This window comes from Alkalihalobacillus sp. R86527 (assembly GCF_042466185.1).
GTDB lineage: Bacteria > Bacillota > Bacilli > Bacillales > Guptibacillaceae > Guptibacillus.
Map to the genome: position 1 here is coordinate 1,324,293 of NZ_JAXHBW010000001.1, position 57,671 is coordinate 1,381,963.

Below are 57,671 nucleotides of genomic sequence, written 5' to 3' on the forward strand. Positions count from 1 at the left end.
AGTGAAACGCGATTCACATGACAGGATTATTTCATTCTCCCTTTCAGGACATGCAGATGCTGGGCCACATGGTTATGATATTGTGTGTGCGGGTGTTTCTGCTGTTACGTTTGGGGCAGTTAATGCAATAGAATCCCTTTGCGATGTAGATCTCATAATTGACATGGAAGATGAAGGGGGCTTCCTCAGCTGTACTGTTCCTGCTCGTTTAGAGCAGCGTACGGATGAGAATGTTCAACTTCTTCTTCGAGGAATGGAAGTCTCCATATCCTCAATTGCCGAAGAATACGGTAATCATATTCAAATCACTCACACATAGGAGGTGGGACATTATGTTGAAAATGAACCTTCAGTTTTTCGCATCTAAAAAAGGTGTAGGTAGTACGAAGAACGGTCGTGACTCAATCTCCAAGCGTCTTGGAGCTAAGAGCGCAGATGGTCAAATCGTATCCGGTGGCTCTATCCTTTTCCGTCAGCGTGGAACTAAGATTTATCCTGGTACAAACGTTGGCCGCGGTGGAGACGACACTCTATACGCGAAAATCGACGGCGTTGTTAAGTATGAGCGCCTTGGACGTGACCGTAAACAAGTAAGTGTATATCCAGTTGCGAAAGAAGCGTAAGCAGCTACGAAAAACTCTAACCGTTCGGTTAGAGTTTTTTGATACGATTGACTATTAATGAAACAGTCGAGTGACGATGCACGATGAAAAACAACTAGGAATCGTTTTCCTTTAAGGCAATATACGACGATGAAATTATTGTTATAATGAAGGAAATGGTTAGAGTATTGGGAGTGCAAATATGTCTAAAAATTGGAATACCTTTGAAGTTCTGCGCCATTCTCGTCATGATTGGTTGAATCGTCTGCAGTTAATCAAAGGGAACCTGGCCCTCGATCACATAGACCGAGCTAAGGAAATTATCGAAGAGATTATTATCCAGTCAAGACAAGAAGCAAAATTGTCGAATTTAAATGCTCCAAAACTTACAGAATATATATTAACGTTTAATTGGTGTAACCATTTATTTCAGTTGGATTTTGAAGTTATTGGAGATGAATACGATATTTCTAACTATGAAGCAGAGCTGATTGAGTTAGTTGCTCGGTGTACAGAAGCGATTGAAGCACAGGTATCCTATCCTGCAGATCATCACTTACTGTTGACGCTTCAACTGTATCATGAAGAAATTCATCTAGTTTTCGATTTTCAAGGTGAGTATTCTAATTCACACAAGCTCAAAACTGAGTTCGAGAATGTTGAGATAAACAGTGCTCATCTGACTCGATTTGAACACTCAGAAGATGAGGTTGTAAGCACGTTTTTGATTAAATGAGGTGAGAGAATGTTTGTAGATCAGGTCAAAATATTTGTAAAAGCAGGCGATGGCGGAAACGGCATGGTAGCTTTTCGTAGAGAGAAATATGTACCCGACGGTGGACCTGCCGGAGGAGATGGAGGAAAGGGCGCAAGCGTCATTTTCGAGGTAGAGGAAGGTCTCCGTACTCTAATGGATTTCCGTTATAACCGTCACTTTAAAGCTAAGACTGGCGAACATGGTCGTTCTAAGAACCAGCATGGCCGTGGTGCTGAAGATATGGTTGTTAAAGTTCCACCTGGAACGATTGTTTCCTATGCAGACACAGGTGAAGCGATTGCTGACTTAACTGAGCATGGGCAACGTGCAACGATTGCAAGAGGTGGCCGTGGAGGAAGAGGGAACACAAGGTTCGCTTCTCCATCAAACCCTGCTCCAGAGCTATCTGAAAATGGAGAGCCTGGCGAGGAAAGAGAAGTAACTCTTGAGTTGAAGGTATTAGCAGATGTTGGCCTCGTTGGTTTCCCAAGCGTAGGTAAATCGACATTGTTATCTGTTGTATCTGCAGCAAAGCCGAAAATCGCAGCTTACCATTTTACTACGATCGCTCCAAACCTTGGGGTTGTCGATACGAAAGATGGTCGTAGTTTTGTGATGGCAGACCTTCCGGGACTTATCGAAGGTGCCCATGAAGGTGTTGGATTAGGTCATCAGTTCCTAAGACACATCGAACGTACCCGCGTTATTGTGCATGTAGTCGATATGTCAGGTATGGAAGGTAGAGATCCATTTGAGGATTATGAAAAGATCAATGAGGAATTAAAACAGTATAAGATGCGTCTTATGGAACGTCCTCAAATCATCGTAGCTAACAAAATGGACCTTCCGGATTCTGAGGAAAACCTTAAAATCTTTAAGGAAAAGCTTCAAGAAGACTATCCGATCTATCCGATCTCAGCAGTTACAAGACAGGGTATTCAAGAAGTTCTGTTTGAAATTGCAGATAAGTTGGAAACGACTCCAGAATTCCCACTCGATGAAGAGAAGGAAGAAGAAAGCAGAGTCGTCTACCGTCACGAGAAAGAAGCACCTGAGTTTTATGTTACGCGTGAAGACGATGGTACATTTGTCGTGAACGGCCCACGTATCGAACGACTCTTCAAGATGACAGACTTTGATCGTGAAGACAACGTTCGCAGATTCGCCCAGCAAATGCGCAGCCTAGGCATTGATGAGGCTTTACGCGAACGGGGAGCTGAAGATGGAGACGCTGTTAGGATCCTTGAGTTTGAATTTGAGTTTGTAGATTGATCTAAGCAGAAGACTGTCCATACGGGCGGTCTTTTTTGCAAATCTACTCATGATTGAGGAGAGAGGTGAGAAAATTAATGAGTAAAGATGAAAAAAATTTTTTCTTAGTACGTGAAGATGTTCTATCAGATTCTATGCTAAAAACACTTAAAGCAAAGCTATTGCTTGAAAGTGGTGCAGCAGATTCGGTTCGAGAAGCTATTGATCAAGTGGGAGTGAGTCGAAGTGCTTTTTATAAGTATCGAGATACTATTCTTCCATTTCATACAATGATCATCGAACAGATCTTCACGCTCTCAATTCATTTAGAAGACCGCTCTGGAGCTCTATCGAATGTGCTAAGCACCGTTGCGTCACTAGGTTGTAATATCCTTACCATCAACCAGACGATTCCTCTTCAAGGATATGCGACCGTTATTTTGACAATGGAAATTGGAGAATCAAATTTGCAATTGAATAGTTTAATCGATAGAATCAAGCAGATAGAAGCCGTAAGTAATGCAGAAATTATTGGATCAGGAGCATAGGGGGAAGACATGAAAACTCATTCGAAAATTGGATTTTTGGGTCCTGAGGGGACTTTTACTGAAATAGCTGCAAAAACGTTGTTTCAAGAAGATGAAAGAATACCGTTTCCGACGATTAGAACGTGTCTTGCAGCAGTTGAAGATGGAGAAATCGATTACGGGGTCGTCCCTTTGGAAAATACGATCGAAGGTTCTGTAAATATGACTCTCGACCTACTATCTCAACAAGTATCACTTCCGATTGTTGGCGAGCTTGTTTTACCGATTCGTCAACATTTACTCGTACTACCAGAGCTAGAAGATTTGGGTGAGATCAAAACTGTTCAATCCCACCCTCATGCCATTGCACAGTGTCATCAGTATCTTCAAAGTGAGCTGCCTGGCGTCGAATTAAAAAATGCTGCTTCAACAAGTGCAGCGGCGGAGTTCGTAAAGAAGTCAGGGGATATGAGTGAAGGAGCAATTGGAAATGAGCTCGCTGCAGAAAAGTATGGGTTAAAGATTGCACGCTCTAATATTCATGACACAGAGGAAAATGACACTCGCTTTTTGGTTGTACATAAAACACCTGAACCATTGCCACGAACGAATCTTTTCAGAGAAGATCGTGTAACCTATAAAATCATTCTTCCGTCTGATTACCCTGGTGCGCTTCATCAGGTGCTTTCTGCATTTGCATGGAGGAACTTGAATTTAACCAAAATAGAATCACGTCCTATGAAAACAGGTCTCGGTAATTATTTCTTTATTATTGATGTAGAGAAGCCTAACAATGAAATTTTGTTGAAGGGCGTTAAAGAAGAAATACAAGCTCTAGGTATTGGAATCTCTGTACTTGGAGAATATCCATGTTTCGTTGTGAATGGAAAATAAGAAGGCAAGAGGGCATCCCCTCTTGCCTTCTATTTATTCTAAAAGAAATCCCTTATTGCGCAATGCGTTACAGACTGCATCAACCTGAGTTTCTGAGTTAGCTTCAATTGTATGAAGGTGAACACCAGACGTAAGTTCAGACAATAAAGATGCCTTTGTTGCAGATAGCCTTGCCAAGAATTGATCCGCCTCTAGTCGATTGCTCACAAACAGCGAAGCGTGAATGTCCCCATATAATGGATGCTCAACAGTAACATCAGTCACTGTCCCTCCATGATCTACAATCGTATATAGTTCTTCCTTCGTTTCTTCATGAGTATGTTTACAAGCCACGATACGCTTAATAAGTTGTTTTTTTTGAGTGTTTTCAAACAACACGTATCCTTGTGATGTAGCAATGATCGGCTCGTTTCGAGCTTTTAGAAGGGAAATATCTTGAACGATTACTTGACGACTTACATTTGTTTTCTGAGATAAATCGCTCCCTGTAAGTGGGCGGTCCGCCTCTTGTAACCATTTCTTAATAAGTGAACGTCTACTTTCTCCTAATATTTTCTCTCCATCTTTTGGCAATGCGAATCACCCTTTCCATCTAATCCTTCTCTATTATAGCTTCCTTCCTCAAGAACTTGTATAAGAAAATAAGATGAATTTATGATCGTAAACTAAATGTAAGGACGAAAGTAGCTCCATATTCCCTCCGACATACATAGGAAAAGCCCTCTCGGCATATTTATGTCATGACCAATGCCTAAAAAAAAGGTAGCAATCTGCCCATTAGCGCATACACTGTACTGAATTTCAATGTACTGAATTTGTACAGGAGGGAGTTTTCAGTTTGAAAATACATGTCGTTCAAAAAGGCGATACGTTATGGAAAATCGCTAAGAAATACGGCGTAAATTTTGAAGAGCTTAAAGCAGTGAATACGCAGTTAAACAATCCTGATATGATTATGCCTGGTATGAAGATCAAAATACCTTCAGGAACAGTTCCTGTTAAAAAGAAAGAAATGCAGATGAAAAAGAAAGAAATGTTCAAGAAAAAGGAAACGCCGAAACAGCAGGTGAAACCTATGGAGAAGCCATCTTTTAACATGCCGATTAAGAATGAAGTGAATATGGGCCTTAATATGAATATCATGCCTGAGAAAGAAAAGCCTAAACAAGTAAAGCCAGAAATGAAAAAACCGGAAGCAAAGAAACCAGAAGCGAAAAAACCGGCAGCTAAGCCTGAAAAGAAATCGAACACAAAGGGCGATAAAGCAAAAGCAGAGAAGTTATTTTATCCAATGAGTGATGATGAAGTTTTGAGCGAATTCGAATCATCTTCTGGAATGGGGATGCCTGCGCCTCCAAATGCTAATCATGGCAATGTAGCAGGTGCACAAATGGGTAACGGAAACTTTGGTTATCCAGGTTCCGTAGCTGGAGCACAACAAGGAAATCAGGGATACCCAGGCTCTGTAGCTGGTGCGTATATGAATAACGGAAACCAGGGTTATCCAGGTTCCGTAGCTGGAGCACAACAAGGAAATCAGGGATACCCAGGCTCTGTAGCTGGTGCGTATATGAATAACGGAAACCAGGGTTATCCAGGTTCCGTAGCTGGAGCGCAACAAGGAAATCAGGGATATCCAGGCTCTGTAGCTGGTGCGTATATGAATCATGGAAACCAGGGTTATCCAGGTTCCGTAGCTGGAGCGCAACAAGGAAATCAGGGATACCCAGGCTCTGTAGCTGGTGCGTATATGAATCATGGAAACCAGGGTTATCCAGGTTCCGTAGCTGGAGCGCAACAAGGAAATCAGGGTTATCCGGATTCTGTAGCCGGAGCGTATATGAATCATGGAAATCAAGGTTATCCAGGCTCTGTAGCTGGTGCTTATATGAATCACGGGAACCATGGTTATCCAGGTTCTGTAGCTGGGGCTCAAAAAGGGAACTACTCAGATGAAATGGAAAGCAGTGGTTCAGATGTTGCTGGAGCATATGATGGGTACGGAAATAACGGTTTCCCTAATTCCGTAGCGGGGGCGTATCAAGGTAACAATGGGTTTCCAGGCTCTGTTGGAGGAGCGCATGCTGGTAATAACGGTTATCCAGTAGCTGGCGCGGAAATGGGTAACGGGAACCAGGGTTATCCAGGTTCTGTAGCTGGAGCTTATTCACCAAACCAGCAACTTGCTGGTGCTTATGGCAACAACGGTTATCCAGGCTCAGTTGCTGGAGCGCAAATGGGCAGTAATAAAGAGAATTACTCAGGAGAAATGGAAAGTAGCAATGTCGCTGGAGCATCTACTGGGTATGGCAACAATGGTTATCCAGGTTCAGTAGGAGGCGCATACGGAAACAATGGCTATCCAGGTTCCGTAGCTGGAGCACATCAAGGACCGAATGCGAATATGCCAGGGTTCCCATCATCAGTTGCGGGAGCTCAAATGGGGCAAGGAAACCAGGGGTATCCAAACTCTGTAGCTGGTGCGAGCATGAATGGATATGGAAATCAGCAATACCCAGGAGCTGTCGCTGGAGCACATTCTCCATTTGCGAATAAAGCGAATGAAGAGTATCCAGAAGCTGTTATGGGAGCACAAGGAGGATATCCGAATCAAAACATTGCAGGTATGATGTCTCCTTATCCAAATCAGCCGATGGTGTCACCTTATCAGCAGAAAGATTGCGGCTGCGGATCCAACCAGGTTTCACCGTATCAGCAGCAAATGCCATACGCAAACCCTTATTATGGAAATGCGCAGAATATGGTTCAAGGAGCTAGTAAGGCCCCTATGATGGACTATATGGATATGGAAAGTAGCTATGCAGAATCACGATAAACAAAGCCAGGCACGTATCCTGAAAGGGATACGTCCTTTTTTCATTCATTGACGTGCGTAAAACCACGTGTCTGGTATGGTGGAACGCGAATGGGAGAAACTGTTTTTGTGAAAGGTGCGCTTAAACATCATGATGTAATGAAGCAAATCCTCCTTTCACAAAAGTGTTCATCGTCTTTTGTGAAAGTTGTACCATTTGAAGATGGTGATTGGATCAAAAAGAGTGAAGGCCTATATTGGTTTTGTTTAGTTGCAGTAAATGGGAGGAGTCTTGATTACTCACGACTTGAAGAAAGAAGGCTAGCCGTTGAAAAACTTAGTCATTTTCATGCAGAAGCATATGGCTTGAAAATGGAACGTATTCGTATTGTTTCTCTTAGAAATAAATGGATGAACCGATTGATGACGTTTGAACGAAGTTTGGTCGATCATCCATGTCGCGATCATCAAATGATAAAGGAATACACCATTATTGGCCGACAAGTGCTACAAGAAATGGATGAGAAGCTAGCTCTTTTGGAATCAAAGGCTGTTGAAGAGCGATGTATCGTTCATGGTGATCCTGCACATCATAACTTTGTATTTAATCGAGCTCAATTATTATTGATCGATGGCGATCTAATCTCTTACGCGCCAAAAGAATATGACTTTTTACAACTCATGAATAGAATGCTTCCATATTCAAAGTGGTCGCTAAAAGAATGGTCAACATATAATAACCCCGTCATCCAAACGATTTTAAACACTCCTTACTTAGTAAAGATGCTTGCTTACCCAGCTGATTTTTATCGTGAATGGCTTGTTGATCCAAGTGGAAGAGAGGAACTCTTACGGAAAGAGCATCTTCAACAAGAACAGAGGTATCCATTTATGTTAAGACTCTTGGGGTAAGTCCCTTTCTTGCCAAGACATAACAGATTAATTTCGAACGCCTCCTGACATGCTATAAATGAAAGGAGGTATTTTAAATGAAGAAAAAAGCACTAACACTTTCAACGTTGATGCTCGCTGGAGGTTTAATTGGGTGTACAGCAGATAACGAGGCAATGGACACACGTTATAATGATTCGACTCGACCAATCGGTTATTACACGAGTGAAGATAATAATAAAGACTACCGTGAAGGTGCATTCACTGACATGATCGACAGAGATTATGCGAATGGTGTAAAAGCACCAGATGAAAAACAAATCGATAAGCGTAACGGAATGAATGGTCCGGGATATATGCGTTCAGATGAAAATTACTCCGGGTACGACAACAAACTCTCACAGCGACTTGCCAAGCGAATCAAGAAGCTAAAGAGTGTGGAAGATGCACGAGTAATTGTATATGGTGATCAGATTATGATCGGTGTAGAAACGAAAAGTGATAATCGAGATGCTGTAAAAGACCAAGTGCGCAGTGAAGTAGCTAAGGTTGCCAAACAAAAGAACGTGTCAATATCGACTGACAAAGATGTCTTCAAAAGAATGGGCCGCATTGATAATCGCTTAGAAAGCGGTGATGGCTTTGAAGAAGTTCAAGCTGATGTGAATGGCATTCTAAACGATATTTCAAGTGCAGTACAACGACCGTTTGAGAATAATCAATAATGTTTGAAGAACAGGGTTTCCCTGTTCTTTTTTGCATGATCAGCTTTATTTTATCCTCTTTCTTTCTTGTGTTATAGTATATGAACGAAATTAGTTGGAAGGGGATATTGACGATGGCAGGACATTCAAAGTGGAAAAATATTCAGCGAAGAAAAAATGCTCAGGATGCAAAGCGTGGCAAAGTTTTCATGAAGCTTGCTAAAGAGATTTTTGTTGCAGCCAAACAAGGCGGTGGCGACCCTGAAACCAATCCTGCGTTGAGGTTAGCTGTTGATAAAGCGAAATCCTCAAACATGCCAAATGACAATATCGATCGAGCGATTAAGAAAGCAACTGGCGATTTAGATGGCGTTCATTATGAAGAGATTGTTTATGAGGGCTATGGCCCAGGTGGTGCAGCGGTTATGGTCGAATTACTAACAGATAATAAGAATCGAACAGCGGCAGAAATCCGCCATGCATTCAGTAAAAATAAAGGGAACATGGGTGAAAATGGTTGTGTATCGTTTCTGTTTGATCGAAGAGGTTTGTTTGTGATCGATCGTTCTGAAAATGATGCTGATGCCGATGAGTTGATGTTAGAAGTTATTGATGCGGGTGCAGAAGAAATGGAAACCCATGAAGATTCGTTTGAAATTTATACAGACGCACAAGAATTTCAAGCAGTGAAAGATGAGCTCGAGAAGAAGAATATTGTTTATTCCTCAGCTGAAATAACAATGATTCCTCAAACTTATGCGCCTCTTAGTGAAGAAGATGGATTAGATATGTTAAAACTGATCGATATGCTTGAAGATAATGATGATGTTCAAGAAGTTTATCACAATGCTGAAATAAGCGATGAGGTTTATGAACAGCATTAAGAGCTACAGTGTTTACTGTAGCTCCCAGTTTGTAGAAAAACCTGATTAATGTGTTCCCTATGCCGTAGGAGTTTGAATACCACTTGCTTTCCTGTGGACGAACGTCCGAGCCTCACAGCGGACAAAAAGCCGTCCACTCCGAGTCTCAAACGCCAGTTTACCACGGGAGTCAAGTGGTATTCACTCCTACTAGGTTGCAATTAATCCAAGCAAACTTTCCGACTGATTATTTTTAAGTTGTCATCTGCTTTCTTTCTCTAGAGGTAATAATTTGCTTTTGTCTTGTTTTCAAAACCACATATCAATGTTGATTGGAGCGGAAGGATGCTCGACTCCTCCGGGACCACCCGCCCCGCGGAAAGCGAGCATCCTGTAGCTCCATTTATTTTCTACATATTATTTTCATGGTTGGACACGCTAAAAAAAACAGACTTCTTCAATCTAGAAGAAAGGTGCTAAAAATCGTGAAAAACCTATACGGCTTTCTTGGAGTTCTCATTCTGGTTATGCTTGTGATGTCGTCATCACACGTGCTCGCAATTGAAACCGCACAGAGTGAACAAAATTTTGATGAAACGCATTACCATATGGATGGGCCTATGGTTATTGAAGTTATATTAAGAACGAATTATGCTGATGGTGTTACAACAGAACAGTCGATTCAGAAAACAGTTTGGTCGATGGAAGACTTCTGGAGTGAATACTCAGATTGGCAGTTACTTACTCAAGATCAAGGTAAGATGGTATTTGAGAGAAGAATCGAAGATATTTCCCCAGCTATGAAAGAGAATGGGCATTTTGGACTTACAGATGATGGGGTTCTTACCATTTTCGAAGGAAAACCGGATGACCAAAAAGTGATACAAACATTTTTTCAAATCGATGTTGGTAAAGTGGAAAGCTCTAGACTTAAAGAGCTTGCAGAGGGCATTCCTGTAGAGTCATGGTATAATTTTGAGGATATGCTTCATACGTTGTATAAGGCAAAAGCTGCAAAACCTGTCCGATAGGGCGGGTTTTTTATTTGAAATTGGGGAGGTTAGGCTCTCGATCGCTTCACCTTTTCAATTGAACACAAAGAACGTGTTCCCTTGAAAAGGTTCCAGCGCTTGTCTGATGTCTAGTTGCTGCTCGCAGAAACTCCGATATTTCACTCTTTCAACAGAACACAAAAAGCGTGTTCTATTTCAAGAGCTCCAATATCTCCGTTTCTAAGCGCTCTTCTTCACTTTTCATGCCTAAACGCCCTCTTTCGCTTTTCTTATGTCTAGCTACAACTCGCAGAAGCTCCAATATTTCACTCTTTCACAGGAACACAAAGAACGTGTTCCTATTCAAGAGTTTCAATATTTCCGTTTCTAAACGCTCGTTTCCGCTTTTCTTGTGTCTGGCTACAGAGGCCAAATACTCCGTCAGTTTCGGAATGTAGATTGAGACATAAAGCGTCTCATTCTACATTCCTCCAACTTCCTACGTATTTAAACGGGCCTCTTTCGCTTTTCTTATTATATGATAAAATATAAGAATAGAAATGCATGTTCGTATGCAATGGGGAGAGAGAGTTTTTGATAGAATATATTAAAGGTACTGTTGAGTATATTGATACAGAATATATTGTTATAGAATCAAATTCGATTGGGTATAAAGTTTTTTGTGGGAATCCTTTTACTTTCCAGAAGTATCGCAATCAGGATGTTCAGATTTATACGCATCATTATGTGAGGGAAGATTTGATTGCTTTATATGGATTTCCGACGCGTGAGGAGCGTCTTTTGTTTGAGAAGTTGCTGAATGTTTCTGGGATTGGGCCTAAGGGTGCATTAGCAATTCTTGCGACGGGTGAACCTGATAAAGTTGTTAGTGCTATTGAGCTAGAGGATGAGACGTTCTTAACGAAGTTCCCGGGTGTTGGTAAGAAAACAGCAAGGCAGATTATTCTTGATCTTAAAGGAAAGTTGAAAGGTTTCGGTGCTCCAGAAGAAGGATTATTTGCTGTTGAAGAGACACAAGAAGATGGTGCTCATGAACTTGATGAAGCGATTGAGGCATTGAAAGCACTTGGTTATGCTGAACGGGAGATTAAGAAAATTAAGCCTGGACTTCAAAAAGAAGTGCTTTCTACAGATCAATATATCAAAAAAGCGCTTCAGCTTATGCTGAATCGTTAAGGAGGGGTTAGATTGGAAGAACGCATTCTATCTGGTGAGCAGGTCGGTGATGACTCATCCGTAGAATATAGCCTCCGTCCACAGCGATTGAGCCAGTACATAGGACAGGAGAAGGTGAAGCGTAATCTTGAGGTGTTTATTCAGGCGGCAAAAATGCGTCAGGAGCCTTTAGATCACGTTCTGTTATACGGTCCCCCTGGTCTAGGGAAGACGACTCTTTCTGCGATAATAGCGACTGAAATGGAAGTGAATCTTAGAACAACCTCTGGCCCAGCAATCGAGCGTCCGGGTGATCTTGCTGCCATTTTAACAGCGCTTGAGCCTGGGGATGTTCTATTTATTGACGAAATACACCGTTTACCGAGAAGTGTTGAAGAAGTACTTTATCCTGCGATGGAGGACTATTGCTTAGATATTGTGATAGGAAAAGGAGAGACTGCCCGTTCGGTACGTCTTGATCTTCCTCCTTTTACTTTAGTTGGAGCTACGACGAGAGCTGGACTTTTAACAGCACCCCTTCGTGACCGATTCGGGGTCCTTAGTCGATTGGAATACTATCAAGAAGATGAATTGCAAACAATTATCATGCGTACTGCAGATATCTTTGAAGTTGAAATGGACGTGGAAGCTGCTGTTGAACTCGCTAGACGTTCACGTGGAACGCCTCGGATAGCGAATCGATTATTAAAGAGGGTGCGAGATTTTGCTCAAGTCAAAGGAGACGGGATAATCTCCTTGTCACTTTCTACTCAAGCATTAGAGATGATGCAGGTAGATCCTCTAGGACTCGATCATATCGATCACAAGCTTCTTCTTGCTATAATTGAAAAGTTCCGCGGTGGTCCAGTTGGTGTCGATACGATCGCTGCTACGATTGGTGAAGAAAGCCATACGATTGAAGATGTATATGAACCATATCTCTTGCAAATTGGTTTCTTACAGCGAACACCTAGAGGTCGAATGGTAACTCACCGCGTGTATGACCATTTTGGAATGAAGGAGCTAGAGTAACAATGGGAGTCTCAAAGCTTTTCATTACATTAGGGATTCTCTTCCTTGTTATTGGAGTGCTCTGGTCATTCATAGGAAAAATGCCTGGTGACATCGTAATAAAAAAGGGAAACACAACCTTTTTCTTTCCGATTGTCACCTCTATTGTTGTAAGTATCTTACTGTCGCTTCTTTTTTTTATCATAGGTAAATTTCGATAATTGAAGAAGCTATGGTAAGATCGGTTGGTGGAAAAGATATTCTTGAAGAACAGTGGTGAAAAAATGGACGTTAAAGATTTTGATTTTGAACTTCCGGAACATCTTATAGCGCAAACGCCATTAAAGGAACGTACTAAGTCACGTTTGATGGTGCTTGATCCTGCAAATGAAAAGATGTCACATCGTGAGTTTCTAAATCTAGAAGAATATATTAAACCGGGCGATTGCCTTGTACTGAATGATACAAGGGTAATGCCTGCAAGGTTATATGGAATGAAGGACGAAACTGGAGCTAAGATCGAAGTTCTTCTTCTGAAACAAATAGAAGGCGACCGGTGGGAAACGCTTGTAAAGCCAGCGAAACGTGTGAAGCCTGGAACGAAGCTAACGTTTGGCGATGGCAGATTAACCGCAGAATGTGTGGAAACACTTGAGCATGGTGGACGAGTATTTGAATTCGGGTACGAGGGCGTTTTTTATGAAGTACTCGATCAGCTTGGTGAAATGCCATTACCCCCATATATTACGGAAACACTGGACGATCAAGATCGATACCAGACTGTCTTTGCGAAACACCGTGGTTCTGCTGCAGCACCTACTGCAGGTCTACACTTTACAGAAGAGATGTTAACAAGACTTGAAGAGAAAGGCGTTCATATTGCTTTTCTAACGCTTCATGTTGGTTTAGGTACCTTCCGTCCTGTTTCAGTGGATAATATTTATGAGCATGAAATGCACGGTGAATTTTATCAGCTCACAAAAGGAACTGCAGATTTATTAAATCGTGTGAAAGAACAAGGTGGAAGAGTAATCTCAGTTGGTACAACTTCGACACGAACGCTAGAAACAGTGGCTTCTAATAGTAATGGGGAGTTTGTAGAAGCTTCTGGTTGGACAGACATCTTTATTTATCCAGGTTATGAATTCAAAGCGATCGATGGCTTAATCACAAACTTTCATCTGCCACAATCCACTTTGATCATGCTTGTCAGCGCACTCGCAGGAAGACAGTTTGTACTGTCAGCCTATAAAGAAGCGGTTGAAGAACAGTATCGTTTCTTTAGTTTCGGTGACGCCATGTTGATTTTGGAAGGGAGTTTGAAAGAATGACGGAACCAATTCGTTATGAATTAATAAAAACATGTAAGCAAAGTGGTGCGCGATTAGGCAAACTGCATACTCCTCACGGAACGTTTGAAACTCCTATGTTTATGCCGGTAGGAACGCTAGCGACGGTGAAAACGATGAGTCCTGAGGAGTTAATAGAAATGGGAGCAGGTGTGATCCTTAGTAATACCTATCACCTTTGGTTACGTCCAGGCCATGATATTGTAAAAGAAGCCGGTGGTCTTCATAAATTTATGAACTGGGATGGACCAATTCTTACTGATTCTGGGGGCTTCCAAGTTTTTAGCTTAAGTGACTTAAGGCAGATTGAAGAAAAGGGAGTTCATTTCCGAAATCACCTTAGTGGAGAAAAACTTTTTCTTTCTCCTGAAGGTGCGATGGAGATCCAGAACGCACTTGGATCTGATATTATGATGGCTTTTGATGAGTGCCCTCCTTATCCTGCTGAGTTCGAATATATGAAAAGCTCTGTAGAACGGACGAGCCGATGGGCAGAAAGATGTCTTGCAGGTCATCAAAGGAAAGATGTTCAGGGATTATTTGGCATAGTTCAAGGTGGAGAATATGAAGATTTACGTAAGCAAAGTGCAGAAGATTTAGTTTCTCTCGACTTTCCTGGATACGCAATTGGTGGATTATCAGTAGGGGAACCGAAAGATGTAATGAATCGAGTACTTGAATTTACGACACCTCATTTGCCAAGTAAGAAGCCGCGTTATCTCATGGGTGTGGGCTCTCCGGATTCCTTAATCGATGGAGCGATCCGAGGTATCGATATGTTCGATTGTGTGCTTCCTACTCGTATTGCCAGAAATGGTACATTGATGACGAGCAACGGACGCCTTGTTGTTCGTAATGCGAAGTATGCGCGTGATTTCCGCCCTATCGATGAGAATTGTGATTGTAAGGTGTGTAGGAACTATTCACGAGCCTATATACGCCACCTTGTAAAAGCGAATGAAACGTTTGGGTTCCGATTAACGACTTACCATAATCTATATTTTCTGTTAAACTTGATGAAGCAAGTAAGGCAGGCGATTATGGATGATCGTCTCCTTGACTTTAAGGATGAGTTTTTTGAACAGTACGGATTTAATTTACCTGGTGCGAAAAACTTTTAATCCATAGATAGGATCATTGCTAGAAAGGGGTGAAATGGTTTGGGTTCAACATTAACAAATTTAATTCCGCTTATTTTAATGTTTGTGATTTTCTATTTCCTTTTGATTCGTCCTCAACAGAAGCGTCAGAAGAAGACTAGAGAGATGCAGGCGAGCCTTGAAAAAGGACAAAAGGTTATTACGATCGGTGGTATGCATGGAATCATCGATGCGATGGATGAAGGTACGATTACAGTTCGTACAACTGATGGAACAAAGATGGTTTTTGATCGTGCAGCAGTACGTGAGGCTATCACTGAATAATATCATCAAAAAAGCGCCCCAATGAGGGCGCTTCTTTTCATTTTGTAGAGAAGCCCTGATAATTGTAATCCATATATCGTTGAAGTTTGAATAACAGTTGCTTTTCTGTAGATGAAAGTCCGTTTATCACGGGAGTTAAGCGATATTCACACCTACTAGATTCAGGTGAATCATAGCGAACTTTCCAACCGCTTATTATTAGGTAATCATCTGGTTTATTTATCTAGCCTTATTTAATTCGCTTTGCTTTTGTCTTGTTTTCATATCATACATAATAATGTTGATTGGAGCGGAAGGATGCTCGACACCTACGGGAGGAGGCTCACCGCCCGCCCCGTGGAAAGTGAGCATCCTGGAGCGGAAATCACCTCCATATCCGTGCAGATGGTCCTTAAGACTTTCTCGACAATCTGAGCGCCCCTATGAGGGCGCTATTTTTTTAGCTTTGGGTTCGACTCCCGCCTCTTACGTTCACTCCAATGATGCCCCCGAGGGTGCAGACACCGAGATATCCTGCATGAAAAATCATTTGTTCTGTGCCCATGGTAGATCGATATCCTAAATACTGAATAAGAAATAATAGAACCATATACATCATTGCGGTACCTAAACCAAGCATCCAACCCCGTTCTCCACCTTTTCCTCCCGAAATAAATCCACCGATGAAAAACGCAATTACTGTAGTTGTAATGACAATTGGAGCAATTCCATTTTCAGAGACAGAAGAAAAACGAAGAATAAGAGAAAGTAATACGCTCGTAGCGAGGACAATCGTTACGATTGTGACCATACCTGATCCCATAGCAGAGAACGCATGTTTTGACCTCATCATAATCCCCCTTTTATATGAATGGTTTGTACATTCTATTCACACTCTCTTCATTTAGAAGTCAATCATGATTTAGGACAGCCCGTCATACGATTATAGAAAGTAGCTAGGAAAGGGGCAGCAGGGATTGGAAATGAGTATAGCGCTTATTATTTTTGTTCTTGCTTATATAGGGATTATTACCGAGAAAATAAATAGAGCCCTTGTTGCCTGCGGAGGCGGATTGTTGATGCTCCTAGCAGGTATTTCAACGGCTGATGAAGCGTTTGTGAAGCATATAGATTGGAATACGATTGCCCTTTTGTTTTCTATGATGATTCTTGTTTCCATCACTAGTCAAAACGGGATTTTCGAATACATTGCCATTCAAATGGCGCAGAAGGTAAAAGGTCATCCGCTTCCGCTTCTTGCAGTTGTAGGATGCTTAACTGCTGTTGGTTCTGCACTTCTTGATAACGTAACAACAGTTCTTCTACTTGTTCCTATTATTCTTACGTTAACGAGAATTTTGAAAGTAACCAGTATGCCATTCCTCATTACGGTAATTCTCTCTTCAAACATAGGTGGAACGGCAACATTGATAGGTGATCCGCCAAATATTATGATTGGGCAAGCAGTAAAACATCTTGATTTTAATGACTTCCTTTTTAATCTCGCTCCAATTGTAGGGGTCATTTATGCTGTAATCATAACTGGTCTGCTACTTTTTTATAAAAAGCGTCTTGTTGTAGATGATACGCATCGAAATACGTTGATGAGGATGAATGCAGAGGATTATTTGAAGAAAGGACCATTGCTCGTTAAATCGTGTATTGTTTTGATTATGACGATTATCGGATTCTTACTTCACCCGATCCTTCATACAGATATTACGAATATCGCGATGGCTGGAGCCGTCCTTTTACTTCTAATTACACAAAATGAACATAAAGTCGAAGAGGTTTTCTCTTCTATCGAATGGGTTACACTGTTTTTTTTTATAGGGTTATTCATACTGATTGGTGGTTTAGAAGAAGTAGGCATTATCGATGAGATTGCTAGGGCGATTTTGCTATATACTGAAGGTGATATGCCGAAAACGTCGATCATTATATTATGGGGATCAGGAATATTGTCTGCATTTCTCGATAATATTCCTTTCGTAGCAGCGATGATTCCTGTGATAACTGAGTTTTCAGGATATGGAATGACGAATCTTGATCCACTTTGGTGGTCGCTTGCACTAGGATCTTGTCTTGGTGGAAACGGAACATTGATCGGAGCATCCGCCAATGTCGTAGTCGCGGGGCTTGCAATGAAAGAAAATCACGAAATCAGGTTTGTGCACTTCTTATTAATAGGTCTCCCTGTTGTAGTTGTTTCATTACTCATATCCACCGTATATATTTACTTTAGATACTTGCTTCCCTTCTATTAGAAGGGAAGTTTTTTTGTTTCCATTACCTTCCTTTATGCTGTGAGCGTCCACTGGTCACACTAAGAATAAGGATGAAGAAGGGAGGCGATTGTGAATGGAGTATTCAACGATGATTCTTAGAACACTGGTTTTGTATTTCGTAATCATACTCGTTTTTAGGATAATGGGTAAACGAGAAATCGGTCAGTTGAGTGTTCTTGATTTTGTTATCTCCATTATGATCGCCGAATTAGCTGTCATGTCGATTGAAGACCCTAGTACCCCTATGATTAGTACATTTATTCCGATTAGTGTCTTAGTTATTATCCAATTGATTATGGCACTTATTTCTTTAAAAAGTGAAAAGATTAGAGAAATTGTGGACGGAAAGCCGACAGTTCTGATTGAGAAAGGAAAAATTGACGAATATGAAATGAAAAAACAGCGATACAATTTTGATGATCTCCTTGTTCAGCTAAGAGAAAATAATATTAGTTCAGTGTCGGATGTTGAATTTGCAATTCTAGAACCCACTGGGAAGTTATCTGTAATCAAAAAAGACCAGAACGAAGAAGGTTATCCCGACTCACACCTCCCGTTACCTCTTATATTGGATGGAAAGATTCAAGGTGAGCATCTTGAGAGAATTGACAAAACAGAGTTTTGGCTCCGTCAAGAATTAAGAAAGGTTGGTCAGAGAAGCATTAAAGATATTTCATTTTGTTCACTTCATAAGAATGGAAACTTTTTTATCGATTTGAAAAATGAGAAAAAGTAACCGGAGTGGTTACTTTTTTATTTAGTGATTTGATATGATTTAAACAGTAGGATCTAGTGAACAAATTTACCGATAAGTGGAAGACGTCTTAGATCACTTCTATTGACTAAACCTAGGAGTAGTAACAAAACGACATAAACAATAGAAGTGCTAGTAATAGCCAGAATCGATCCAGGTATGTCTGAAGGCGCATCGATCATTAACTTATAAAATATGTGACCAGCGTAGCTAGCTAGAATGATACTGACCACGCCCTTCAGGATATCGCTCACTACGATTGAAAATCCAATCGCTTTCACTAACGTAGCAAAATGAAGAAGTGTAACAAGTAGTATTCCTATTACAATCGCAAGCGCGGCACCCATAATTCCAAGTTCAGGACGTGATGCAAGGAAGAAGATAGCTGCTAGCTTGACGACAGCTCCGATGAAGCTGTTAATCATAGCTGCTTTTGCAAGATCAAGTGCTTGCAGAGCTGCAGCAAGAGGTCCTTGAAAATAGAAAAAGAAAAAGAATGGGGCCATCACTTGAACATATATCGCCACATGAGGTGCGTTATACATGATCTCAAGGAGTGGTTTTGCAAATACATACATAACAACAACCGATATTCCACCAGCGACCATAGAGAGTCGAATTGCCTGACTTAAGCGGTGTTGAATTTGCTTGAACTGCTTTTGTGCATATGCTTCGCTGATAGCAGGTACAAGTGACACTTGTAGGGAGAAGGTTATGAAAGTAGGAAGAAAGAGTAGCGGAATCGCGAGCCCTGCTAAATTCCCGTACTGTTTCGTTGCAATCGTAGCTGCAATCCCTGCGATTGCAAGACTTCGAACAACCATTATTGGTTCAAAGAAATAGGATAGCGATCCAATCAGCTGACTGCCTGTCGTTGGAAGAGAGATACTCATTAGATCTTTAAAGGTACTTCTCCCGCCTCTTAAATATGAAAAAAAATCGCTCCTTATCTTTATTCTTTTTTTCATTTTAAACATAGAGAACATATAAATTAGTGAAGCTAGTTCTCCAAGCACGACTGAAATCATTGCACCTGCTGCAGCAAATTCAACGCCATATGGCAAGAAGGCCCCGGTTAGGATTGCAACTAAGCAGATTCGAACGATTTGTTCAATTACTTGTGAATAAGCTGAAGGTCGCATGTTTTGTAGTCCCTGAAAATAGCCTCGAAGAACGGATGACATCGCAACGATGGATACTACGGGTGCAATTGCGATCAATGGATAGAAGGTACGATGATCGGTGAAGAATACTTTCGATAGAACAGGTGCGGCAAGTACCATGATGGTTGTGAAGACAATGCTTAATACGGTGGTTATCGATAAGGATACAATGAGAATTCGTTTAATCTTTTGTCTGTCACCTTCAGCATCTGCTTCTGCTACCATTTTTGAGATTGCGACAGGGAGTCCGAGCCTTGTTAGTGTAATTGTGAGGATCAAGGTAGGAACCGCCATCATGTATAACCCTACTCCCTCATCACCCATCACTCTGTACATAACGATTCGATTAATAAATCCTAGGATTTTGGTGATTAACCCAGCAAATATAAGTAAAAGTGTACCTCTTAAAAAGGTTTGCTTCGACATAAATGAACCTACTTTCCATACATAGTAGCCTTGCAAAATTATAGAAAAGTCTAGATATTTTTTATCACTATGTATATGCTTAGTAGGGGACAAAGCATGACAGGCATATGGGAGTGTTTTAATGAAAGATGAAATTAAACAGTTTGTAGTAGAGAACCTCGACTTCCTTCCACAGGAAGCGATTGTGGTAGTGGTTTCTGCCCTTCCAATACTAGAACTCAGAGGTGGTTTACCACTGGCTTTTACGTTCGATATTCCATTCTGGGAAGCATTTTTCCTCAGTTTATTCGGAAACGTATTGCCAATCATTCCACTACTCTTATTATTCAAACCGCTAAGTAATTGGATGATGAGGTTCGGATGGTATAATCGCTTTTATGAATGGTTATATCAACGTACGCTAAATAAAAGTAAAAATGTTGAAAAGTATGGAGCGATCGGACTTATCCTATTTACTGCCGTACCGTTGCCAACAACAGGTGCTTATAGTGCTTGTGTAGCCGCATCGCTTTTTGCGATACGGTTTAAATATGCTTTTCTATCGATCTTAACGGGAGTCGTTATTGCTGGCCTTGGAGTAGGTGCGGCAATTTATTCAATTTTTTAGAAAGAGAGGAGACAGAAGGATGGAAGACTGGAAAAACGAAGTATATCCTGCACTTGAAAGCAAGAGAGACGAGTTTCACCTGTTGGGCTATGATAGGGCTACTGTTGATGAGATCTGGAGTTGTCTCCTTGCTCGTATAGAACGAAATAATGATAATGAAGAAATCAAACTTCACCAACTTGTAAATGACATCATGAGATTGTCTGCGAATGAATATATGAATTGGTTGACTATTCATGCGTACAGGGGTACAGGTTGGGTTAGTGAAGAGGAAAGTTTGCATAATTGAACAATAATTGACAGAAAAATCTATATTTCGGTATAATATGTAGTATTATGGCATTTTAACCTACATACGTTATTGCTGTTGGCTTAGAGAGGAGTTTTTATTCCATGGTAAAAAAAGGCCGGATTGTTTCGTTCTTTTTGATTGTTCTCCTTCTAGGGGGATTGATTGGAACGACGGTCCTAGGTGTGACAAAAGACATCAAACTTGGTCTTGATCTTCAAGGTGGCTTTGAAGTTCTATATAAAGTAGAACCCGCCCAAGATGGACAAGAGCTTTCTAAAGACTTGTTGAATAGTACAGTGAGTGCACTTTATAAACGGATCAATGTTCTCGGTGTATCAGAGCCTCGAATCACGATTGAAGGGGAAGATAGGATCCGTGTACAGTTAGCCGGTGTAAAGGACCAAAATCAGGCTCGTGAGCTTCTGTCTACGCAGGCTGAACTCACATTTCGAACGGTTGATGACGAAGAGAAGATGAGCGGTGCAGATTTAAAAGAAGGCGCTGCTAAAGTAGTTTTCGAGAAAAATCAGCCAGTGGTTCAGGTAGCTTTGAAGGATCCTCAACAATTCGCTGATATTACCGGTGAAATTATGAATAAACCTTTTCCAGATAACCGATTAGTGATCTGGTTAGATTATCAAGAAGGTGACTCGTACAAAGAAGAAGCGCAAAAACCTGCTGATGAACAGAAGTTCATTTCTGATCCATCAGTAAGAGAAGTGCTGTCTCAAAATACAGTTATTATTTCTGGACCACCTTTTACAATTGAAGAAGCAGAGAATCTAAAAGAGCTATTGAATGCAGGATCCCTTCCTGTAAAGCTAGATGAAATCTATTCAACATCGGTAGGAGCACAGTTTGGAGAAAAGTCACTAGATAAAACAATAACAGCTGGATTTATTGGAGTAGGCTTAATCTTCCTATTTATGCTTTTCTATTACCGATTCCCAGGTATGATCGCTGTTATCACGCTAAGTACTTATATCTATCTAATCCTTGTCGTGTTTAACTGGATGGGAGCTGTATTAACACTACCAGGTATAGCGGCATTGATTCTCGGAGTGGGTATGGCCGTTGATGCCAATATCATTACGTATGAGCGGATAAAAGAAGAAATACGTTCAGGTAAATCGATCATGTCTGCTTTCAAAGCTGGTGGAAGACGATCATTTACAACGATTTTCGATGCCAACATCACTACTTTGATCGCTGCTGGTGTACTGTTTGCATACGGTACAAGCTCTGTAAAAGGGTTTGCAGTAATGTTGATCACGAGTATTATCGTAAGCTTTTTGACTGCTGTTTGGGGGTCACGCATCCTACTTGGACTGTGGGTCAAGAGCAGGGCATTGAATAAAAAGCCCGGACTTTTTGGCGTGAAGGAGAGTGAGATCGATGAGCTCTAAACTAAGAAATATTGATTTTGACTTTGTGAAACATCGGAATAAGTTTTTTATGATTTCACTAGCCTTGATTGTCCTTGGAGGATTGGTGCTTGCAATATTTGGCCTTAATCTCGGTATTGATTTCTCAAGTGGCTCTAGAGTGGATATTAATTCGGAGCAGAAGCTAACGACTGAAGAAGTTAGCTCTGAATTTGATTCCCTTGGCTATAAGCCTGAGTCGGTAACGCTAGCAGGTGGCGGCGATATGGCTGTTGCGGCTTTTAAAGATGAACTTGAGAAAGAAGAAATCAGTGAATTGAAAGATCATTTCTCTGAACTTTACGGTGCAGAACCGAATGTAAGTACAGTTTCACCTGACGTTGCAGTGGATCTTGCGAAGAATGCATTTATTGCAGTTGCGATCGCCTCTATAGGGATCATCATCTACGTAGCAATCCGGTTTGAATGGTTACAGGGAATGGCAGCAATTGTTGCGCTTTTTCATGACGCATTCTTTATTATTGCGGTATTCAGCTTATTGCAGATTGAGGTGAATATTACCTTCATCGCTGCTGTTCTGACGATTGTCGGGTATTCGATCAATGATACGATCGTAACGTTCGATAGAATTCGAGAAAATATGAAATTAGAGAAAAAGGTTAAAGACTTTGAAGACGTTGCTCGTGTTGTGAACAAGAGTCTTGTTCAAACACTTGCTCGTTCGATCAATACTGTTCTAACAGTTGTATTTGCAGCTGCTGCGCTCACTATTTTTGGAGGAGAAGCAATCCGTCCATTTGCGATTGCATTGCTAATCGGACTAGTTGCTGGTACGTATTCTTCTCTATTTATTGCCTCACAAATATGGGCTGTGTGGAAAGGAAAGCAACTAAAAAAGAAGAAGTTCTCAACGGCTAGTAGTGAAGCTTAGAGAATAAAAGCCATGGCTATGCCATGGCTTTTACAATCGGAATTTTTTTGTGTTATGTGAGCGTATTGAAGGGAAAGGCTATAGTGAATAGGCACAATTAGAGGTGAAGACATGAATAAAGAAGAGCGTTTTCGCAAAGCGGAGGTAGCAGCACTTATTGGCATAATCGCAAATATTGCTCTTGCTGTTCTGAAAGGAGTAATTGGATATATAGCGAATAGTCGTGCATTGATTGCCGATGCTGCCCACTCTGCTTCTGATGTTGCAGGATCATTCGCGGTTTTAATTGGCCTTAGGGCTGCCAAGCTTCCTCCTGATCGGGATCACCCATACGGTCATGGAAAAGCTGAATCGATTGCTGCAATTATCGTTGCAGTATTGCTTCTCCTCGTTGGAGTGGAAATCGGTATCAGTTCTGGACAAGCGTTGTTTGAACCTATCGAGGCGCCAGGTCAACTCGCTTTGTATGCAGCACTTATTTCAATCATCACGAAAGAAATCCTGTTTCGATACAAGTACAAGTTAGGAAAAAAGATTAACAGTGATGCTCTTATCGTCAATGCATACGAACATCGTTCAGATGTATATTCTTCTATTGCCGTACTCATAGGTATAACTGGAGCTCTCCTTGGAAGCTTCTTCAACATGTCCTGGCTTGTCTATGCAGACCCTGTAGCCGGAATATTTGTCTCGATACTTATTGGGAAAATGGCAGTTAAGTTAGGCTTTGAATCGATTCATACTACATTAGATCACGTTTTACATGATGAAGATACAACGCATTATGTGAAAGCAATCAAGGAGATGCCAGGTGTACTTAATTTGGATGAGTTTTATGCGAGAGAGCATGGTCATTACGTCATCATTGATATTAAACTCGGGGTTGACCCCGACATCACCGTCAAAGAGGGTCATGATATCGGAAAAGCTGTGAAAGAACATCTATTAAAACAAGATGAGGTTCATGATGTCCTCATTCATATCAATCCATATGAACCAAAGGAAAAAAGTTGAGCATAAGAGAATAGACTAGTAATAAGGGGAGGTTGAAAGAGATGAAAGGACAATGGGGATTGGTTGTTGCTTTAATATTCGCTCTAATCATTGCGGTTTTTTCAGTTGTAAATGTCGATCCTGTTCAAGTGAACTATGTATTCGGAACATCTGAATGGCCGCTTGTGCTCGTTATTTTAGGGTCAGTACTAATGGGAGCGATCTTGGTACTTGGGTTTGGAATGGTGAAGTATTACAAATTGAGTAGAGAAGTGAAAAGACTTCGGAAAGAAAATAAGGGACATACAGAAAGTCAACTTGTTACGGTATCAGACACAGATGAAGCCTCTCAACCATCTGAAGAGGTAGTATCTGAAGAAAATTCGGTAGAAAATGAAAATAAATAAGCGACCAAACCTCCGCGTACGCGGAGGTTTTTAATTTGTTTTGGAAGTTTCCTTCCCTCAACCTATGGTCAAATATTCGATAACTATATATAATAGACTGGTTAAGAGGTGATTCGATGTTAAAGTCTAAAACACGCTGGAAGTTAGCTGAATCAGATGAAACAAACATCGACCAGCTCCAGAGTGAACTAGGGATATCACGCCTTGCTACTTCTCTTTTAGTGAATAGAGGTATTCAAAGTGCTGAAACAGCCCGTAGATTTTTATACAAAGAAAATTTATCATATCATGATCCTTATTTAATGGATGGAATGAAAGAATCGGTACAACGAATAAAAGAAGCCATTTCAAACAACGAAAGAATTCTCATTTTTGGGGATTATGACGCTGATGGTGTGAGTAGTACTTCGGTTCTTGTTTATACGTTTAACGAACTCGGTGCTCAGTTTGATTATTATATTCCGAACCGTTTTACGGAAGGGTATGGTCCTAACGAAACTGCATTCCGAAAAGCCAAAGAAGATGGATATGATTTAATTGTAACAGTTGATACAGGAATCTCTGGTGTTCATGAAGCAGAGATAGCAAAGGAAATTGGCATCGATCTGATCATAACAGATCACCATGAGCCACCACCCGTTCTTCCTGATGCTCTTGCCATTATTAACCCCAAAAAACCAGGTTGCACCTATCCGTTCAAAGGGTTAGCAGGAGTGGGAGTTGCTTTTAAGCTAGCTCATGCACTTCTTGATCGAATACCTGGTCACTTGCTCGAAATAGCGGCGATGGGCACTATTGCTGATTTGGTTCCTCTCCAGGATGAAAACCGCTTGATCGCTAGTGAAGGGATTCGTGCTCTTCAGAATTCCGATAAACCGGGAATAAAAGCGCTATTGGACGTGTGTGGACTCAAGGGACAGGAATTGAATGAAGAACACCTTGGCTTCGGAATCGGACCAAGATTAAACGCTGTTGGAAGGCTAGAACATGCTGGTCCAGCTGTTGAGTTGTTAACTACTGAAGATTTGACTTATGCTAAGCAAATCGCAGAAGAGATCGATTCTTTAAATAAAGCCCGACAAGAGCTTGTGAATACGATGACAAAAGAAGCGATAGAAGAAGTGGAAGCGAACTATCCATTAGATAATAATCGTGTACTGATCATAGCTCGAGAAGGATGGAATCCCGGTGTAATTGGGATTGTTGCTTCCCGGCTAGTAGAGAAATATTACCGCCCTACTATTGTCATGAGTATCGACCGAGAAAAGGGCGTTGCTAAAGGATCTGCTCGAAGTATAGAAGGGTTCGATATGTTCATGAATCTATCGGAGTGTCGAGATATTCTTCCACATTTCGGAGGCCACCCGATGGCAGCAGGGATGACGATTGATTTAGAATATCTTGACGATTTAAGAAGTAGATTGAACGTACAAGCGAACGAGAGCCTTACCGAAGCAGACTTAACACCTCTTACTAAGGTTGATCTACATTGCTCAATAGAAGATATATCACTTGATACAATCGAGCAAATGAATTTGTTAGCTCCTTTTGGCGTGAGTAATCCTAAACCAGTAGTTATGCTAAAAGATGTAAGTTTAGCTCAAATCAGAAGAATAGGTAGTCAAGAAAATCACCTGAAAGTTTCCTTGAAAGAGGGTGGATCGACTCTAGATGGGGTAGGATTTCATTTCGGCTATGTATTCGAAGAAATCGCTTCTCGATCAGCACTATCTGTTATTGGTCAGCTCTCAATAAATGAGTGGAATGGATTGAAGAAGCCACAAATTTTCGTTCATGATTTAGCGGTGAATGAATGGCAACTTTTTGATTATCGTGGGATACGAGATCTTAACAAGAGGTTAAATAACCTTCCGGTAGAGAAATTAACCATGATAGCTTTCAGAGACACTACCGTCGATAAACTAGGAATTCAAAATTGGAGCGATCTAGTAGTTCGTAATCCTCTTGAAGAGAATCTATCTTTTGAGAATAAATATGTCATGTTGCTAGATCTGCCATATATAGAAGAAGACCTTATCGAGTTGTTTCGTAAAGGTGGGAAGCCTGAAAGAACGTATGCAGTCTTTGAACATGAAGAAGACCATTTCTTTTCAACACTACCATCTCAAGAAGATTTTAAGTGGTATTATGGATTTTTAATGAAACGTGGAAGCTTCCATTTGAAAGACGCTGCAAAGCTTGCAAAACACAAGGGTTGGTCGAAGGAGACTGTCAACTTTATGTCACAGGTGTTTTTTGAGTTGAACTTTGTTAGAATGGAAGACGGACTTATTTCAATAAATCCACAATCTGTAAAAAACGAACTTACTTCTTCAAAAACGTATAGAAGCAAGCTAGAACAAGCAAAGCTCGAGAATGATTTTTGTTATTCATCTTATCATGCGTTGAAAAGTTGGTTCGATCAATCAGTAAATTGTTTCAGTAGCACTGAGGAGGCCATTAAATAAATGAATTATAAAGACTATATTTCAGTAGTTGAAGATTACCCGAAGGAAGGAATCCGCTTCAAAGATATTACACCACTGATGCAAGATGGAGAGGCGTATAGAGGCGTAGTAAGTGATATTGCTGATTTCGCTAAGGACAAGAACGTCGACGTTATTGTTGGACCAGAAGCTCGTGGATTCATCGTAGGTTGTCCTGTCGCTTACATTCTTGGCATTGGGTTCGTTCCTGTACGAAAGGAAGGAAAGCTTCCAAGAGAAGTTGTTAAAGTGGATTATGGACTAGAATACGGCAAAGACGTTCTAACCATTCATAAAGATGCGATTAAGCCAGGCCAAAGAGTTCTCATTACAGACGATCTGCTCGCGACGGGCGGTACGATCAATGCTACCATCGAGCTTGTTGAGAAACTTGGTGGAGTCGTTGTAGGTCTAGCATTTATGATTGAGCTTTCTTATCTAGAAGGACGTAAAAACCTGGATCGTCATGACATTTTCACACTAATGACTTATTGATCATTATAGAGTGTCCGAAACATCTTTCGGACACTCTTTCTCTTTAAGAACGAGCATCACCACTTGTTTCCAGTAATGAAAAACGACATATTTTTCTTTAATGCTTTACATGCAGACTTTTTTTAACGATAATAGAAGCTATATACCAACAGTAATTAAGGTGATTTCATGACCATAGAAGAGGTAATGCAAAGAGCGAAGCAATATTTGGCAGAGGAGGATCTCTCCTTTGTCCAAAGAGCTTATGAATACGCACGTGATTCACACGAAGGCCAATACCGAAAATCAGGTGAACCTTATATCATTCACCCTGTTGAAGTTGCGGGTATTCTTGTGAATCTTGAGGTTGACCCTGTAACGGTAGCTGGGGGGTTTCTTCATGATGTGGTTGAGGATACAGAGGTAACCCTTGAAGAAATTTCGAACGAGTTTAGTCCTGAACTTGCCATGCTCGTTGATGGCGTAACTAAGCTAAAGAAGATTAAATACAAGTCAAAGCGAGAGCAGCAGGCTGAAAATCACCGTAAGATGATGATCGCAATGGCTCAAGATATCAGATGTATTTTGATTAAGCTTGCTGACCGTCTTCACAATATGCGAACACTAAAGCATATGCCAAAAGAAAAGCAATTACAAAAAGCAAATGAGACCCTAGAGATATTCGCACCTCTTGCCCATCGTCTCGGTATTTCAACCATTAAATGGGAACTTGAAGATACTGCACTTCGTTATCTGAATCCCCAACAGTATTATCGTATCGTTAATCTCATGCAAAAGAAGCGAGAAGAGAGAGAAGGCTTCGTTCATGAGGTGGTTGGTGAAATTCAAGAACGAGTCAAGGAAGTTTCAATTAATGCGGAAATTTCTGGTCGTCCGAAACATATATACAGTATCTATCGAAAAATGACTAAGCAGCACAAACAATTTAATGAGATTTATGATCTGCTCGCTGTTCGAATTGTCGTGAATAGCATTAAAGATTGCTACGCTGTTCTTGGAATCATTCACACTTGTTGGAAGCCCATGCCCGGTCGTTTCAAAGATTATATCGCAATGCCAAAAGCAAATATGTATCAATCACTTCACACAACGGTAATCGGTCCAAAGGGTGACCCTCTTGAAGTACAGATCCGAACGTCTGATATGCATAAGGTTGCAGAATACGGTATTGCTGCTCATTGGGCATATAAAGAAGACAATGACGGTGCAGTGAATAGTTCGTTCGAGAAAAAACTTTCCTGGTTTAGGCAAATTCTCGAATGGCAAAATGATGTATCAAATGCTGAAGAGTTTATGGAATCTCTAAAGGTCGATCTCTTCAGTGATATGGTATTCGTGTTTACTCCAAAGGGAGATGTGATCGAGCTTCCAACGGGTTCTGTTCCGCTTGATTTTGCTTATCGGATCCACACGGAGATTGGAAACCAGTGTATCGGTGCTAAAGTCAATGGGAAGATGGTTCCGCTAGATTATAAATTGAAAACTGGAGACATCGTAGAAGTGCTTACTTCTAAGCATTCATATGGTCCTAGTAAAGATTGGCTGAAAATCAGTCAAAGCTCTCATGCAAAGAACAAGATTAAACAATGGTTTAAGAAAGAAAAGCGTGAAGAAAATGTTGATAAGGGTCGAGAACTTGTTGAAAAAGAAATAAAAGGGCATGGCTTTGAGCTCAAAGAAGTATTAACTTCTGAAAACATTGCGAATGTCTCGAATAAATTTAATTTCACAAGCGAAGAAGATATGTATGCAGCAGTTGGCTATGGTGGTATTACTGCAGCTCAAATCGCGACTAGGCTAACAGAAAAAGCTAGAAAAGAAAAGACAAAAGAGCAAGAAGAAGAGCTTGCAAGGTCGATCATTGAAGGCAAGACGCACTCTCCATCTCAAGCACCAAAACGAGCGGAGTCTGGCGTAAGAGTCAAAGGAATCGATAATTTGTTAATTCGGCTTTCTCGCTGCTGTAATCCAGTTCCTGGTGATGATATTGTAGGATATATCACGAAAGGTAGAGGTGTCTCGATTCATAGAAAAGACTGCCCTAACGTCAATGAAGATAATGCAAAGGAACGTCTTCTTGAAGTGGAATGGGAAAGTCATTCACCAAAAAGCTATAACGTTGACATTGAAATCAGTGGGTATGATCGAAGAGGATTGCTGAATGAAGTTCTTCAAGCTGTTGCAGAAACGAAAACGGATATGACATCCGTATCAGGCCGTTCTGATAACAACAAGATGGCTACAATCAGTATGACGGTCTCCATTCGAAATACCGCACATCTTCAGAAAGTCGTTGAGCGTGTGAAGCGTATACCAGACATTTATGCCGTGCGTAGAATTATGCAATAGCAGAGTTAGAAAGGAAGTTCATGATGAAAGCTGTAGTTCAAAGGTCGAAGCATGCGTCAGTTACTGTAAATGATGAAGTAACTGGGGAAATCGATTCGGGACTCGTCGTTCTGCTTGGTGTAACCCAGGAAGATACGGAAAAGGACGCAGCGTATTTGGCTGATAAAATCGTAAACCTTCGTATCTTTGAAGATGATAGTGAAAAGATGAATCTCTCACTCAAAGACTTAGGTGGTGCCCTTCTATCAATTTCTCAGTTCACGCTATATGGAGATTGTCGTAAAGGAAGAAGACCAAACTTTATGAAGGCTGCAAAACCAGATAAAGCCAAAGCCCTTTATGAGAGATTCAACGAATTTGTCATGGATAAAGGCGTGGAGGTCCAAACTGGTGTGTTTGGAGCTATGATGGATGTTCAGCTAACAAATGACGGTCCAGTTACCCTCATCATAGATAGCAAGGAATAGTAAAAGCAGCAGGGGATCCCTGCTGCTTTTATTTACGAATTTTTTTCAAAGATTGTTGTTTTTGAAAGAATTTATTTTAAAGAACCACACCTAGCTAAGTTGAGCGGAAATCATCCCAGTTCTTATAGCAATAATGTTCACGAAAAGAATCTTATTTAATTAACGACTTCTATTTAGATAAGTAATAATACCATTAGCAACATTGGAGGTCATGTTAGCTTGATAATGTTGCTTGTTGATTTGTTGCTCTTCGAATGGGTTAGATAAGTAGCCCAGTTCTAGTAATACAGATGGTGAAGGATTATTGCGTAGTACATAATAGTTCCCGAACCGTATGCCTCGATCCTTTAGTGAGTTGGCATGAGTTACTTCATCATGAATGCTTGTAGCGAGAGACTTGTGATCTTCATGATAGTAATAAGTAGTCATTCCGTTTGCGGTCGGGTCTACAGCACTATCATAATGGACGCTAACAAACGCATCTGCCTGGTATCGATCGGAAAGGTTTGTTCGTTCTGATAATGAAACATAACGATCCAAATCTCTTGTTAAAATGACACGAATGCCTGCGTCTTTCAGTTTTTCGGCAATTGCTTTAGTCGTTCGGAGTGTTAATAGCTTTTCGTAAGTAAACAGACCAAGGGCTCCACTATCATGTCCGCCATGCCCGGCATCTAATATGACAGTTTTTCCTCTAGTATGATTTGCTCTCAATCCGAGAGAAGAGCCTGTCGAAACAATCCAATCGGCCACATAGGCTGTTCTGCCATCATTCAATACGACTTCATACCATTCTTTTTCTTTTCCAACTATTTCGTATTTGTCATTTTTCGAGCCCTGTGCGATAACAGGATAATCTAGTCCAGGTCCGTCTCTAAAATTTGTGGAGTGGTAAAGCAGCGTAAGGTAACTCGCTGATAGATGTTTGTTTGTCTCTGTTAAATACGTGCGATCAACCCATCCTGTTTCTCCGTTATTGTATTGAATTAAGCTCCATTTTCCTAGTTGTTTTAAGTCAGAAACGACTGTACCATTGGGAAGCTGTGTCAGGATTGTGCTGTCTACTCCCGGCTGTTCTCGAACGTTTAATACCGAAGCGACGACTTCTTTTTTGATCGGTTTGGTGTCTTGTTGTTCACTTGTGCTAGAAGCTTCTTTTACTTCTTCCACAAGCCAATTAGCAACCCATCCGATGCGATCGTGGTAGTGTATAGCTGTCCAATTCCCTTTGGTTTTCGAGACTTGCCAAGTTTCTCCTGGTTTTGTACTTCCGATTACACGGTTTGCTTCACTTGGCCCTGATCTTATCTGTAGATCAGAAACAATAGGCTCGACTACCGAAGGTGTCTCGGTGTTTTCGATGGTTGTAATCAACCAACCAGCAATCCATCCAGTTTCTTCTGAATCTAGTCTTACTTCAAACCACTCACCAGAATTTCCAATTATAGGTAACGTCTCGCCGCTATGTACCTGTTGAAGAACAGAAGATGTAAGTGATGGACCAGAACGGACATTTAATGTGTTCGTTATTTTTGCTGTTTCTTCAGCAAAACCTTTCTCAGGCATAAGACATACTAAAAATAAAAGTAGAAAGCCGTATAATAAATATTTCAATGTGCGACTCCTTTCTCCGTTCCTACATTTTCACATAAGCGATATTTCTTTATCGGATAAAAAGAATCCTTCGTGAAGTTGTAAATGTCATTATTTTTGGTGAAACTAGTATAACACTTCACTAAAAAAGGATGATAGCTGTTGAGATCAACAAATAAAGAAATGATGAACTATAATAATTCTCAACCAGAGTTCGGCGTGGATTTTCATGACTTTCTACAAAAAGAGCAATGTTTAACGAATATGGAGTTAGCAGAAGAGTTCGGGTTGTCGCTCAAAAGTATTAAAATCATGCGACAGAAAATGAAGCGTTAATTGTTTGGAAAAAGGCTTATCGGGTAGGATTCGCGGAACGAATCCTGCCGATGACAGAATTGACACGCAAAAATAAGCTTGACAAAAAAAACGCGGACTCGTATGATAGAAAACAATTCAGTAATTAGATACGTTGCTCCAATGAGGGAGAAAAGTAAAAAAAGATAGGGCATCACCAGAGAGAGAATGTCGTAGGCTGAAAACATTCTTGAGTCCACTTTTTTGAAAGACACTTCCTGGGATTGTTTCCGAACAGCTCGCTTAGTAGGGAACAACGTTTACAGGCGTTAACTGTTAAAGTGGAAGAAAATGACTTCTTCTATTAGGGTGGCACCGCGGGTAACTCTCGTCCCTGAATGTATATTCAGGGATGGGGGTTTTTTTTAGTCCCAAAAATTGGGCTATATGATTTAAGGAGGAGAAAAAAATGAGTTTTCAAATTCCGAGAGGTACGCAGGATATTCTACCTGGTACATCCGAGCTTTGGCAATATATAGAGGAAAAGGCAAGAGATATTTGTCGTAGATATAATTATCATGAACTACGCACTCCTATTTTCGAGAAGACGGAATTATTTCAGCGTGGTGTAGGGGATTCAACTGATATCGTCCAGAAAGAGATGTATACATTTGAAGATCGAGGTGGTAGAAGTCTTACACTTCGTCCTGAAGGTACCGCTTCTGCAGTTAGAGCCTTTGTGAACAATAAAATGTTTGGATTGGCTGAGCAACCTGTAAAGCTGTACTATATAGGGCCGATGTTTCGATATGAGCGCCCTCAATCTGGGAGGATGAGACAGTTTGTCCAGTTTGGTGTAGAGGCTATGGGTAGTAATGATCCTTCGATCGATGCGGAAGTCATCGCGTTAGCAATCGATTTCTATAAAGAACTAGGCCTTAAGAACCTGAAATTATATCTAAATAGTCTTGGTGACACTGAAAGTAGAGAGGCACATCGAAATGCATTAATCGCACATTTCGAACCACGTATTGGTGAGTTCTGCAGCGATTGTCAAAATCGCTTAGAAAATAATCCTCTACGAATCCTGGATTGTAAGAAAGACCGCGATCATGAATTGATGGCAAGTGCACCATCTATCCTTGATTACTTAAACGAAGAATCTGCAAATTACTTCACGAACGTCAAAAAAGCGTTGGATTATATGAAAATTGACTACGTGATCGATGAGCGTCTCGTAAGAGGGCTTGATTATTATAACCACACAGCATTTGAAATTATGAGTGAAGCAGAAGGGTTTGGAGCGATTACAACGCTTAGTGGCGGTGGACGTTATAACGGTCTTGTTGAAGAAGTAGGTGGACCTACAACGCCTGGAATCGGATTTGCTATGAGTATTGAACGCCTATTGCTGGCTCTAGAAGCAGAAGGAGTTGAACTCCCGATCGAAAAAACAATCGATTGCTATGTTGTTACGATGGGAGAAGAAGCACAGACAATTTCAAATGGTCTTCTTCATGAGTTACGCAGTGCAGGCTTATCAGCTGAACGTGACTATCTTGATCGGAAAATGAAGAGTCAATTCAAAGCAGCTAATCGCTCGAATGCGAAGTATGTAGCGATTCTTGGGGAGGATGAACTCCAAAAGGATGAAATTAACATTAAGGAAATGGAAACGGGAGATCAGCAAGCGGTACGCTTTTCTGAAATCACCTCTTACCTTACAAAGAAATTGAAGGAGGAAACTGGAGAATGATAGGAAGAAGCCATTCATGCGGCAAGGTTCGCGAAAGTCAAGTGGGCGAGAAAGTAGAAGTAAAAGGATGGGTGCAAAAGCGTCGTGATCTCGGTGGATTGATTTTCATCGATTTTAGAGACCGTTCTGGAATCGTACAGGTTGTTTTTAACCCTACAGTTTCAAAAGAAGCACTTGAATTAGCTGAAAAAGTAAGAAGTGAATATGTGCTTGCGATTACTGGTACAGTTGTTGAACGTGCGAAAGAAACGGTGAACCCGAACATCCCGACAGGAGCAGTTGAAATCCATGCAGAAAAGCTGGAAATTTTAAATGCTGCTAAAAACCCACCGATTGCGGTTTCAGACGATGTTGAGGTTGGCGAAGATATTCGTCTAAAGTATCGTTATCTTGATCTCAGACGTCCAGTAATGCAAGAAACATTTAAGCTTCGTCACCGTACGACGAAAGCGATTAGAGATTTTCTTGATCACAATGAATTCCTAGAAGTCGAAACACCGATGCTTACGAAGAGTACACCTGAAGGAGCGAGAGACTATCTTGTACCGAGTCGTGTGCATAATGGAGAATTTTACGCACTTCCTCAATCACCTCAATTGTTTAAACAGTTATTGATGGTGTCAGGTTTCGAACGTTACTATCAAATCGTTCGTTGTTTCCGTGATGAAGACCTTCGTGCTGATCGTCAGCCGGAATTCACTCAAGTGGATATTGAAACATCTTTCTTACCAAAGGAAGATTTAATTTCTATGATGGAAGAGATGATGTCTCTTGTATTGAAAGAAACAAAGGGTGTTGATCTTGAAACACCATTTCCTCGTATGACTCATGCAGAGGCAATGAGCCGTTATGGTTCTGATAAGCCTGACACTCGTTTTGAGATGGAGTTTGTGGATGTTTCTGAGCTTGTCAAAGATTCATCGTTCAAAGTGTTCTCAGGAGCTGTTTCATCTGGTGGGGCAGTAAAAGGTATCAATGCCAAAGGCGCAGCTGGCAATTATTCTCGTAAAGATATCGATGCTCTCACTGAATATGTGAAAACATACAAAGCAAAAGGGCTTGCTTGGTTAAAGGTAGAGGAAGAAGGTTTGAAAGGACCTATTTCTAAATTCTTTGATGAAGACATGTCTGCTCAGTTAATTGAAGCGTTCGGCGCTGAAGCTGGAGACCTTTTATTATTTGTTGCTGACAGTAAATCAGTTGTTGCTGATAGTCTTGGTTCATTACGATTAAAGCTAGGTAGGGAACTTGGATTGATCGATGAATCGAAATTTAACTTCCTATGGGTTATGGATTTCCCTCTAATGAGCTATGATGAAGAACAAGATCGTTACTTTGCTGAGCACCATCCATTTACAATGCCACTAAAAGAAGACTTGCATCTTCTTGAAGAAGAGCCAGGTAATGTTCGTGCTGATGCATACGACCTCGTATTGAATGGATATGAACTTGGTGGGGGATCTCAGCGTATTTACCAAAGAGATGTTCAAGAAAAAATGTTCCGTGCTCTCGGATTTACTAAAGAAGAAGCTACGAAAGAGTTTGGCTTCTTACTAGAAGCTTTCGAGTATGGTACACCTCCTCATGGTGGAATTGCATTTGGGCTCGATCGTTTGGTAATGCTTCTTGCAGGAAGAAACAATCTTAGAGATACGATCGCATTTCCAAAAACAGCAAGTGCTAGCTGCCTCTTAACAGAAGCACCTTCGCCTGTCAGTGAAGAGCAGCTTAAAGAGTTGAACCTCGAACTTAGGAAAAAGCCAGTAGCAGCTGAAAAAGAATAATAAAACACTAACAATTACCTAGTAGTACTTTATTGAAATCACTATTAAGGTCTGCTATAATTCAATTACAAGTTAACGAAGAGTCCTGAAGTGTACGTTTACTTCCGTAATAATTTGAGCCAACACTTTTACAACGGGAGCCTGATTCTTTCTGTTTCGAGTACATGCCTCGTAAGCTGAGGACTTACAAAGAACAGAATAAGGCACCCACCTGCCATTGCAGGTTCAAGAATTATGGAAAGGACGGCACAGTTGGGGCTCTTCTTTTTTTATGCAAAATAAAGCAGCAGTTCACTATGAACTGCTGCTTTTTTAATAGGAGTTATCTAGCAAGTTTTTCGAGGTTTCCATTTTTGTCCATCTTGAATGCTGGCACTGCCATCTCATCTGATTCATTAAGAACTACCATTCTTCTCGCACGATCCATAATTTGAATCAGAGACTGATAATCTTCCTTCATCACTTGCTGCTCATTCTCAAGCCTTTTTACCTTTTGGTGAAGGAGTGAATTCTCTTCGACAAGATCTTTGTTTTCCAACTCTAGTTTTTTCATCTCAGATTGAAGTCTGCTAGTCGAATACTGTGAATGCTCCATTTTTGTTAGGTACGAAATAACGTCACGCATAGAAAGCTCGCTAGCTTGCTCCTGGACGGCCGGCCTAGACCTTTCACTTGACGGTCTTTCAGCAGTAGCTTGAACCACCTCTTTATACTGTGGCACGTGGGGTGTTGTTTCTCTTACTGTATATTCTGGTTTATATTCAGTTGGCTGTCTACGTTCGGCGCGCTTCATTTCTTTCCTTTGTTTTTTCGCAAGCTTTAATGCTTGTTCATAACGTTGACGAACGATCGCGTTCCATCTAAATCCAACTGCTGCTGAGGTGCGGCTTAACCGGTCTCCTACTTCTTCAAAAGCGTTTAGCTGTGTACTTCCTTCTCGTACATGACGTAATACCGTTTCAGCGAGCATCAAATCATCTTCATGCGACCAGGCATCCTGTCTAACTTTCATACTGGCTCAACCCCTTTATATTCTGTAAATTCATAGCATTTTTGTTGAAAGTAATCATAGCTTTGCCAGTATGAAAGAATTTATACAGAAGTCTTGTAAATTTAAGATAGATTGATAAAAGGTAGAAAAAAACAGCAGTGCATCGCACTGCTGTTATGACTTCTTATTCTCTGATTTTATTCGTTCATTAAAGTAATCCATCCTTTTTTGGACGGTTCGTTCATGTCCGCGCTCAGTAGGTTTATAGAACGATTTTCTTATCATATGGTCAGGAAGGTATTGTTGAGGAACATATCCTCCTGGATAGTCGTGGGGGTACTTATAGTCGATTCCGTGACCTAGTTCTTTTGCTCCTTTGTAGTGCGAATCTCTTAAATGCACAGGAATCGTACCTGTTTTTTCTTTTTTTACAGCTTCTAAAGCAGAATCGATCCCTTTAATTATAGCATTGCTTTTAGGAGCAGTAGCTAAGTAAAGAGCAGCTTCAGCTAGTGGGATTCGTGCTTCTGGCATGCCCAGGAATTCAACAGAATAGCTGGCTGCGTGAGCAACAAGGAGTGCGTTTGGATCTGCTAAACCAATATCTTCAGCCGCATGAACATAAAGTCGGCGTGCAATGAATCGAGGATCTTCACCAGCATAAATCATTTTCGCTAACCAGTATAACGTAGCATCCGCATCGGAACCTCGTATACTTTTAATGAAGGCTGAAATCGTGTCATAGTGATTATCGCTATCTTTGTCATATTGGAGAACTCTTTGTTGAATAGACTCTTCTGCTATTGCTAAAGTGATGACTAGTTTGCCTTTATCATTGGGCGTTGTTGTCAGGACGGCAAGTTCTAATGCGTTTAAAGCCGTTCTAGCATCACCGTTTGATACATCCACAATGTGGGAGAGTGCTTCATCTTCAATATGAATCGAATACTTTCCATACCCTCTAATGTCATCGTTGATCGCTTGGAGCAGAACTTGTTTGATCGTCTCTTCAGTCAGGTGTTCAAAGCGAAAAAGTCTCGACCGAGATAACAAAGCTGGGTTGATCTCAAACATAGGACTTTCAGTCGTGGCTCCGATGAGAACGACTGTCCCATCTTCCACATAAGGAAGAAGTGCATCCTGTTGAGATTTATTGAACCTGTGAATTTCATCAATAAATAGAACAGTTCTTCTATCATCAAGCTTAACGCGCTCTTTTGCCTCAGATGATAGTCTCCTAATATCTCCAACACCAGAAGTAACTGCGTTTAATTGTTCAAAATGTGCAGAAGTGGTGTTTGCGATAATTCTTGCAAGGGTTGTTTTACCAGTCCCGGGGGGGCCAAAGAAGATCATCGGTGTAAGCTGATCGGCCTGGATCGCTCTTCTTAAAAGTTTGCCCTCACCGATAATATGATCTTGTCCAATAAACTCTTCGATAGAGCGCGGACGCATTCTACTTGCTAGAGGTCCTGATGAGGTGTTTTTCTGTTCTGAAGAATAATCGAATAAATCCATAGTACAACCGCCCTTTCATAGATAGTTGAAACATACTATATGGTTTTTGGAAATGCAAGAGAAACCCTTTCGTGCTATAATAGCGAAGGTTTACTAACAGAATCGGCCAGAAATGAATGATTAAAAAGCAGGTTAAGAGGGATAAAATGAAGACGTATAAGAATGGGTTGGCTGGATTCTGGATGAGCTGGAGCGTCTTCGTAGCTGGCTTGCTTGTTATGACTTTTGGCATAGCACTCATGATCAAAGCAGAAGCAGGCAGTGCTCCGTGGGATGTGTTTCACATCGGACTCTATCACCAGGTTGGTTTGTCTATCGGAACATGGTCAATCATAGTCGGATTTCTTATCATAGCGACGACTGCATTAATGGAGAAAACATTGCCGAAAGTAGGCGCATTTCTTAACATGCTTTTAGTCGGCATCTTTTTAGATTTTTACTTATGGCTTCCTATATTAAAAACACCAGACCACTTTGTTGGTCAGCTAATCATGTTAACAATTGGGATCATTGTGATGGGTTATGGAATTGGTTTATATATAGCTGCAGATAAAGGAGCGGGCCCGAGAGATAGCTTGATGCTCGTATTAACAAAAAGAACTGGATGGAAAGTTCAACATATTAGACTAGCGATGGAAATAATTGTACTTGCGCTTGGGTGGTTAATGAAAGGGCCGGTATCGATCGGGACCCTATTGTTCTGTGTTAGTATTGGTCCGATTGTGGGTTATTCATTACCTCAATGCAAGTATCTAGTAGCTCGACTGATGGAAAGAGGGATAAGAAATGAAGATTTCAACAAAAGGAAGGTACGGCTTGACCATTATGATGGAGTTGGCAAGAAAGCACGGTGAAGGACCAACATCACTGAAGTCTATAGCTAGGGGAAACAATCTTTCAGAGCACTATCTTGAGCAGTTGATTGCCCCCCTTCGTAACGCAGGGCTTGTGAAAAGTGTCCGTGGGGCTTACGGTGGATATATTTTATCGAAAGATGCCGCAACGATTACAGCTGGCGATATCATTCGAGTTCTAGAAGGCCCGATCAGCCCAGTTGAAGTAATGGATGATGAGGAACCTGCTAAGAGAGACCTTTGGCTTAAGATTCGAGATGCCGTAAAAGATGTACTGGATTCCACAACACTTCAAGATCTTGCGACTTATGAAGGTGAAGGAGAACAGGACAGTTATATGTTCTATATTTAATGGAGATTACCGGTTCGATAAGACCGTATATAGAGGTGAAGGTTTTATGAAAGCAATTTATATGGATCACGCTGCAACATCGCCGGTCCACCCTGAGGTTATTGAAGTCATGACTGCTTCTCTTCAAGATCATTTCGGAAATCCTTCTAGTATTCATCAATTCGGACGTAAGACACGTCATGCCCTTGATGAAGCGAGAAGTAGTATCGCTAAAAGCATCAATGCCCACCCAAATGAGATTGTCTTTACAAGTGGTGGTACCGAAGCAGATAACCTTGCGATCATCGGTACTGCGAAAGCTCACTCGAATAAAGGGAATCATATTATAACAACTGCAATCGAACATCATGCAGCACTACATGCCTGTTCATCCCTTGAGCAAGAAGGGTTTGATGTCACATACTTGCCTGTAGGTGAAAATGGACGTATTTCGATAGAAGATTTAAAGAGTGCAATTCGATGTGAAACGATCTTAATTACAATTATGTTTGGGAATAACGAAACAGGTACGATTCAACCAATTGAAGAAATTGTTCAATTAGCCGAAGAGCACAGCATCCCTTTTCATACCGATGCTGTCCAAGCTTATGGATTACTCGATCTTGATGTGAAGAAAGTTGGCATTGATCTGCTATCGGTTTCTTCTCACAAAATCAATGGTCCAAAAGGCGTTGGCTTTCTTTATATAAAAGAAGGGACAACTATCGCTCCCTATTCACATGGTGGAGAACAAGAACGAAAGCGCCGAGCGGGTACTGAGAATGTTCCAGGCATTGTCGGTATGCAAAAAGCGGTGGAATTAATACAATCAGACCGTGAGGAAAGAGTTCAACTTTATCTCAAGATGAAAGAAACGATGATTGATATTTTCGAAGAGAACTCGATTGATTACGAGTTGAATGGGGATCAACTAAATATTCTTCCTCATGTTTTTAATATAAGCTTTAAGGGTGCGAGTGTTGAACCTATGTTGATGAATCTTGATTTAGCTGGAATCGCAGTATCAAGTGGCTCTGCATGTACAGCAGGCTCGCATGAACCTTCTCATGTTTTAAAAGCGATGTATGAAGATGATGAGCGCGCTCAAACAGCGATTCGTTTTAGCTTCGGTTATGGAAATACTGTGGATGATGCAGTAAAGGCTGCAGAAGAAGTCGTGAAGATTGTCAATCGCTTAAAGAAGTTATAAAATAGTTTGGACACAAGAATTGTGTTAGTGAAAAGGAGGTGCAACCATGACAGCAAAAAAGCCAGAAGATACGCGAGTCGTGGTTGGGATGTCCGGAGGTGTTGATTCATCTGTTGCTGCCCTTCTACTAAAAGAACAGGGATATGATGTAATCGGCATTTTCATGAAGAACTGGGACGACACCGACGAGAACGGAGTTTGCACAGCCACGGAAGATTACAATGATGTCATTCGTGTGTGTAACCAGATTGGCATTCCTTACTACGCAGTGAATTTTGAGAAACAGTACTGGGATAAAGTATTTACTTATTTCCTGGATGAATATAAAGGTGGTCGTACACCAAACCCTGATGTGATGTGTAACAAAGAAATTAAGTTCAAGGCGTTTCTTGAACATGCTCTGACCCTTGGAGCAGATTACCTTGCAACTGGTCACTATGCACAGGTGGTAGAACGGGATGGCGAAGTGAAAATGCTTCGAGGCATCGACAACAATAAGGACCAAACTTACTTTTTGAATCAGTTAACAGAGGAGCAACTATCTCGAGTAATGTTCCCGCTTGGCGGAATCGAAAAGAAAGGAGTCCGCGAAATTGCTGAACGTGCAGGGCTAGCAACAGCTAAGAAAAAGGATAGTACAGGCATCTGCTTTATCGGTGAACGAAACTTTAAGGAGTTCTTGAGCCAGTATCTTCCTGCTCAACCTGGTAGAATGGAGACTCTTCAAGGTGAAGTGAAAGGGAAGCATGATGGCCTCATGTATTATACGATTGGACAGCGACATGGTCTAGGAATCGGTGGGGATGGAGAACCTTGGTTCGTTGTTGGTAAAAACCTAGATGATAACATCTTGTACGTTGACCAAGGGTTCCATAATGAAAAGCTTTACTCTGATTCATTGATTGCTGTGAATTCAAGCTGGGTATCTAACCAGAAGTTTGAAGGGACAATGAAATGTACTGCTAAATTCAGGTATCGTCAACAGGATTCAGGCGTAACGGTTACGATGGTAGACGATGATCGACTTGAAGTAACCTTTGATGAGCCGGTTCGTGCGATTACTCCAGGGCAAGCTGTTGTTTTTTATGATGGTGATGAATGTCTTGGTGGAGCAACGATTGACCAAGTATTTAAGAATGAATCTGAACTCACATATGTGTAAGAAACAGCCTCATTTCCACTGTGAAATGAGGCTGTTTTATAGGAGCGATAGACAGGCCAAGATATGCTACACTAGAAAATAAAGTTGAAGATAAGGAGTTTTTGTCATGAGTAATAAAAATGAACGAGCGATAAAGGCAATGAATGATGGTGAACTAGAGAAGGCTGTAACCCTTCTATATGAAGCAATAGAAGAAAGTCCTAATGATCCGATTGCATACACAAATGTGGGAAACCTGCTAGCACAAGCTGGTGAGCTTAAACAATCCGTTGCATTTTTTGAAAAGGCGATTGCACTTGATGATTCACAAGCTACCGCTTACTACGGAGCAGGAAATGCCTTTTTCCAACTCGAACAATATAAAGATGCCGCGGATATGTATCAGAGTGCCATTCAACAGGGACTTGATCAAAGCGATGTCCATTTCATGATTGGTCAATGTTTTGTGATGCAGGATGCCATGCGTCTTGCACTCCCATTCTTTCAAAGAGCGACTGAACTTAATGAAAGAGATACGGAAGCGCGATTTCAATATGCTATGTGCCTTGCACAAGAAGGCGCAGTTGCGACAGCCCTACCACAGTTTGAAAAAGTTGTTGAAGAAGACCCGGAACATGCTGATGCATGGTTTAACCTTGGGGTGAGTCATGCTTATCAAGATGATGCACATGAAGCTTTGAAATGCTTTAACCGCGCTCTTGATATCCAACCAGATCACCTTCTAGCAGGAAACGGTAAAAAGCAAATGGAAGCAGTGATAAACAATAACGAATAAATTCAGGTTATTGGGGAGAAATATACATGTTTCAGGAGCAGGAAGATAAAGGATATATAAAAGGAAGACTCATACAGATGATTTTCTTTAATGAGGAAAGTTTGTATGGCGTAGCAAGACTCCGAATCGATGCAACAAATGAAAATTACGATGAACGAGAAGTCGTCGTTAATGGAATGATTCCTAGGCTACTAGAAGATGAAACCTATGTCTTCTATGGCCGGTTTACTGATCATCCTCGCTACGGGAAGCAGTATGCGATCGAATCTTTTGAGCGAAAGCTCCCAGAATCAAGGTCTGGGCTTGTTCAATATTTATCGAGCGATTTGTTTAACGGTATAGGAACAAAAACTGCTGAGACCATTGTTGATACCCTTGGTGAACAGGCGATTTCAAAAATAATGAGAGATTCATCTATTCTAAGTAAGGTTCCTAAGCTTTCGGAAGAAAAAGCGAAAACTCTCTATGAATCCCTCATGGAGCACCAGGGACTTGATCAAATCATGATCAGACTGACCGAGCTCGGATTTGGTGCAAAGCTCTCAATGAAAATATTTAAAGAATACAAACAAGAAACGTTAGAAATCGTTGAAAAGAATCCTTATCAATTGATACAAGATGTAGAGGGAATTGGTTTTAGAAGAGCAGATGAGCTAGGACGGTCGATTGGAATAGAAGGGAAACATCCAGAACGGATTAGGGCTGCTTGTCTTCATACCCTAAATGAACAAACGTTGCAAGAGGGGCATGTGTATCTTGAATACGATGTTTTGATCAAATCGGTCGATACTCTACTTGGTGAAAAAATCGATGAAGCTGATGTTTCACGGGAGCTCATTTCGCTTTATGAAGAGGATAAGCTCATCCTTGATCGTGAGAGAATCTATCTTCACTCGCTTTATTATGCAGAGAAGGGTCTAGTCACTGGAATTAATAAGCTAATGACTCAAACCGAGTACGAAGATGCTTTTCCTGAATCAGAATTTTACCGAGCTCTAGGTGATTTCGAGGAGCGCCTTGGTATACAGTACGCCCCATCCCAAAGGGAGGCTGTTCAAAGAGCGATTTCTTCTCCATTTATGATTCTAACCGGAGGTCCTGGTACAGGGAAGACCACGGTTATAAAGGGGATCGTCGAAATATATGCAGAACTAAATGGGCTTTCTTTAGAGCTAAAGGACTATTCGAAAGAGAAACCATTTCCGGTCATTTTAGTCGCTCCTACCGGGAGAGCTGCGAAAAGAATGAGTGAAGCGACAGGATTACCTGCTTTCACGATCCACAGACTACTAGGTTGGAAAGGGGAAGCGGGTTTCGAACATGACGAAACAAATCCTGTCGAAGGTCGACTGCTAATAGTCGATGAAGTATCGATGGTGGACATATGGCTTGCCAATCAGCTTTTTAAATCGCTACCTGAACACATTCAAGTCGTTATTGTAGGAGATGAAGATCAGCTACCATCTGTTGGTCCGGGGCAGGTGTTGAAAGATTTGATTCATTCTGATGCGGTCCCTGTCAGTAAGCTTACGGATATTTATCGTCAGGCAGAAGGTTCTTCCATCATTCAACTTGCTCACTCTATTAAAGATGGCGTTCTTCCAGATGAGTTTAGTACGCCAACTTCTGATCGGAGGTTCTTTCCTTGTAATCAACAGCAGATTATCGAGGTCGTATCCCAAGTCTGTGGAAATGCATTGAAAAAAGGGTATTCTCCAAAAGATATACAGGTACTCGCTCCCATGTACCGTGGTACAGCTGGGGTAGACAGGTTGAATAAAGAGCTTCAACAATTATTCAATCCTCCTTCGGACCAACGGAGAGAACTCCCCCATGGAGACCTAGTGTATCGGGTTGGAGATAAAGTGCTTCAGTTAGTCAATAACCCTGAGGAGAATGTCTATAACGGTGACATGGGTGAGGTTGTTTCCGTATTTTTTGCTCGAGAAAACACTGAGAAGCAAGATCAGCTCGTTGTCTCATTCGATGGTCAAGAAGTTGTGTACGAACGAGGCGATTTTAATCAATTAACACATGCATATTGTTGTTCGATCCATAAATCACAGGGTAGTGAATTTCCAATCGTGGTCTTGCCAGTTGTGAAAGGCTATTATCGTATGCTTCGGAAGAACCTTATTTACACCGCTGTAACAAGAAGTAAAGATTACTTGATCTTATGTGGTGAAGAGCAAGCTATTAAGCTTGCGATTCAAACAGAGGATGACCAAATTCGAAACACACGATTAACAGAAAAGCTTCAGGAAACACTTAATCCTCCAATGGAAATGAATGAATCATAGTTAAGAAGCCAGTGGCGCGTGCCAACTGGCTTTTTTTGTTGTTCGCGCTCTTTACAATTACTACTAAAACTGTATAGAAACGAAATAATGTGGGCAATATGGTGAATATCTCTATGAATTGCTATACAGGAGGTTGAAACGTTTGGAATGCCCGAACTGTAAAAGTAAAAATATAGGTAAAATTGGTGCTAACCAGTATTACTGTTGGAATTGCTTTGTTGAAATGTCTGTGGTGAAAGGTATGCTGTCTCTTCACCAAGTGGAGGAAGATGGTTCTCTAACGTCTTTGGATGACTTGTTTGAAGACTATGATATGCGTGCAGAAATGTAAGTAAAGTAGGAGGGAGTGAAGATGAAGAAAGAATGGAACTTTAATTGGGTGATCTATTTAACTACCCTCCTACTTGTGTTTTTGTGTGTCTTTGTTTTCTTAAAGCTCTCACCCATTTGGAAACCAATTCTCGATGTGATTGCTGTGCTGTTGGTACCTTTTTTGATTGCATCACTCATTACGTATCTCTTGCACCCAATTATTGAGAAAATCCATAAAGAGGGTCTTCCGAGATCACTCGCAGTCCTCTTAATCTATCTTTTGTTTTTTGGTGGAACCGGTTTTGCGATTTTCAAAGGTCTCCCTCATATAGTAAAGCAGTCGCAAGAACTAATGGAAAATGTTCCGGTTTTTATGAAGATGTATAGAGAAGCGGTTCATTATATATACGATTACACGTCAAATTTCCCACCCGCTCTTCAAGAAAAAGTAGATCTGGCTTTTAGGGATGCTGAAGAAGCTGTAAACGATACTCTCTCCCTTGCTATTGAGCTTGCCAAGAAGCTTCTGAGTTCATTTTTTGTGATTATGATTATCCCCTTTATTGTGTTTTACTTGTTGAAAGACTTTGAAACACTAAAAAAGACATTGTGGAAAATCATGCCTCTGAAATGGCGAGAACCAGGTAAAGAACTTGTTGTTCGGATTGATGAATCTTTAGGGAATTATATTCGCGGTCAATTCTTTGTCATAACAGTGCTCGGTTTATTAGCGGTGACTGGCTTCTGGTTGATCAAGTTACCTTATGCCATCTTGCTTGGAATAATCGTTGGAATCACCGACATCATTCCATATTTTGGTCCGTTTCTTGGAGCCGCACCAGCCCTTCTGATTGCATCCACCGTCTCGGTGAAGATGGCGATCATTACGTTAGTAGTCATTCTGGTGTTACAGTTTATTGAAAGTAATATTTTGTCGCCATATATCGTAGGTAGAAGCCTACATATCCATCCCGTAATCATTATTTTTGGATTACTTGCTGGTGGGGAAATTGCAGGAATTATCGGACTCATCCTAGCTGTTCCTGTTCTTGCAGTTTTGAAAGCTCTCATCCTATACAAAAATGAACGAGAGGCAAAGCATTGACAAACGATTCTTTCTTTGACTATAATAACCGCAGAACATAATTAAAACACAATGACGGATCGAGTACGTTGAACGTTGCTTTAACGATATGTAGATATCGAGCAGAGAGAAGCTCCAAGGCTGGAAGAGCTTCATAAAGTGAGTCAGCAGAACGCTAATCCTGAGTGCGGATTAATCCCCGCCGTTTCAACCTCGTTACGGTTGCTTGAGGTGATAGGCATAGCCTATAACCAGGGTGGTACCGCGTGAGTATATAATGATAGCTCTCGTCCCTGATTTCGATCAGGGGCGGGAGCTTTTTTGTATTGTCCTGCGAATCCCTTGTCATCGAGTAGGATCATGAGATCAGGTAACCGAATCGTTGGTCATGATGAAAAGAACATAAGGAGGATGTATGATGAAGAATTTAACTTCAGCTGATGTAAGACAAATGTTTTTGGACTTTTTTAAAGAAAAGAGCCACTCGGTTGAGCCGAGCGCTTCCCTCGTTCCACATGAAGACCCAACGTTGCTTTGGATCAACAGTGGTGTCGCAACACTGAAAAAGTATTTCGACGGTCGTGTGACACCTGAGAATCCAAGGATTGTTAATGCGCAAAAGTCTATTCGAACGAATGATATCGAAAACGTAGGGAAAACTGCTCGCCACCATACTTTCTTTGAAATGCTAGGTAATTTCTCAATTGGAGATTACTTTAAAGAAGAAGCAATTGAATGGGGTTGGGAATTCTTAACGAGCAAGGATTGGATCGGATTTGATCCTGAAAAGCTATCTGTTACGATTCATCCAGAAGATGATGAGGCATTTACAATTTGGAAAGAGAAAATCGGTTTGCCAGAAGAACGCATTATTCGCATAGAAGGAAACTTCTGGGACATTGGTGAAGGCCCAAGTGGACCAAACACTGAAATCTTCTATGATCGTGGAGTAGAGTATGGGGAAGAAGATCCAGAAGAAGAGTTATATCCTGGTGGTGAAAATGAACGGTATCTAGAGATCTGGAACCTTGTGTTTTCACAATTCAACCATAACCCTGATGGAACGTATACACCACTTCCAAAGAAGAATATTGATACAGGAATGGGTCTTGAGAGAATGGTGTCCGTTATTCAAGATGCGAAGACGAACTATGATACGGACCTCTTCATTCCAACGATCCGCGAAACAGAACGATTGGCAGATGTGAATTATGGTGAAGGTAGAGAATCAGATACAGCATTTAAAGTCATTGCAGATCATATTCGTACAGTAACATTTGCAATTGGTGATGGTGCACTTCCTTCAAATGAAGGTAGAGGGTATGTACTTAGAAGACTTCTTCGTCGTGCAATTCGTTTCGCTAAGCAAATTGGGATCAATCGACCGTTTATGTATGAGCTTGTACCTGTGGTAGGCGATATCATGGTTGATTTCTATCCCGAGGTAAATGGAAAGCAGGAATTCATTCAAAAAGTGATTAAGAATGAAGAAGAGCGATTCTACGAAACATTGAATGAAGGACTTGCAATTCTTTCTCAAATTATTAAGAAAGGGAAAGAGGAAGGAACTACCGTTATTTCTGGTAGTGATGTTTTCCGTCTTTATGACACATATGGTTTCCCTGTTGAACTAACTGAAGAATATGCACAAGAGGAAGGTATGGAAATTGACCGTACTGGATTTGAGAAAGAAATGGAGATGCAGCGTAAACGTGCACGTGATGCGCGTCAGGATGTTGGATCGATGCAAGTTCAGAGCGGATCACTCGGCGATCTATCAGTAGCAAGTGATTTCGTAGGCTACGAGGAACGCACAGTCGAAACGGATGTTGCGACCTTGATTAAAGACAGAGAGGTAACTGAAGAAGCAACAGAAGGTGATGAAATTCAACTTATTCTAAGTAGAACTCCTTTCTATGCTGAAAGTGGTGGTCAAGTAGCAGATCCTGGTGTTATTCGTGGTGAAGGATTACTACTGCGTGTAAAGGATGTTCAAAAGGCTCCTAATGGCCAACATATTCACTCGGCAGTAGTTGAGTCAGGTTCTATCAAAACAGGCTCTAAAGTAACGGCTGAAATCAATCCAACAAGCAGAGCATCAATCGTTAAGAATCATACAGCGACACACCTCCTTCACCAGGCTTTGAAAGATGTCTTAGGTGATCATGTGAATCAGGCAGGTTCTCTCGTAGGATATGAACGATTGCGCTTTGACTTCTCGCACTTTGGACAAATTTCATCAAGTGAGCTTGAGGAAATTGAAAAGAAAGTCAACGAACAAATCTGGTCAAATATTCCTGTACAAACGATGGTGAAACCGATAGACGAAGCAAAAGCTATGGGAGCAACTGCATTGTTCGGTGAAAAGTATGGCGATACTGTTCGAGTAGTGCGTGTTGGAGATTATAGTTTAGAACTTTGTGGTGGTACACATGTTCAAAATACTGCTGAAATTGGACTGTTCAAAATTGTATCTGAAGCAGGTATTGGTGCAGGTACTCGTCGTATTGAGGCTGTTACGAGTGAAGGAGCTTACCAGGCTCTCAATTCACAAGTTGGATTACTGAAAGAAACAGCTAATTTACTCAAATCCAACCTGAAGGATGTGCCATCTCGAACAGAATCGCTATTATCACAAATTCGTGATCTTCAACGTCAAAATGAATCACTTACCTCAAAGCTAGCGAATGTAGAAGCGAAACAAATGTCTACTGAAGTTCAAGAGGTCGATGGTGTAAAAGTTGTTGCGAAACGTATCGATACGGACATGAATAACTTACGAAGTATTGTTGATGATATGAAATCACAGCTAGGTAGTGTTATTGTAGTACTTGGTAGCGGAACTGGTGGGAAAGTTCAACTTGCAGCAGGAATTACGGATGATCTTGTAAAAGAAGGTTATCATGCAGGAAAACTAATCAAGGAACTAGCTACTCGTTGCGGTGGCGGTGGCGGTGGACGCCCTGATATGGCTCAAGCTGGAGGAAAAGATCCAGAAAAGCTTGATGAAGCATTAGCTTACACAACAGAATGGGTGAAATCCATTTCCTAATTAGGTTTCAGTAGTGTACAATGAGAATTAGAGGAAAAGTTACGATTCTAGTGGGGATCGAGGAAAGAGGTGTAAGGAATGAGTTCAATGGACAAAACAATGAAATTCAACTTTCCAGATGACGCAGATAATCATGATGTCCAAGAAGTTTTACTCACCGTTTACGGCGCTCTTCAAGAAAAAGGTTACAATCCAATTAACCAGATTGTGGGTTACCTCCTTTCTGGGGATCCGGCTTACATTCCTAGACACAATGATGCGAGAAGCTTAATTCGTAAACTTGAGCGTGATGAGTTGATCGAGGAGCTCGTCAAATCGTATCTTACACACCACCAGAGGTAAGGAGACAGCATGAAGACACTTGGTTTAGATGTTGGCACAAAGACGATTGGCGTGGCGTTAAGCGATCTGATGGGGTGGACTGCACAGGGGTTAGAAACTGTAAAGCGCAATCCCGATGAGCCAGATGTAATACCTGAACGGTTAATGGATATCATAAACGGGAATGAGGTTAGCAAAATCATTGTTGGCCTTCCTAAAAATATGAATGGTTCGATTGGCTCAAGTGGTGAATTTTGCATTGAATTTGCCAATCGTTTAAAGGAAGCCACAGATCTTCCAGTAGAAATGTGGGATGAACGATTAACCACAGTTGCAGCTGAGCGGATGTTAATCAGTGCCGATGTGAGCCGTAAAAAGCGCAAAAAAGTAATCGACAAAATGGCTGCTGTTATGATTCTTCAAGGATATTTAGACAGCAAGCAAAATTAATGAGGTGAAAACATGGAGGAAAAAGAAAGAATTATTATACCAGATGAAAACGGAGACGAGCATTTATTCCAGGTTCTCTTTACATTTGATGTTGCAGAAAATGGAAACTCTTATTTGACTGTCGTACCAGCTGATCAAGCTGATAGCGAAGATGAAGTTGAAGTGTATGCATTCCGTTATGAAGAAGAAGATAACGAGGATCGTGACTACAAACTATTCCCAATTGAGTCTGACAAGGAATGGGAAATGGTTGAAGAAATGTTAAATACATTCTCAGAAGAAGAAGAAGAAGACAACGAATAGAGATGTAAGAAAGGCTGCCGATGAATAATCGGTAGCCTTTTATTTTTGTTTAATGAGAAGTTTTTATAACTTAAATTGGGAAAAGGCTACAAACCGATACGGTTACCTAGTATAATACAAATTGGAAATTTTTTTGACGAACGGTGGCATGATGAGCGAAAGTATGTCGATGTATAGTATAATGGGAACGAGTAAAGGGGGCAGAGGCGTTGTCAGATTACAAAGAAAAATACAAAGAAAATTTATTAAAACGCCAAAATGAGAATAAAACAGTAAGAAAAGTTGTATTTATCATTTTGTTATTACTTACGATTACAATGGCAGCTGTTATAACAGGTGGTTACTTCTACATAAAGAATACGTTACAACCGGTAGACCCTGATAGCGAAAAACAAAAAGCTGTTTCAATACCAATTGGCTCATCAACATCATCGATTGGTGAAATTCTTGAGGAGCAAGAAATTATTAAAGATGGAACAGCATTTCGTTACTATGTAAAGTATAAAAACGAAAGCGGGTTCCAAGCAGGGGATTACAAACTTTCTCCATCGATGACGATGGATGAAGTCATCTCTAAGCTCAAAAGTGGTAAAGTAATGAAGGAATCGGTTGCTAAGATTACCTTGCCAGAAGGAATTTGGATCGAAGATATCGCTACACGCATCGGAAAAGAACTTGATATAGAGACTGAAGAAGTAATTAAGAGTATTGATAACAAAGAGTATTTAAAGGCCTTAATAAATGAATATTGGTTCCTTACTGATGAAATCTTAAATGAAGACATTAGACATCCTCTAGAAGGTTATCTGTTCCCAGCAACCTATGACTTTGAGGAAGAACCAACGGTCGAACTGGCTGTTAAAAAAATGCTAGACAAAACTGATTCTGTTTTAAAGTCATATCGAAGTGACGTTGAGAGTAGTGACCTTTCGATTCACGAATTCATGACGATGGCGTCTCTCATCGAAGAAGAAGCATCTGCTAAAGCCGACAGAGCGAAGATTTCTGCTGTATTTAGAAATCGGATTAAGAAGGGCATGCTTTTACAAACAGACCCTACAGTTATTTATGCAAGGGGAGAACAATCTGGTGAAATTAAACAAAGTGAACTAGATTCTAATTCACCTTATAATACGTACCAGAACAAAGGGCTTCCGGTAGGACCGATTGCGAATCCAGGTGAATCGTCGATCGTTGCTGCAATTGAACCCGATAATACTGACGATTTATACTTTTACGCTCGTCCAAATGGAAAAACGATCTTTTCAGAAACGAATGCTGAACACAATAAGGTTCGAGCAAAATATGACGAAGAATGGGACGAATACTACAAAAAGAAAGAAGAAGAGGAAGCTAATTCAGAATAAGTTTGTGGGAATGGTGAGTACGACTACCATTCCCTTTTCTTTTATGATAAAATGGTTCGGGCTACATGAAGGAGGAACGTAGATGATATCCGATCATGTTGAACAATATTTGGAATCTTTACGACCAAAACGGGAAGAATTGATAGAAGAGATGGAACAATACGCAAAAGACTATCACATTCCGATCATGGAACAGACTAGTCTTGATGTAATGCTTCAAATCATGTCGTTTCTAAATCCCAAACGCATTCTTGAAATAGGTACTGCAATTGGTTATTCTGCTATTCGCATGGCTCAAATAGTGCCAGAGGCTGAAATTGTTACAGTGGAGCGGGATCAAGAACGCTATTATGAAGCAGTTTCAAACGTTGAAAAGGCAGGTTATTCTCATCGAATTAAGGTAATGTATGGAGATGCGTTTGAGCTTTCCGAAGAGTTAAAGTCTCATGGCCCATACCAGTCACTCTTTATAGATGCTGCAAAAGGTCAATACAAGCGATTTTTTGATGAGTTTTATGAGTGTTTGCAACCGCAAGGTGTGATTTTCTCTGATAATATCTTGTTTAGAGGAATGGTCGCTGAAGAAGAAGTTGAAGAAAAAAGGTTCCGTTCTATGGTGAAAAAGCTCCGTCACTATAACGAATTTTTAATGTCACATCCAGAATTGGATACGACAATCTATCCTATCGGAGATGGACTAGCTGTAAGCAAGCGAAAAAACTCATGATGAAGGAGAAGCCGGCGTACGAGTGTACGGACGGTTTTTCTATAATAGAAAGGGAAGGATTATGGTTAATAGACCTGTAGTAATTGGAGTTGCCGGGGGATCTGGTTCAGGCAAAACTACCGTAACTAGAGAAATTTTCAAGCAGTTTGCCGATCAATCGGTATTAGTAATAGAGCAAGATTCTTATTATAAAGATCAAAGTGAGAAATCAATGGACGAGCGACTCGATACAAACTATGATCATCCACTCGCTTTTGACAATGATTTACTAATTGAACACGTAAAGGAATTAATGTCTTATAATTCCATTGAAAAACCTGTCTATGACTATACAGTTCATACAAGATCTGATAAAATTATTCCTGTTGAACCAAAAGATGTCATTATTTTAGAAGGTATTTTAATATTAGAAGATGAGCGTCTCAGAGACTTAATGGATATTAAACTATTTGTCGATACAGATGCAGATATACGTATTCTAAGAAGAATGGTTCGAGATATTCGAGATCGGGGACGTACACTTGATTCGGTTGTAGAACAGTATACTTCTGTAGTAAGACCGATGCACTTACAATTTATTGAACCTACTAAACGCTATGCAGATATTATTATTCCAGAAGGCGGACAGAATCGGGTTGCTATCGATTTAATGACAACCAAGATTCATACAATATTAGAGGACAAAGCAATGCTATAACGAATTAATGAGGTAATAAATACCTCTTTTTTTCATACAGTTTATTACGACTGATTGCCCTTAATTGATGAAGGAGTGAACAAAATGGCAGACGACAAAAAGTATTACATGACCAAAGAAGGTAAAGAGAAGCTCGAGCAAGAACTTGAGCATTTAAAGACAGAGAAAAGAAAAGAAGTAGTTGAGCGTATAAAAGTTGCGCGTAGCTTTGGAGATCTTTCTGAGAACTCAGAGTACGATGCTGCTAAAGATGAGCAAGCATTCGTTGAAGCTCGTATTACGACTGTTGAAAACATGGTTCGTAATGCTGAAATTATTGAAGAAGATCAGAGTGCTTCCAACGTAGTCACAATCGGCAAGCGAGTTAAGTTTGTGGAGATTCCTGAAGGTGACGAAGAGGAATATATTATCGTAGGAAGTGCAGAAGCTGATCCATTCGAAGGTAAGATATCGAATGATTCGCCGATGGCAAGAAGTCTTCTTGGCCGCAAAATTGGGGAAAAGGTTAATGTGCAAACACCAGGTGGAGAAATCCGCGTCGAGATTTTGGAAGTTAGATAATGATTTAGAAAAGACGACCACTAGGTCGTCTTTTTTATTTACCTTAATGAGAAAGTCCTTACGTTTGAAACACGTTAGAAGAGGCGAGACTCTTACTGAGGTGAAGGAAATGAGGGATCGGAGAATAACCGTAGTAGGCATCCTTTTTTTATGTGCTTTTATTTTACTTATAGGACGTTTAGTGCAGATTCAACTTGTCGATACGGGTTCTTTTTCGAATCATGAAGTTAACCTTGTTGAAGCAAGTATTAACCAGCGTACGCAATCGTTTATTCTTAGTGATGGAAGAGGTACTCTTGTAGATCGCAATGGTGACCCAATGAGAGGTTCAATACCCTCTTTAATACTATTTCCTTTTTTGAATGAAAGAGAATGGCCGATTCATAAAGTTTCCGAGATCATCAACGTTACTCCGGATGAGTTAAGGAGATCTCTCCAAGGGAAGAAACAACCATTCAAGTTTGGGAAAACTCTTACTAAGAATGAGATGGTGAAAATAAATGACCTACGTATCCCAGGGGTTTATGCTGTCTATCAGCCAGAATCTACTGATCGGTTAGCGAGTCATTTAATAGGAAGTGTTCGCACGAATCCGGACTTAGTAAAGTCTAAATATCCGGAGAAGTGGAGCGAAGGCTTAGTGGATCAACACACAAGGCTTGGTATTTCGGGCTTACAATTAGCTTTTGATCCATTTCTTATCTCAGAAGGGGAATCGAAACTGTTATACCACGCTGATCGGAAAGGTAATCCACTGCTTGGGCTCGATGTGAAAATGTTTACAAGTTCAGACTCTTTTTATCCACTACAGGTGAAAACAACTGTTGATGCAAATTTCCAAGAGGTTGTAGAAAGAAGTCTTGATCAGACGAATATTATGAACGGTGGAGCGGTGTTGATTGATATTCAGAATAGTAATGTTCTTAGCATGGCTAGTCGGCCTACGTTCGATGAGAATGATCCACTTGGAGATGGAGCAACAAACAAGATGTTAGAAGGGTACTTTCCTGGCTCTGTCTTTAAAACAGTCATTCTTGCGGCTGCTTATGAAGCTGGTATCTCTAATGACCGAACATTCGATTGCAATCAAAATGTGTATCGAGATGGTCCAGAAAAACGCGAGCTTGGAGTGCTAGATTTGAAGAAAAGTTTCGCAGCGAGCTGTAACGCGACGTTCGCGACGCTTGCAGAAGAATTAATCAAAAAAGACTCAGACATTATCGAAAAAACCGCTGAAAAACTAGGTATTTCATCAACTGTTGGATGGAGTGATCAGCTTTATCACTATGACCATTTCGAACAGTTCCCAGATGAGTCAGAACCCGTGTTTTTTGAAAATGAAAAGGATAAACAAATTCGAAAAGCGATCGATCAAACAGCAATAGGTCAACTAAATGTGAAGGTAAGTCCTCTCGCATTAGCAAATATGATGGCTACGATTGCAAGAGGAGGAGATTCGAAACAGGTTAGAGGTGTATCTGAGATCCTTTATCAGAACAATACGACATTCTTAAGCTTTCAGGAAAAGAGGAATAATAGTAAATCCTTGCCTACTAATGTTGTAGAAGAATTACAGGGGGCGTTAAGAGAAGTAGTCGTCAGTGGTACAGGGAAATCTTTTTTAGGTGATTTACCAGTTGAAGTTGCAGGGAAATCAGGGACCGCAGAGCCTGGAGGGGACGCAGATTATGATTACCAATGGTTTGTAGGATATTTCCCATATAACGAGCCACGCTATGCATTAGCAGTGGTTGATTTTGAACGGAAAGAAAAAGAATACAAAGCATATCAAGCCTTTGCGAAGATTGTAGATGATTTATATTAGAAAATATTCGATTATAGAAAGAAAAGTCAAGCCTTAAACGAATCCTCTAGAGATGATAGAATATGAGCAACAGTTAAATAGAGGAGTGGATGAACGTGAAATCGCGATATAATGCTCGTCATTCAAAAAGGAAACAAAATATTATATTGAATGGTCTGATTGGAATAGTTGGTGTAGTGATTTTAGTTCTTATTGTTAATATCTTTTTCAACGGAGGGAATACTGAACCAACTGCTGGGGAAGAGACGCAGTCTAATGCGACAAAATCTACACAATCAGAATCAAATAAAAGCAATACTGAAGATACCGTGACCTCAGATGAGGCTGATTCGAGTGATTCAGCAACAGATGAAGCTAACGATAAAGACTCAAAGAATGAAGAGTCTAGCAAGGAAGATGAAAAGTCTCAAGATGAGAAAGATGCAGAAGAAGATGAAGGTACTTCTGATGAGGGAGAAAATTCAAATGATCCTAACGGAGAGGTGAATCTCGACGGACCTTGGGAACCTGTTGGTACGGAGCAAACAGGTGGAAACCATGTTTCAAACTATGATAAGGGTAGCGTTGACTGGAACGAGAAGCTAGAAGCAGTTGAAACAGTTGTTGGATATCCGAAAGAAGAAATGGTTGTCGTTTGGATGGAGAATAATGGGAGTTCGCAGGAATCTAAAGCTACAGTGACTCAAAAAGGTGGCGACGGCAAACAATATGTGGTCGAATTGGAATGGGTCGACGAAAAAGGCTGGAAGGCAGTTAGTGCTAGACAAAAATAAGTAAAAAAATAGCGCCTATCTCGATTACGAGATAGGCGCTATTTTTTACTTCCCTTTAAAATGAACAACAGCTGAGTAATACGGTCTACCTGTTTTTTCGTTTGTTAGCACCTGATGTTGGACATTGTGCACTTGCAGCATCAATGCACGATTGTTATCGATCTGGACTTGAATTTGTTTTTCTAACTCTTTAAGTGAAAATCCTTCGAAAAATTCTACTTTGTCATCGATTCGTTCAAGAGAAAATCCCATCTATGCTCTCTCCTTTATCGTCATTCACTCACAACATATAAGTTTACACCTTCATGAGAAAACTGACAAATTGATATCTATAAAGGATTGTGATAAATTAGAACCATCAAAGCATATTATTCATACCTTAATACTATGAATTAAAATAAGAAAGCGATGTGAAGATAAATGGGGAGAGAGTTCATTGATTTATTCGAGCGATGGGCGGAGTCTTATGATACGACAGTGTCAGGGCAGGATGAGGAATATCGAGATGTGTTCAAAGGATACAGCCACATCCTCACTTCTGTAGCTCACGCTTCTGTGGGTAATGTGCTTGAATTTGGTGTAGGAACAGGTAATCTCACTGCTATTCTATTGGATAAAGGATTAAATGTGATTGGCGTTGAGCCATCGAAAGCAATGAGAGAAAAAGCGACGGAGAGGTTTCCGAAATTAACGCTTTTCGATGGTGATTTTCTAGATTTTCCAGAGTTTGATGATTCTGTTCAAACCATTGTAAGTACCTATGCATTTCATCATTTAACAGACTCTGAAAAAGAAGTAGCTATTCGCAAATATAGCCAACTACTCAGTGAGAATGATAAAATTGTATTTGCAGACACGGCTTTCCAAAATGAGGATGCCATGAAACAAATGCATGAGAAAGTGAAATCACAAGGGTATTTGAATTTACTTCAAGACTTACAGACGGAATATTATACGACCATTCCGGTACTAGAAAAATTGTTTAAGAATAATGGATTTGAGGTAGCTTTTACTCAATTAAACGACTTTGTTTGGTTGATAGAAGCGATCAAAAAATGAAAATGTAAAGGAGTACATCATGAAGATCGGTATTATTGGAGCTATGGAAGAGGAAGTTAGAATTTTACGAGATCGCCTTGAGAATAGAAAAGAACACACCATTGCAAAATCAGAGTTCACGACTGGTGAAATAGATGGGCAAGAGGTAGTTCTTTTAAAATCAGGAATAGGAAAAGTTAATGCAGCGATAGGGACAACGTTGTTGAACCAGTTGTTTGAACCAGATTATATTATTAACACGGGATCGGCTGGAGGCTTTAATCCTGATTTAAAAGTAGGCGATATCGTGATCTC

59 protein-coding genes, 1 other RNA gene and 1 other annotated feature (2 of these 61 cut by a window edge) are annotated in these 57,671 nt (G+C 40.7%); of the genes, 53 read left to right on the forward strand and 7 right to left on the reverse strand.

From position 1 onward, the window contains the following. The 6 genes from SJY16_RS06645 to pheA form a co-directional block, all read left to right on the forward strand. A protein-coding gene (locus tag SJY16_RS06645; protein WP_377888321.1) for a ribosomal-processing cysteine protease Prp crosses the window boundary here: on the forward strand, positions 1 to 319 show its 3' portion. 14 nt of this gene lie to the left of the window's left edge; only the last 319 of its 333 coding nucleotides appear in the window; the start codon falls outside the window, past its left edge; its stop codon occupies positions 317 to 319. 13 nt (positions 320 to 332) lie between these two features. Further along, positions 333 to 623: a 50S ribosomal protein L27 gene (rpmA, locus tag SJY16_RS06650; RefSeq protein ID WP_377888322.1), complete on the forward strand. Its 291-nt coding sequence runs from the start codon at positions 333 to 335 to the stop codon at positions 621 to 623. A gap of 181 nt (positions 624 to 804) precedes the next feature. Then, on the forward strand, positions 805 to 1,338 hold the full coding sequence (locus SJY16_RS06655) for a Spo0B C-terminal domain-containing protein (RefSeq protein ID WP_377888323.1): 534 nt from the start codon (positions 805 to 807) through the stop codon (positions 1,336 to 1,338). A 9-nt stretch (positions 1,339 to 1,347) separates the two neighbouring features. Then, positions 1,348 to 2,631 (forward strand): GTPase ObgE, encoded by a 1,284-nt coding sequence (obgE, locus tag SJY16_RS06660; RefSeq protein ID WP_377888324.1) that lies wholly within the window; start codon positions 1,348 to 1,350, stop codon positions 2,629 to 2,631. A gap of 77 nt (positions 2,632 to 2,708) precedes the next feature. After that, entirely contained in the window at positions 2,709 to 3,158 is a 450-nt protein-coding gene (locus tag SJY16_RS06665) for an ACT domain-containing protein (protein ID WP_224878594.1), read from the forward strand. Positions 3,159 to 3,167: 9 nt separating this feature from the next. After that, positions 3,168 to 4,031, forward strand: a complete 864-nt coding sequence (gene pheA / locus SJY16_RS06670; protein ID WP_377888325.1) for a prephenate dehydratase — start codon at positions 3,168 to 3,170, stop codon at positions 4,029 to 4,031. Between the two features lie 33 nt (positions 4,032 to 4,064). Here the strand turns inward: pheA and SJY16_RS06675 are convergent, their stop codons facing one another. Beyond that, entirely contained in the window at positions 4,065 to 4,604 is a 540-nt protein-coding gene (locus SJY16_RS06675) for a transcription repressor NadR (protein ID WP_377888326.1), read from the reverse strand. A 265-nt stretch (positions 4,605 to 4,869) separates the two neighbouring features. Here SJY16_RS06675 and safA point away from each other — a divergent pair, with 265 nt between their 5' ends. From safA to yajC, 11 genes are all read left to right on the forward strand, one after another. Beyond that, positions 4,870 to 6,867, forward strand: coding sequence for a SafA/ExsA family spore coat assembly protein (gene safA, locus SJY16_RS06680; RefSeq protein WP_377888327.1), 1,998 nt, complete (start codon positions 4,870 to 4,872; stop codon positions 6,865 to 6,867). A 90-nt stretch (positions 6,868 to 6,957) separates the two neighbouring features. Continuing rightward, positions 6,958 to 7,758, forward strand: a complete 801-nt coding sequence (locus SJY16_RS06685; protein WP_377888329.1) for a phosphotransferase — start codon at positions 6,958 to 6,960, stop codon at positions 7,756 to 7,758. Positions 7,759 to 7,835: 77 nt separating this feature from the next. Further along, the gene (locus SJY16_RS06690; protein ID WP_377888330.1) at positions 7,836 to 8,462 is read left to right on the forward strand and encodes a YhcN/YlaJ family sporulation lipoprotein; all 627 of its coding nucleotides are present in this window, start codon (positions 7,836 to 7,838) and stop codon (positions 8,460 to 8,462) included. Positions 8,463 to 8,575: 113 nt separating this feature from the next. Then, positions 8,576 to 9,325 (forward strand): YebC/PmpR family DNA-binding transcriptional regulator, encoded by a 750-nt coding sequence (locus SJY16_RS06695; protein ID WP_377888331.1) that lies wholly within the window; start codon positions 8,576 to 8,578, stop codon positions 9,323 to 9,325. 464 nt (positions 9,326 to 9,789) lie between these two features. Continuing rightward, positions 9,790 to 10,335: a BofC C-terminal domain-containing protein gene (locus SJY16_RS06700; RefSeq protein WP_377888332.1), complete on the forward strand. Its 546-nt coding sequence runs from the start codon at positions 9,790 to 9,792 to the stop codon at positions 10,333 to 10,335. Between the two features lie 555 nt (positions 10,336 to 10,890). Next, the gene (gene ruvA / locus SJY16_RS06705) at positions 10,891 to 11,493 is read left to right on the forward strand and encodes a Holliday junction branch migration protein RuvA (protein ID WP_377888333.1); all 603 of its coding nucleotides are present in this window, start codon (positions 10,891 to 10,893) and stop codon (positions 11,491 to 11,493) included. Positions 11,494 to 11,505: 12 nt separating this feature from the next. Further along, entirely contained in the window at positions 11,506 to 12,504 is a 999-nt protein-coding gene (gene ruvB, locus SJY16_RS06710; RefSeq protein ID WP_377888335.1) for a Holliday junction branch migration DNA helicase RuvB, read from the forward strand. A gap of 2 nt (positions 12,505 to 12,506) precedes the next feature. Then, positions 12,507 to 12,704 carry a DUF2905 domain-containing protein gene (locus SJY16_RS06715; RefSeq protein WP_377888336.1) on the forward strand — a complete coding sequence of 66 codons (198 nt, stop codon included), beginning with the start codon at positions 12,507 to 12,509 and terminating at the stop codon, positions 12,702 to 12,704. 63 nt (positions 12,705 to 12,767) lie between these two features. Continuing rightward, complete coding sequence (queA, locus tag SJY16_RS06720; protein WP_377892091.1) at positions 12,768 to 13,814, forward strand: tRNA preQ1(34) S-adenosylmethionine ribosyltransferase-isomerase QueA; 1,047 nt, start codon at positions 12,768 to 12,770, stop codon at positions 13,812 to 13,814. Then, positions 13,811 to 14,953 carry a tRNA guanosine(34) transglycosylase Tgt gene (tgt, locus tag SJY16_RS06725; protein ID WP_377888337.1) on the forward strand — a complete coding sequence of 381 codons (1,143 nt, stop codon included), beginning with the start codon at positions 13,811 to 13,813 and terminating at the stop codon, positions 14,951 to 14,953. Before queA ends, tgt begins: the two co-directional genes overlap by 4 nt. Before the next feature lie 39 nt (positions 14,954 to 14,992). Then, positions 14,993 to 15,256: a preprotein translocase subunit YajC gene (gene yajC / locus SJY16_RS06730; RefSeq protein WP_377888338.1), complete on the forward strand. Its 264-nt coding sequence runs from the start codon at positions 14,993 to 14,995 to the stop codon at positions 15,254 to 15,256. A gap of 439 nt (positions 15,257 to 15,695) precedes the next feature. On the opposite strand, the gene SJY16_RS06735 is transcribed toward yajC, so the two are convergent. Next, on the reverse strand, positions 15,696 to 16,088 hold the full coding sequence (locus SJY16_RS06735) for a TIGR04086 family membrane protein (protein WP_377888339.1): 393 nt from the start codon (positions 16,086 to 16,088) through the stop codon (positions 15,696 to 15,698). A 130-nt stretch (positions 16,089 to 16,218) separates the two neighbouring features. Here SJY16_RS06735 and SJY16_RS06740 point away from each other — a divergent pair, with 130 nt between their 5' ends. Together SJY16_RS06740 and SJY16_RS06745 are read left to right on the forward strand one after the other, a co-directional pair. After that, the gene (locus SJY16_RS06740; RefSeq protein ID WP_377892093.1) at positions 16,219 to 17,502 is read left to right on the forward strand and encodes an ArsB/NhaD family transporter; all 1,284 of its coding nucleotides are present in this window, start codon (positions 16,219 to 16,221) and stop codon (positions 17,500 to 17,502) included. Between the two features lie 94 nt (positions 17,503 to 17,596). Continuing rightward, complete coding sequence (locus tag SJY16_RS06745) at positions 17,597 to 18,259, forward strand: DUF421 domain-containing protein (protein WP_377888340.1); 663 nt, start codon at positions 17,597 to 17,599, stop codon at positions 18,257 to 18,259. 53 nt (positions 18,260 to 18,312) lie between these two features. On the opposite strand, the gene spoVB is transcribed toward SJY16_RS06745, so the two are convergent. Continuing rightward, positions 18,313 to 19,866, reverse strand: coding sequence for a stage V sporulation protein B (gene spoVB, locus SJY16_RS06750; RefSeq protein WP_377888341.1), 1,554 nt, complete (start codon positions 19,864 to 19,866; stop codon positions 18,313 to 18,315). A gap of 121 nt (positions 19,867 to 19,987) precedes the next feature. Between spoVB and SJY16_RS06755 the strand changes: the two genes are divergently transcribed. From SJY16_RS06755 to dtd, 10 genes are all read left to right on the forward strand, one after another. Next, the gene (locus tag SJY16_RS06755; RefSeq protein ID WP_377888342.1) at positions 19,988 to 20,473 is read left to right on the forward strand and encodes a COG2426 family protein; all 486 of its coding nucleotides are present in this window, start codon (positions 19,988 to 19,990) and stop codon (positions 20,471 to 20,473) included. Positions 20,474 to 20,492: 19 nt separating this feature from the next. After that, positions 20,493 to 20,762 carry a post-transcriptional regulator gene (locus SJY16_RS06760; protein WP_377888343.1) on the forward strand — a complete coding sequence of 90 codons (270 nt, stop codon included), beginning with the start codon at positions 20,493 to 20,495 and terminating at the stop codon, positions 20,760 to 20,762. A gap of 104 nt (positions 20,763 to 20,866) precedes the next feature. Next, positions 20,867 to 22,171 carry a protein translocase subunit SecD gene (secD, locus tag SJY16_RS06765; protein ID WP_377888345.1) on the forward strand — a complete coding sequence of 435 codons (1,305 nt, stop codon included), beginning with the start codon at positions 20,867 to 20,869 and terminating at the stop codon, positions 22,169 to 22,171. Continuing rightward, positions 22,161 to 23,081 carry a protein translocase subunit SecF gene (secF, locus tag SJY16_RS06770; RefSeq protein ID WP_377888347.1) on the forward strand — a complete coding sequence of 307 codons (921 nt, stop codon included), beginning with the start codon at positions 22,161 to 22,163 and terminating at the stop codon, positions 23,079 to 23,081. The genes secD and secF overlap by 11 nt, the downstream gene beginning before the upstream one ends. Positions 23,082 to 23,192: 111 nt before the next feature. Then, positions 23,193 to 24,095 (forward strand): cation diffusion facilitator family transporter, encoded by a 903-nt coding sequence (locus SJY16_RS06775; protein ID WP_377888348.1) that lies wholly within the window; start codon positions 23,193 to 23,195, stop codon positions 24,093 to 24,095. Between the two features lie 41 nt (positions 24,096 to 24,136). Beyond that, positions 24,137 to 24,481, forward strand: a complete 345-nt coding sequence (locus tag SJY16_RS06780) for a LapA family protein (protein ID WP_377888349.1) — start codon at positions 24,137 to 24,139, stop codon at positions 24,479 to 24,481. A gap of 116 nt (positions 24,482 to 24,597) precedes the next feature. After that, positions 24,598 to 26,949 carry a single-stranded-DNA-specific exonuclease RecJ gene (gene recJ, locus SJY16_RS06785; RefSeq protein WP_377888350.1) on the forward strand — a complete coding sequence of 784 codons (2,352 nt, stop codon included), beginning with the start codon at positions 24,598 to 24,600 and terminating at the stop codon, positions 26,947 to 26,949. Continuing rightward, positions 26,950 to 27,462, forward strand: coding sequence for an adenine phosphoribosyltransferase (locus SJY16_RS06790; RefSeq protein WP_377888351.1), 513 nt, complete (start codon positions 26,950 to 26,952; stop codon positions 27,460 to 27,462). A gap of 168 nt (positions 27,463 to 27,630) precedes the next feature. Beyond that, on the forward strand, positions 27,631 to 29,811 hold the full coding sequence (locus tag SJY16_RS06795; RefSeq protein ID WP_377888352.1) for a RelA/SpoT family protein: 2,181 nt from the start codon (positions 27,631 to 27,633) through the stop codon (positions 29,809 to 29,811). 23 nt (positions 29,812 to 29,834) lie between these two features. Beyond that, entirely contained in the window at positions 29,835 to 30,278 is a 444-nt protein-coding gene (dtd, locus tag SJY16_RS06800) for a D-aminoacyl-tRNA deacylase (RefSeq protein ID WP_377892096.1), read from the forward strand. 159 nt (positions 30,279 to 30,437) lie between these two features. Here the strand turns inward: dtd and SJY16_RS06805 are convergent, their stop codons facing one another. Continuing rightward, positions 30,438 to 31,892 carry an N-acetylmuramoyl-L-alanine amidase family protein gene (locus SJY16_RS06805; RefSeq protein WP_377888353.1) on the reverse strand — a complete coding sequence of 485 codons (1,455 nt, stop codon included), beginning with the start codon at positions 31,890 to 31,892 and terminating at the stop codon, positions 30,438 to 30,440. A gap of 141 nt (positions 31,893 to 32,033) precedes the next feature. Between SJY16_RS06805 and SJY16_RS06810 the strand changes: the two genes are divergently transcribed. The 4 genes from SJY16_RS06810 to ssrS all read left to right on the forward strand — a co-directional run bounded on the left by SJY16_RS06810 (position 32,034) and on the right by ssrS (position 35,968). Beyond that, positions 32,034 to 32,207 carry an RNA polymerase subunit sigma-70 gene (locus SJY16_RS06810; protein ID WP_224878567.1) on the forward strand — a complete coding sequence of 58 codons (174 nt, stop codon included), beginning with the start codon at positions 32,034 to 32,036 and terminating at the stop codon, positions 32,205 to 32,207. A gap of 132 nt (positions 32,208 to 32,339) precedes the next feature. Next, positions 32,340 to 32,564 (forward strand) — a binding site (T-box leader). Between the two features lie 70 nt (positions 32,565 to 32,634). Then, positions 32,635 to 33,921, forward strand: a complete 1,287-nt coding sequence (gene hisS, locus SJY16_RS06815) for a histidine--tRNA ligase (RefSeq protein ID WP_377888355.1) — start codon at positions 32,635 to 32,637, stop codon at positions 33,919 to 33,921. Then, a complete protein-coding gene (gene aspS / locus SJY16_RS06820; protein ID WP_377888356.1) occupies positions 33,918 to 35,705 on the forward strand; it encodes an aspartate--tRNA ligase in 1,788 nt (595 codons plus the stop codon). Before hisS ends, aspS begins: the two co-directional genes overlap by 4 nt. A gap of 79 nt (positions 35,706 to 35,784) precedes the next feature. Further along, a non-coding RNA gene (ssrS, locus tag SJY16_RS06825) (6S RNA) lies at positions 35,785 to 35,968 on the forward strand. Between the two features lie 59 nt (positions 35,969 to 36,027). On the opposite strand, the gene SJY16_RS06830 is transcribed toward ssrS, so the two are convergent. Together SJY16_RS06830 and SJY16_RS06835 are read right to left on the reverse strand one after the other, a co-directional pair. Next, complete coding sequence (locus SJY16_RS06830) at positions 36,028 to 36,717, reverse strand: RsfA family transcriptional regulator (RefSeq protein ID WP_377888357.1); 690 nt, start codon at positions 36,715 to 36,717, stop codon at positions 36,028 to 36,030. Positions 36,718 to 36,870: 153 nt separating this feature from the next. Further along, positions 36,871 to 38,214 carry an AAA family ATPase gene (locus SJY16_RS06835; RefSeq protein ID WP_377888358.1) on the reverse strand — a complete coding sequence of 448 codons (1,344 nt, stop codon included), beginning with the start codon at positions 38,212 to 38,214 and terminating at the stop codon, positions 36,871 to 36,873. Between the two features lie 146 nt (positions 38,215 to 38,360). Here SJY16_RS06835 and SJY16_RS06840 point away from each other — a divergent pair, with 146 nt between their 5' ends. The 18 genes from SJY16_RS06840 (at position 38,361) to SJY16_RS06925 (ending at position 56,318) form a co-directional block, all read left to right on the forward strand. Continuing rightward, a complete protein-coding gene (locus SJY16_RS06840) occupies positions 38,361 to 39,068 on the forward strand; it encodes a YczE/YyaS/YitT family protein (RefSeq protein WP_377888359.1) in 708 nt (235 codons plus the stop codon). Next, positions 39,001 to 39,420 carry a cysteine metabolism transcriptional regulator CymR gene (cymR, locus tag SJY16_RS06845; protein WP_377888360.1) on the forward strand — a complete coding sequence of 140 codons (420 nt, stop codon included), beginning with the start codon at positions 39,001 to 39,003 and terminating at the stop codon, positions 39,418 to 39,420. Before SJY16_RS06840 ends, cymR begins: the two co-directional genes overlap by 68 nt. A gap of 46 nt (positions 39,421 to 39,466) precedes the next feature. Continuing rightward, positions 39,467 to 40,609 carry a cysteine desulfurase family protein gene (locus SJY16_RS06850; protein WP_377888361.1) on the forward strand — a complete coding sequence of 381 codons (1,143 nt, stop codon included), beginning with the start codon at positions 39,467 to 39,469 and terminating at the stop codon, positions 40,607 to 40,609. Between the two features lie 46 nt (positions 40,610 to 40,655). Further along, positions 40,656 to 41,771, forward strand: coding sequence for a tRNA 2-thiouridine(34) synthase MnmA (mnmA, locus tag SJY16_RS06855; RefSeq protein WP_377888362.1), 1,116 nt, complete (start codon positions 40,656 to 40,658; stop codon positions 41,769 to 41,771). A 106-nt stretch (positions 41,772 to 41,877) separates the two neighbouring features. After that, entirely contained in the window at positions 41,878 to 42,546 is a 669-nt protein-coding gene (locus SJY16_RS06860) for a tetratricopeptide repeat protein (RefSeq protein ID WP_377888363.1), read from the forward strand. Positions 42,547 to 42,572: 26 nt separating this feature from the next. Then, positions 42,573 to 44,846 carry an SF1B family DNA helicase RecD2 gene (gene recD2, locus SJY16_RS06865; RefSeq protein ID WP_377888364.1) on the forward strand — a complete coding sequence of 758 codons (2,274 nt, stop codon included), beginning with the start codon at positions 42,573 to 42,575 and terminating at the stop codon, positions 44,844 to 44,846. Between the two features lie 142 nt (positions 44,847 to 44,988). Then, complete coding sequence (locus SJY16_RS06870) at positions 44,989 to 45,177, forward strand: hypothetical protein (protein WP_377892097.1); 189 nt, start codon at positions 44,989 to 44,991, stop codon at positions 45,175 to 45,177. Positions 45,178 to 45,198: 21 nt separating this feature from the next. Beyond that, the gene (locus SJY16_RS06875; RefSeq protein WP_377888365.1) at positions 45,199 to 46,263 is read left to right on the forward strand and encodes an AI-2E family transporter; all 1,065 of its coding nucleotides are present in this window, start codon (positions 45,199 to 45,201) and stop codon (positions 46,261 to 46,263) included. Positions 46,264 to 46,660: 397 nt separating this feature from the next. Continuing rightward, complete coding sequence (gene alaS / locus SJY16_RS06880; RefSeq protein ID WP_377892098.1) at positions 46,661 to 49,294, forward strand: alanine--tRNA ligase; 2,634 nt, start codon at positions 46,661 to 46,663, stop codon at positions 49,292 to 49,294. A gap of 78 nt (positions 49,295 to 49,372) precedes the next feature. Further along, entirely contained in the window at positions 49,373 to 49,636 is a 264-nt protein-coding gene (locus tag SJY16_RS06885; protein WP_224878553.1) for an IreB family regulatory phosphoprotein, read from the forward strand. Positions 49,637 to 49,645: 9 nt separating this feature from the next. Then, a complete protein-coding gene (gene ruvX, locus SJY16_RS06890) occupies positions 49,646 to 50,065 on the forward strand; it encodes a Holliday junction resolvase RuvX (protein WP_377888366.1) in 420 nt (139 codons plus the stop codon). A gap of 12 nt (positions 50,066 to 50,077) precedes the next feature. Then, positions 50,078 to 50,368: a DUF1292 domain-containing protein gene (locus SJY16_RS06895; RefSeq protein ID WP_377888367.1), complete on the forward strand. Its 291-nt coding sequence runs from the start codon at positions 50,078 to 50,080 to the stop codon at positions 50,366 to 50,368. Positions 50,369 to 50,577: 209 nt separating this feature from the next. Beyond that, positions 50,578 to 51,735 (forward strand): endolytic transglycosylase MltG, encoded by a 1,158-nt coding sequence (gene mltG, locus SJY16_RS06900; RefSeq protein ID WP_377888368.1) that lies wholly within the window; start codon positions 50,578 to 50,580, stop codon positions 51,733 to 51,735. Between the two features lie 82 nt (positions 51,736 to 51,817). Then, complete coding sequence (locus SJY16_RS06905; RefSeq protein ID WP_377888370.1) at positions 51,818 to 52,462, forward strand: O-methyltransferase; 645 nt, start codon at positions 51,818 to 51,820, stop codon at positions 52,460 to 52,462. A 61-nt stretch (positions 52,463 to 52,523) separates the two neighbouring features. Beyond that, the gene (gene udk, locus SJY16_RS06910) at positions 52,524 to 53,159 is read left to right on the forward strand and encodes a uridine kinase (protein ID WP_377888372.1); all 636 of its coding nucleotides are present in this window, start codon (positions 52,524 to 52,526) and stop codon (positions 53,157 to 53,159) included. Between the two features lie 84 nt (positions 53,160 to 53,243). Next, entirely contained in the window at positions 53,244 to 53,720 is a 477-nt protein-coding gene (greA, locus tag SJY16_RS06915; protein WP_377888373.1) for a transcription elongation factor GreA, read from the forward strand. A 181-nt stretch (positions 53,721 to 53,901) separates the two neighbouring features. Beyond that, positions 53,902 to 55,545 carry a peptidoglycan D,D-transpeptidase FtsI family protein gene (locus tag SJY16_RS06920; protein WP_377888374.1) on the forward strand — a complete coding sequence of 548 codons (1,644 nt, stop codon included), beginning with the start codon at positions 53,902 to 53,904 and terminating at the stop codon, positions 55,543 to 55,545. A gap of 95 nt (positions 55,546 to 55,640) precedes the next feature. Further along, entirely contained in the window at positions 55,641 to 56,318 is a 678-nt protein-coding gene (locus SJY16_RS06925; RefSeq protein ID WP_377888375.1) for a YrrS family protein, read from the forward strand. Positions 56,319 to 56,363: 45 nt separating this feature from the next. On the opposite strand, the gene SJY16_RS06930 is transcribed toward SJY16_RS06925, so the two are convergent. Further along, positions 56,364 to 56,570 carry a YrzA family protein gene (locus SJY16_RS06930; RefSeq protein WP_377888376.1) on the reverse strand — a complete coding sequence of 69 codons (207 nt, stop codon included), beginning with the start codon at positions 56,568 to 56,570 and terminating at the stop codon, positions 56,364 to 56,366. Positions 56,571 to 56,738: 168 nt separating this feature from the next. Between SJY16_RS06930 and SJY16_RS06935 the strand changes: the two genes are divergently transcribed. Then, a complete protein-coding gene (locus tag SJY16_RS06935) occupies positions 56,739 to 57,377 on the forward strand; it encodes a class I SAM-dependent DNA methyltransferase (RefSeq protein ID WP_377888377.1) in 639 nt (212 codons plus the stop codon). Between the two features lie 19 nt (positions 57,378 to 57,396). Further along, positions 57,397 to 57,671, forward strand: partial view of a 5'-methylthioadenosine/S-adenosylhomocysteine nucleosidase gene (mtnN, locus tag SJY16_RS06940; RefSeq protein WP_377888378.1) — the 5' end (the start) only. The gene runs 430 nt beyond the window's last position; only the first 275 of its 705 coding nucleotides appear in the window; it begins with the start codon at positions 57,397 to 57,399; the stop codon falls past the right edge of the window.

Excerpts from the sequence above, each read along its gene's own strand:
- SJY16_RS06655 (WP_377888323.1), top strand. The coding sequence starts at position 805 with ATGTCTAAAAATTGGAATACCTTTGAAGTTCTGCGCCATTCTCGTCAT.
- SJY16_RS06930 (WP_377888376.1), bottom strand. The coding sequence starts at position 56,570 with ATGGGATTTTCTCTTGAACGAATCGATGACAAAGTAGAATTTTTCGAA.
- SJY16_RS06745 (WP_377888340.1), top strand. The coding sequence starts at position 17,597 with ATGGAGTATTCAACGATGATTCTTAGAACACTGGTTTTGTATTTCGTA.
- SJY16_RS06690 (WP_377888330.1), top strand. The coding sequence starts at position 7,836 with ATGAAGAAAAAAGCACTAACACTTTCAACGTTGATGCTCGCTGGAGGT.
- aspS (WP_377888356.1), top strand. The coding sequence starts at position 33,918 with ATGATAGGAAGAAGCCATTCATGCGGCAAGGTTCGCGAAAGTCAAGTG.
- tgt (WP_377888337.1), top strand. The coding sequence starts at position 13,811 with ATGACGGAACCAATTCGTTATGAATTAATAAAAACATGTAAGCAAAGT.
- SJY16_RS06875 (WP_377888365.1), top strand. The coding sequence starts at position 45,199 with ATGAAGAAAGAATGGAACTTTAATTGGGTGATCTATTTAACTACCCTC.
- spoVB (WP_377888341.1), bottom strand. The coding sequence starts at position 19,866 with ATGTCGAAGCAAACCTTTTTAAGAGGTACACTTTTACTTATATTTGCT.
- udk (WP_377888372.1), top strand. The coding sequence starts at position 52,524 with ATGGTTAATAGACCTGTAGTAATTGGAGTTGCCGGGGGATCTGGTTCA.
- SJY16_RS06760 (WP_377888343.1), top strand. The coding sequence starts at position 20,493 with ATGGAAGACTGGAAAAACGAAGTATATCCTGCACTTGAAAGCAAGAGA.
- SJY16_RS06685 (WP_377888329.1), top strand. The coding sequence starts at position 6,958 with ATGGGAGAAACTGTTTTTGTGAAAGGTGCGCTTAAACATCATGATGTA.
- SJY16_RS06715 (WP_377888336.1), top strand. The coding sequence starts at position 12,507 with ATGGGAGTCTCAAAGCTTTTCATTACATTAGGGATTCTCTTCCTTGTT.
- SJY16_RS06835 (WP_377888358.1), bottom strand. The coding sequence starts at position 38,214 with ATGGATTTATTCGATTATTCTTCAGAACAGAAAAACACCTCATCAGGA.
- SJY16_RS06830 (WP_377888357.1), bottom strand. The coding sequence starts at position 36,717 with ATGAAAGTTAGACAGGATGCCTGGTCGCATGAAGATGATTTGATGCTC.
- recD2 (WP_377888364.1), top strand. The coding sequence starts at position 42,573 with ATGTTTCAGGAGCAGGAAGATAAAGGATATATAAAAGGAAGACTCATA.
- rpmA (WP_377888322.1), top strand. The coding sequence starts at position 333 with ATGTTGAAAATGAACCTTCAGTTTTTCGCATCTAAAAAAGGTGTAGGT.
- SJY16_RS06755 (WP_377888342.1), top strand. The coding sequence starts at position 19,988 with ATGAAAGATGAAATTAAACAGTTTGTAGTAGAGAACCTCGACTTCCTT.
- SJY16_RS06780 (WP_377888349.1), top strand. The coding sequence starts at position 24,137 with ATGAAAGGACAATGGGGATTGGTTGTTGCTTTAATATTCGCTCTAATC.
- SJY16_RS06695 (WP_377888331.1), top strand. The coding sequence starts at position 8,576 with ATGGCAGGACATTCAAAGTGGAAAAATATTCAGCGAAGAAAAAATGCT.
- SJY16_RS06860 (WP_377888363.1), top strand. The coding sequence starts at position 41,878 with ATGAGTAATAAAAATGAACGAGCGATAAAGGCAATGAATGATGGTGAA.
- cymR (WP_377888360.1), top strand. The coding sequence starts at position 39,001 with ATGAAGATTTCAACAAAAGGAAGGTACGGCTTGACCATTATGATGGAG.
- SJY16_RS06665 (WP_224878594.1), top strand. The coding sequence starts at position 2,709 with ATGAGTAAAGATGAAAAAAATTTTTTCTTAGTACGTGAAGATGTTCTA.
- recJ (WP_377888350.1), top strand. The coding sequence starts at position 24,598 with ATGTTAAAGTCTAAAACACGCTGGAAGTTAGCTGAATCAGATGAAACA.
- SJY16_RS06795 (WP_377888352.1), top strand. The coding sequence starts at position 27,631 with ATGACCATAGAAGAGGTAATGCAAAGAGCGAAGCAATATTTGGCAGAG.
- alaS (WP_377892098.1), top strand. The coding sequence starts at position 46,661 with ATGAAGAATTTAACTTCAGCTGATGTAAGACAAATGTTTTTGGACTTT.
- SJY16_RS06885 (WP_224878553.1), top strand. The coding sequence starts at position 49,373 with ATGAGTTCAATGGACAAAACAATGAAATTCAACTTTCCAGATGACGCA.
- mnmA (WP_377888362.1), top strand. The coding sequence starts at position 40,656 with ATGACAGCAAAAAAGCCAGAAGATACGCGAGTCGTGGTTGGGATGTCC.
- SJY16_RS06735 (WP_377888339.1), bottom strand. The coding sequence starts at position 16,088 with ATGATGAGGTCAAAACATGCGTTCTCTGCTATGGGATCAGGTATGGTC.
- SJY16_RS06740 (WP_377892093.1), top strand. The coding sequence starts at position 16,219 with ATGAGTATAGCGCTTATTATTTTTGTTCTTGCTTATATAGGGATTATT.
- SJY16_RS06790 (WP_377888351.1), top strand. The coding sequence starts at position 26,950 with ATGAATTATAAAGACTATATTTCAGTAGTTGAAGATTACCCGAAGGAA.
- SJY16_RS06935 (WP_377888377.1), top strand. The coding sequence starts at position 56,739 with ATGGGGAGAGAGTTCATTGATTTATTCGAGCGATGGGCGGAGTCTTAT.
- SJY16_RS06905 (WP_377888370.1), top strand. The coding sequence starts at position 51,818 with ATGATATCCGATCATGTTGAACAATATTTGGAATCTTTACGACCAAAA.
- queA (WP_377892091.1), top strand. The coding sequence starts at position 12,768 with ATGGACGTTAAAGATTTTGATTTTGAACTTCCGGAACATCTTATAGCG.
- secD (WP_377888345.1), top strand. The coding sequence starts at position 20,867 with ATGGTAAAAAAAGGCCGGATTGTTTCGTTCTTTTTGATTGTTCTCCTT.
- SJY16_RS06775 (WP_377888348.1), top strand. The coding sequence starts at position 23,193 with ATGAATAAAGAAGAGCGTTTTCGCAAAGCGGAGGTAGCAGCACTTATT.
- hisS (WP_377888355.1), top strand. The coding sequence starts at position 32,635 with ATGAGTTTTCAAATTCCGAGAGGTACGCAGGATATTCTACCTGGTACA.
- ruvX (WP_377888366.1), top strand. The coding sequence starts at position 49,646 with ATGAAGACACTTGGTTTAGATGTTGGCACAAAGACGATTGGCGTGGCG.
- greA (WP_377888373.1), top strand. The coding sequence starts at position 53,244 with ATGGCAGACGACAAAAAGTATTACATGACCAAAGAAGGTAAAGAGAAG.
- obgE (WP_377888324.1), top strand. The coding sequence starts at position 1,348 with ATGTTTGTAGATCAGGTCAAAATATTTGTAAAAGCAGGCGATGGCGGA.
- SJY16_RS06895 (WP_377888367.1), top strand. The coding sequence starts at position 50,078 with ATGGAGGAAAAAGAAAGAATTATTATACCAGATGAAAACGGAGACGAG.
- SJY16_RS06840 (WP_377888359.1), top strand. The coding sequence starts at position 38,361 with ATGAAGACGTATAAGAATGGGTTGGCTGGATTCTGGATGAGCTGGAGC.
- SJY16_RS06850 (WP_377888361.1), top strand. The coding sequence starts at position 39,467 with ATGAAAGCAATTTATATGGATCACGCTGCAACATCGCCGGTCCACCCT.
- dtd (WP_377892096.1), top strand. The coding sequence starts at position 29,835 with ATGAAAGCTGTAGTTCAAAGGTCGAAGCATGCGTCAGTTACTGTAAAT.
- pheA (WP_377888325.1), top strand. The coding sequence starts at position 3,168 with ATGAAAACTCATTCGAAAATTGGATTTTTGGGTCCTGAGGGGACTTTT.
- secF (WP_377888347.1), top strand. The coding sequence starts at position 22,161 with ATGAGCTCTAAACTAAGAAATATTGATTTTGACTTTGTGAAACATCGG.